General features: G+C 66.7%; 57 protein-coding genes (1 of these 57 only partly in view). 24 read left to right on the top strand and 33 right to left on the bottom strand.

Annotation, left to right across the window (positions count from 1 at the left end):
- Positions 1 to 83: 83 nt before the first annotated feature.
- From G4223_RS19500 to irrA, 7 genes are all read left to right on the top strand, one after another.
- Positions 84 to 248 carry a hypothetical protein gene (locus G4223_RS19500; RefSeq protein WP_163683177.1) on the top strand — a complete coding sequence of 55 codons (165 nt, stop codon included), beginning with the start codon at positions 84 to 86 and terminating at the stop codon, positions 246 to 248.
- Positions 249 to 338: 90 nt separating this feature from the next.
- Entirely contained in the window at positions 339 to 932 is a 594-nt protein-coding gene (locus G4223_RS19495) for a hypothetical protein (RefSeq protein WP_163683175.1), read from the top strand.
- A 187-nt stretch (positions 933 to 1119) separates the two neighbouring features.
- Positions 1120 to 3471 (top strand): Orn/Lys/Arg family decarboxylase, encoded by a 2352-nt coding sequence (locus G4223_RS19490; protein WP_163683174.1) that lies wholly within the window; start codon positions 1120 to 1122, stop codon positions 3469 to 3471.
- Positions 3472 to 3477: 6 nt separating this feature from the next.
- The gene (locus G4223_RS19485; RefSeq protein ID WP_205762587.1) at positions 3478 to 3771 is read left to right on the top strand and encodes an RNA-binding S4 domain-containing protein; all 294 of its coding nucleotides are present in this window, start codon (positions 3478 to 3480) and stop codon (positions 3769 to 3771) included.
- Complete coding sequence (locus G4223_RS19480; RefSeq protein ID WP_163683172.1) at positions 3765 to 4445, top strand: glycerophosphodiester phosphodiesterase family protein; 681 nt, start codon at positions 3765 to 3767, stop codon at positions 4443 to 4445. Before G4223_RS19485 ends, G4223_RS19480 begins: the two co-directional genes overlap by 7 nt.
- Positions 4446 to 4561: 116 nt before the next feature.
- A complete protein-coding gene (locus G4223_RS19475; RefSeq protein WP_163683171.1) occupies positions 4562 to 5959 on the top strand; it encodes an NAD(P)H-dependent flavin oxidoreductase in 1398 nt (465 codons plus the stop codon).
- A gap of 170 nt (positions 5960 to 6129) precedes the next feature.
- A complete protein-coding gene (gene irrA, locus G4223_RS19470) occupies positions 6130 to 6549 on the top strand; it encodes an iron response transcriptional regulator IrrA (protein WP_163683169.1) in 420 nt (139 codons plus the stop codon).
- Positions 6550 to 6597: 48 nt separating this feature from the next.
- Here irrA and G4223_RS19465 read toward each other — a convergent pair whose 3' ends face one another.
- Positions 6598 to 7179, bottom strand: coding sequence for a TlpA family protein disulfide reductase (locus G4223_RS19465; RefSeq protein ID WP_241004236.1), 582 nt, complete (start codon positions 7177 to 7179; stop codon positions 6598 to 6600).
- Positions 7180 to 7212: 33 nt separating this feature from the next.
- On the opposite strand from G4223_RS19465, the gene argH reads away from it, so the two are divergent.
- Genes argH through G4223_RS19445 form a run of 4 tightly spaced genes read left to right on the top strand, consistent with a single transcriptional unit; the run spans position 7213 to position 12464 of the window.
- Positions 7213 to 8646 (top strand): argininosuccinate lyase, encoded by a 1434-nt coding sequence (gene argH / locus G4223_RS19460; protein ID WP_163683165.1) that lies wholly within the window; start codon positions 7213 to 7215, stop codon positions 8644 to 8646.
- 17 nt (positions 8647 to 8663) lie between these two features.
- Complete coding sequence (lptM, locus tag G4223_RS19455) at positions 8664 to 8843, top strand: LPS translocon maturation chaperone LptM (RefSeq protein ID WP_163683001.1); 180 nt, start codon at positions 8664 to 8666, stop codon at positions 8841 to 8843.
- Positions 8840 to 10108, top strand: coding sequence for a diaminopimelate decarboxylase (gene lysA, locus G4223_RS19450; RefSeq protein WP_163683163.1), 1269 nt, complete (start codon positions 8840 to 8842; stop codon positions 10106 to 10108). Before lptM ends, lysA begins: the two co-directional genes overlap by 4 nt.
- Positions 10109 to 10115: 7 nt before the next feature.
- Positions 10116 to 12464 (top strand): DUF4175 domain-containing protein, encoded by a 2349-nt coding sequence (locus G4223_RS19445; protein ID WP_163683162.1) that lies wholly within the window; start codon positions 10116 to 10118, stop codon positions 12462 to 12464.
- Between the two features lie 3 nt (positions 12465 to 12467).
- Here the strand turns inward: G4223_RS19445 and G4223_RS19440 are convergent, their stop codons facing one another.
- From G4223_RS19440 to G4223_RS19415, 6 genes are all read right to left on the bottom strand, one after another.
- On the bottom strand, positions 12468 to 12941 hold the full coding sequence (locus G4223_RS19440) for a diheme cytochrome c (protein ID WP_163683160.1): 474 nt from the start codon (positions 12939 to 12941) through the stop codon (positions 12468 to 12470).
- A 2-nt stretch (positions 12942 to 12943) separates the two neighbouring features.
- On the bottom strand, positions 12944 to 13357 hold the full coding sequence (locus tag G4223_RS19435) for a DUF1924 domain-containing protein (RefSeq protein ID WP_163683157.1): 414 nt from the start codon (positions 13355 to 13357) through the stop codon (positions 12944 to 12946).
- The gene (locus G4223_RS19430; RefSeq protein WP_163683155.1) at positions 13354 to 13857 is read right to left on the bottom strand and encodes a cytochrome b/b6 domain-containing protein; all 504 of its coding nucleotides are present in this window, start codon (positions 13855 to 13857) and stop codon (positions 13354 to 13356) included. Before G4223_RS19430 ends, G4223_RS19435 begins: the two co-directional genes overlap by 4 nt.
- A 12-nt stretch (positions 13858 to 13869) precedes the next feature.
- Positions 13870 to 14154, bottom strand: a complete 285-nt coding sequence (locus tag G4223_RS19425; protein ID WP_163683154.1) for a hypothetical protein — start codon at positions 14152 to 14154, stop codon at positions 13870 to 13872.
- A gap of 128 nt (positions 14155 to 14282) precedes the next feature.
- The gene (locus tag G4223_RS19420) at positions 14283 to 14903 is read right to left on the bottom strand and encodes an SIS domain-containing protein (RefSeq protein WP_163683152.1); all 621 of its coding nucleotides are present in this window, start codon (positions 14901 to 14903) and stop codon (positions 14283 to 14285) included.
- 79 nt (positions 14904 to 14982) lie between these two features.
- Complete coding sequence (locus G4223_RS19415) at positions 14983 to 16614, bottom strand: SpoIIE family protein phosphatase (protein ID WP_241004232.1); 1632 nt, start codon at positions 16612 to 16614, stop codon at positions 14983 to 14985.
- Positions 16615 to 16887: 273 nt separating this feature from the next.
- On the opposite strand from G4223_RS19415, the gene G4223_RS19410 reads away from it, so the two are divergent.
- The 4 genes from G4223_RS19410 (at position 16888) to G4223_RS19395 (ending at position 23920) form a co-directional block, all read left to right on the top strand.
- Positions 16888 to 18327 (top strand): diguanylate cyclase, encoded by a 1440-nt coding sequence (locus G4223_RS19410; RefSeq protein ID WP_163683149.1) that lies wholly within the window; start codon positions 16888 to 16890, stop codon positions 18325 to 18327.
- 71 nt (positions 18328 to 18398) lie between these two features.
- Positions 18399 to 19163 (top strand): PAS domain-containing protein, encoded by a 765-nt coding sequence (locus tag G4223_RS19405; RefSeq protein ID WP_163683147.1) that lies wholly within the window; start codon positions 18399 to 18401, stop codon positions 19161 to 19163.
- A gap of 19 nt (positions 19164 to 19182) precedes the next feature.
- Positions 19183 to 21888 (top strand): DUF748 domain-containing protein, encoded by a 2706-nt coding sequence (locus G4223_RS19400; protein ID WP_163683146.1) that lies wholly within the window; start codon positions 19183 to 19185, stop codon positions 21886 to 21888.
- Between the two features lie 118 nt (positions 21889 to 22006).
- Complete coding sequence (locus G4223_RS19395; RefSeq protein WP_163683144.1) at positions 22007 to 23920, top strand: TonB-dependent receptor domain-containing protein; 1914 nt, start codon at positions 22007 to 22009, stop codon at positions 23918 to 23920.
- Here the strand turns inward: G4223_RS19395 and G4223_RS19390 are convergent.
- The 10 genes from G4223_RS19390 to G4223_RS19345 form a co-directional block, all read right to left on the bottom strand.
- A complete protein-coding gene (locus tag G4223_RS19390) occupies positions 23910 to 24182 on the bottom strand; it encodes a (2Fe-2S) ferredoxin domain-containing protein (protein WP_163683142.1) in 273 nt (90 codons plus the stop codon). The two genes, G4223_RS19395 and G4223_RS19390, sit on opposite strands and share 11 nt — an antisense overlap.
- A 39-nt stretch (positions 24183 to 24221) precedes the next feature.
- Positions 24222 to 24365, bottom strand: a complete 144-nt coding sequence (locus G4223_RS19385) for a hypothetical protein (protein ID WP_163683140.1) — start codon at positions 24363 to 24365, stop codon at positions 24222 to 24224.
- 90 nt (positions 24366 to 24455) lie between these two features.
- A complete protein-coding gene (locus tag G4223_RS19380) occupies positions 24456 to 24719 on the bottom strand; it encodes an FmdB family zinc ribbon protein (RefSeq protein WP_338086941.1) in 264 nt (87 codons plus the stop codon).
- Positions 24720 to 24804: 85 nt separating this feature from the next.
- A complete protein-coding gene (locus G4223_RS19375; RefSeq protein ID WP_163683138.1) occupies positions 24805 to 25056 on the bottom strand; it encodes an acyl carrier protein in 252 nt (83 codons plus the stop codon).
- Between the two features lie 17 nt (positions 25057 to 25073).
- Entirely contained in the window at positions 25074 to 26645 is a 1572-nt protein-coding gene (locus G4223_RS19370; RefSeq protein WP_163683135.1) for an AMP-binding protein, read from the bottom strand.
- A gap of 24 nt (positions 26646 to 26669) precedes the next feature.
- Positions 26670 to 27839 carry an MBOAT family protein gene (locus tag G4223_RS19365; RefSeq protein ID WP_163683133.1) on the bottom strand — a complete coding sequence of 390 codons (1170 nt, stop codon included), beginning with the start codon at positions 27837 to 27839 and terminating at the stop codon, positions 26670 to 26672.
- Positions 27840 to 27962: 123 nt separating this feature from the next.
- Entirely contained in the window at positions 27963 to 29054 is a 1092-nt protein-coding gene (locus G4223_RS19360) for a hypothetical protein (RefSeq protein WP_163683131.1), read from the bottom strand.
- 334 nt (positions 29055 to 29388) lie between these two features.
- Positions 29389 to 29952: a 16S rRNA (guanine(966)-N(2))-methyltransferase RsmD gene (gene rsmD, locus G4223_RS19355; RefSeq protein ID WP_163683130.1), complete on the bottom strand. Its 564-nt coding sequence runs from the start codon at positions 29950 to 29952 to the stop codon at positions 29389 to 29391.
- Complete coding sequence (locus tag G4223_RS19350) at positions 29927 to 30835, bottom strand: pseudouridine synthase (RefSeq protein WP_163683128.1); 909 nt, start codon at positions 30833 to 30835, stop codon at positions 29927 to 29929. The genes rsmD and G4223_RS19350 overlap by 26 nt, the downstream gene beginning before the upstream one ends.
- Entirely contained in the window at positions 30828 to 31547 is a 720-nt protein-coding gene (locus tag G4223_RS19345) for a gamma-glutamyl-gamma-aminobutyrate hydrolase family protein (protein ID WP_163683126.1), read from the bottom strand. The genes G4223_RS19350 and G4223_RS19345 overlap by 8 nt, the downstream gene beginning before the upstream one ends.
- A 75-nt stretch (positions 31548 to 31622) precedes the next feature.
- Between G4223_RS19345 and G4223_RS19340 the strand changes: the two genes are divergently transcribed.
- Positions 31623 to 32063, top strand: coding sequence for a nucleoside deaminase (locus G4223_RS19340; protein ID WP_163683124.1), 441 nt, complete (start codon positions 31623 to 31625; stop codon positions 32061 to 32063).
- 61 nt (positions 32064 to 32124) lie between these two features.
- The gene (locus G4223_RS19335) at positions 32125 to 32478 is read left to right on the top strand and encodes a carboxymuconolactone decarboxylase family protein (RefSeq protein ID WP_163683122.1); all 354 of its coding nucleotides are present in this window, start codon (positions 32125 to 32127) and stop codon (positions 32476 to 32478) included.
- A 143-nt stretch (positions 32479 to 32621) separates the two neighbouring features.
- Here G4223_RS19335 and cysK read toward each other — a convergent pair whose 3' ends face one another.
- From cysK to G4223_RS19310, 5 genes are all read right to left on the bottom strand, one after another.
- Entirely contained in the window at positions 32622 to 33569 is a 948-nt protein-coding gene (gene cysK / locus G4223_RS19330; RefSeq protein ID WP_205762586.1) for a cysteine synthase A, read from the bottom strand.
- Between the two features lie 73 nt (positions 33570 to 33642).
- Positions 33643 to 34098, bottom strand: coding sequence for an RrF2 family transcriptional regulator (locus tag G4223_RS19325; protein WP_163683222.1), 456 nt, complete (start codon positions 34096 to 34098; stop codon positions 33643 to 33645).
- Between the two features lie 18 nt (positions 34099 to 34116).
- Positions 34117 to 34572, bottom strand: coding sequence for a dUTP diphosphatase (dut, locus tag G4223_RS19320; RefSeq protein ID WP_163683120.1), 456 nt, complete (start codon positions 34570 to 34572; stop codon positions 34117 to 34119).
- Entirely contained in the window at positions 34569 to 35786 is a 1218-nt protein-coding gene (coaBC, locus tag G4223_RS19315; RefSeq protein ID WP_163683118.1) for a bifunctional phosphopantothenoylcysteine decarboxylase/phosphopantothenate--cysteine ligase CoaBC, read from the bottom strand. Before coaBC ends, dut begins: the two co-directional genes overlap by 4 nt.
- Before the next feature lie 135 nt (positions 35787 to 35921).
- Entirely contained in the window at positions 35922 to 37133 is a 1212-nt protein-coding gene (locus G4223_RS19310; protein ID WP_163683116.1) for an MFS transporter, read from the bottom strand.
- Between the two features lie 164 nt (positions 37134 to 37297).
- On the opposite strand from G4223_RS19310, the gene G4223_RS19305 reads away from it, so the two are divergent.
- Positions 37298 to 37651 (top strand): hypothetical protein, encoded by a 354-nt coding sequence (locus tag G4223_RS19305; RefSeq protein WP_163683114.1) that lies wholly within the window; start codon positions 37298 to 37300, stop codon positions 37649 to 37651.
- Between the two features lie 27 nt (positions 37652 to 37678).
- Here G4223_RS19305 and G4223_RS19300 read toward each other — a convergent pair whose 3' ends face one another.
- The 8 genes from G4223_RS19300 to G4223_RS19265 all read right to left on the bottom strand — a co-directional run bounded on the left by G4223_RS19300 (position 37679) and on the right by G4223_RS19265 (position 46926).
- Positions 37679 to 38212 carry an NADH-quinone oxidoreductase subunit B family protein gene (locus G4223_RS19300; protein WP_163683112.1) on the bottom strand — a complete coding sequence of 178 codons (534 nt, stop codon included), beginning with the start codon at positions 38210 to 38212 and terminating at the stop codon, positions 37679 to 37681.
- 36 nt (positions 38213 to 38248) lie between these two features.
- Positions 38249 to 39766, bottom strand: a complete 1518-nt coding sequence (locus G4223_RS19295) for a hydrogenase large subunit (protein ID WP_163683110.1) — start codon at positions 39764 to 39766, stop codon at positions 38249 to 38251.
- Positions 39767 to 39769: 3 nt separating this feature from the next.
- Positions 39770 to 41248, bottom strand: coding sequence for a hydrogenase 4 subunit F (locus G4223_RS19290; protein ID WP_163683107.1), 1479 nt, complete (start codon positions 41246 to 41248; stop codon positions 39770 to 39772).
- The gene (locus G4223_RS19285; protein WP_163683106.1) at positions 41248 to 41910 is read right to left on the bottom strand and encodes a hydrogenase-4 component E; all 663 of its coding nucleotides are present in this window, start codon (positions 41908 to 41910) and stop codon (positions 41248 to 41250) included. Before G4223_RS19285 ends, G4223_RS19290 begins: the two co-directional genes overlap by 1 nt.
- A gap of 25 nt (positions 41911 to 41935) precedes the next feature.
- Positions 41936 to 42901, bottom strand: coding sequence for a respiratory chain complex I subunit 1 family protein (locus G4223_RS19280; RefSeq protein WP_163683104.1), 966 nt, complete (start codon positions 42899 to 42901; stop codon positions 41936 to 41938).
- Positions 42898 to 44907 (bottom strand): hydrogenase 4 subunit B, encoded by a 2010-nt coding sequence (hyfB, locus tag G4223_RS19275; RefSeq protein ID WP_163683103.1) that lies wholly within the window; start codon positions 44905 to 44907, stop codon positions 42898 to 42900. The genes G4223_RS19280 and hyfB overlap by 4 nt, the downstream gene beginning before the upstream one ends.
- A gap of 209 nt (positions 44908 to 45116) precedes the next feature.
- Positions 45117 to 45752 carry an outer membrane protein gene (locus G4223_RS19270; RefSeq protein ID WP_163683101.1) on the bottom strand — a complete coding sequence of 212 codons (636 nt, stop codon included), beginning with the start codon at positions 45750 to 45752 and terminating at the stop codon, positions 45117 to 45119.
- 151 nt (positions 45753 to 45903) lie between these two features.
- On the bottom strand, positions 45904 to 46926 hold the full coding sequence (locus G4223_RS19265; RefSeq protein ID WP_163683099.1) for a hypothetical protein: 1023 nt from the start codon (positions 46924 to 46926) through the stop codon (positions 45904 to 45906).
- Between the two features lie 138 nt (positions 46927 to 47064).
- On the opposite strand from G4223_RS19265, the gene G4223_RS19260 reads away from it, so the two are divergent.
- Positions 47065 to 48069: a TAXI family TRAP transporter solute-binding subunit gene (locus G4223_RS19260; RefSeq protein ID WP_338086940.1), complete on the top strand. Its 1005-nt coding sequence runs from the start codon at positions 47065 to 47067 to the stop codon at positions 48067 to 48069.
- Positions 48070 to 48091: 22 nt separating this feature from the next.
- Here the strand turns inward: G4223_RS19260 and G4223_RS19255 are convergent, their stop codons facing one another.
- Positions 48092 to 48718, bottom strand: a complete 627-nt coding sequence (locus G4223_RS19255; RefSeq protein ID WP_163683096.1) for a glutathione S-transferase family protein — start codon at positions 48716 to 48718, stop codon at positions 48092 to 48094.
- A gap of 132 nt (positions 48719 to 48850) precedes the next feature.
- Between G4223_RS19255 and G4223_RS19250 the strand changes: the two genes are divergently transcribed.
- From G4223_RS19250 to G4223_RS19230, 5 genes are all read left to right on the top strand, one after another.
- On the top strand, positions 48851 to 50236 hold the full coding sequence (locus G4223_RS19250) for a leucyl aminopeptidase family protein (RefSeq protein ID WP_163683094.1): 1386 nt from the start codon (positions 48851 to 48853) through the stop codon (positions 50234 to 50236).
- 122 nt (positions 50237 to 50358) lie between these two features.
- Complete coding sequence (locus G4223_RS19245) at positions 50359 to 50721, top strand: MarR family transcriptional regulator (protein WP_163683092.1); 363 nt, start codon at positions 50359 to 50361, stop codon at positions 50719 to 50721.
- Between the two features lie 127 nt (positions 50722 to 50848).
- Positions 50849 to 51928 (top strand): adenylate/guanylate cyclase domain-containing protein, encoded by a 1080-nt coding sequence (locus G4223_RS19240; RefSeq protein ID WP_163683090.1) that lies wholly within the window; start codon positions 50849 to 50851, stop codon positions 51926 to 51928.
- Positions 51929 to 52008: 80 nt separating this feature from the next.
- Positions 52009 to 53049 (top strand): YeiH family protein, encoded by a 1041-nt coding sequence (locus G4223_RS19235; RefSeq protein WP_163683088.1) that lies wholly within the window; start codon positions 52009 to 52011, stop codon positions 53047 to 53049.
- A 25-nt stretch (positions 53050 to 53074) separates the two neighbouring features.
- Positions 53075 to 53956 (top strand): LysR substrate-binding domain-containing protein, encoded by an 882-nt coding sequence (locus tag G4223_RS19230; RefSeq protein WP_163683086.1) that lies wholly within the window; start codon positions 53075 to 53077, stop codon positions 53954 to 53956.
- Between the two features lie 161 nt (positions 53957 to 54117).
- Here the strand turns inward: G4223_RS19230 and G4223_RS19225 are convergent, their stop codons facing one another.
- Positions 54118 to 54978: a LysR family transcriptional regulator gene (locus tag G4223_RS19225; protein ID WP_163683083.1), complete on the bottom strand. Its 861-nt coding sequence runs from the start codon at positions 54976 to 54978 to the stop codon at positions 54118 to 54120.
- 122 nt (positions 54979 to 55100) lie between these two features.
- Positions 55101 to 55523, bottom strand: partial view of a methyl-accepting chemotaxis protein gene (locus tag G4223_RS19220; RefSeq protein WP_163683081.1) — the 3' end only. It continues 1263 nt past the right edge of the window; only the last 423 of its 1686 coding nucleotides appear in the window; its start codon lies off the right edge, out of view — the gene reads right to left on this strand; the stop codon is at positions 55101 to 55103.

Raw genomic sequence — 55523 nt, 5'->3', positions numbered from 1 at the left:
AGCGTGGGCCGCTTGGGCGTGGCGTCCAGATTATGCCTATAGTATGGTTTCGCATCGCCTGACCGTGACCAGACGGAGGGGTCATGTCGCCGACCGACACTTGGGCCGCAGAGAACGAGCGGATGCTTTCCCAGGCACGGGAAATCCTCGACAATACCCACGCCCATCCCGAAGACCGCCGCGCCGCCAGCCACCTGATGGAAATCCTGTCGCGGGAACGGCGGCGGGAAGGCGACAGCCGGGGCTGAGAGACGGCCGACACCGGTTGTCGGGCATCAACGGTTGTGAGATCGTCCCCCCTGGGTATCCTTCGATGCCCGTTATCAAGGGGGTATGGGATGACAGACATTCGCAAGGTGTTCGCCATGGCGGCCGTCGCCATGGCGTTGTCCGCGCCGACCTGGGCCGACGGGGTCGAGGCCCCGGCGGTGGGGACGAGCTGGGGAACCAAGTGCACCGGTAACAACGCCGCCGAGCGGACGTGGAAGGTGGTTCGCAACGACGGCGAGGCCGTGCGGATCGAGGCCGAGGACGGCAGCTTCGCCGAAGCGCCGATCTGGGGTTGGGCCATGGGCTTCAACACCAGCAACGATTTCGGGTCCGGCAAGTTCCTGAACGAACCCGAAGACGACGACCTGAAAAAGGTCGCCACCCTGGAAGTGGGCAAGTCCTTTGCCGGTTATGTCCGCCAAACCGGACCGGCCGGCACCAACCAGCATCGCTATGACGTGTCGATCAAGGAACGCGGCCAGCGCGAAACGCCGTTCGGCCCGGTCGAGGCGGTGAAGGTGGTGACCACGTACGGCAACAACTTCTGGAACGCCACCCGCACGGTGTGGTACGCGCCCGAACTCAAGCTGGCGATCAGCAACGATTTCGAAAGCAATCGCGGCCAGAAGAGCAATTGCCAGGTGACGACCAGGCCGCAATAAGGCGTGGGGGCGCGGCGGCGCAAGCCGTCGCCGCCCGTTTCGGGAAAGCCGCTTCGGTTACGGCGCGCGGTTCCCGCGTGAACTTTTCGCGTCAGTGCATTAGAACCCGTGGAGCCCGCCCCCGACCCTGATTACTGTGCGGGCGGATCTGCGTCCACCCAGCCGGTGATTGGAGAGGGTTTGCCCCATGGAGTTCTTTCGGCGTCTGACCTTTCTGGTGTGCACCCCCGCCTTCGATCCCGACGATCTTGAAGGCCACCGGGTCGAACAGATCATTTCCGAGGTCGAGCGGCTGGGCTTCGAGGTGGTGCGGGCGCGCCGCATCGCCGACGCCGAGATCGCGGTCCAGACCGACGCCGCCATCGGCTGCGTGCTGGTGGACTGGGGCAAGCGCGGCCAGGGCGGCGAAGCCCCCGAACTGATCGACCTGATGCGCCGGCGCGGCCTGGAAATGCCCATCGTGCTGCTGATGCGCGGCGAACGGTTCGAGGATATCCCGGTCGACGTGCTCGACTACATCGACGGTTACGTCTTCCCGGCCGAGGAAACGCCCACCTTCATCGCCCGCAATCTGGTCAGCCGGCTCAAGCAATTCGCCGACACCCTGAAGACGCCGTTCTTCGGCGCCCTGGTGGATTATCAGGAAGAGGGCAACCAGTTGTGGACCTGTCCCGGCCATAACGGCGGCATCTTCTACAATCGCAGTCCCATCGGCCGTATCTTCGTCGAACATCTGGGCGAGGCGGTGTTCCGCGACGACCTGGACAATTCCGTCCTCGAACTGGGCGACCTGCTGATCCACGAAGGTCCGGCCCTTCAGGCACAGAAGCAGGCGGCGGAAATCTTCGGCGCGGAAAAGACCTATTTCGTGCTCAACGGCACCTCGGCCTCCAACAAGATCGTGCTGTCGGCGCTGGTGGCCGAGGACGATCTGGTGCTGTTCGACCGCAACAACCACAAGGCCGCCCACCATGGCGCCCTGTTGCTGGGCGGCGGCGTGCCGATCTTCCTGGAAACCGACCGCAATGCCCAGGGGCTGATCGGTCCCATCTACACCGACGCCTTCGACGAGACGGCGATCCGCGAGAAGATCCGCACCAACCCGCTGGTCAAGGACCCCGAGGCGTGGCAGAAGCCGCGCCCGTTCCGGGTCGCGGTGGTCGAACAATGTACCTATGACGGCACCATCTACAGCGCCGAGACCATCCTCTCGCGCATCGGACACCTGTGCGACTACATCCTGTTCGACGAGGCGTGGGCCGGCTTCCTCAAGTTCCATCCGCTGTTCAAGGGCTGCTACGGCATGGGGCTTCAGGGCCTGGGCGAGGATTCGCCCGGCATCATCTCGACGCAGAGCACCCACAAACAGATGGCCGGTTTTTCCCAGGCGTCGCAAATCCATGTGCGTGACCGCCACATCAAGGGCCAGGGCCGCCGCATCGAGCATCGCCGCTTCAACGAGACGTTCATGCTGCACGCCTCGACCTCGCCGTTCTATCCGCTGTTCGCCTCGCTCGACGTTGGCGCCCAGATGATGCGCGGCCGGTCCGGCGAGGTGCTGTGGGACGACACCGTCCGATTGGGCATCGAGCTGCGCAAGAAGATCCGCGCCACCGCGCGCGAGTTCCGCGAGCGGGAAAAGGATGCGGCGCGGCAATGGTTCTTCGACCCGTTCGTGCCCGACCGGGTGCCGTCGCCCTATGGCGCCGACGAGACCGTGGCATGGGAGGACGTGCCCTCGGACCTGCTGGCCGCCGACGCGCGCTATTGGGAATTCGCGCCGGGCGCACGCTGGCATGGTTTCGGGCATGTGACCGAATCCGGTTACGCCATGACCGACCCCAACAAGCTGACGCTGATCACGCCGGGTTTCGACCCCGAGACCGGCTCTTACGCCGATTACGGCATTCCGGCGCCGGTGGTGGCGCAATTCCTGCGCGAGAACCGGGTGGTGCCGGAAAAGAACGACCTCAATTCCTTGCTGTTCCTGCTGACCCCCGGCGTCGAATCGTCCAAGGCCGGCACGCTGCTCAGTACCTTGGTGGCGTTCAAGCGGTTCCATGACGAGAACGCCCGCCTGGAAGAGGTCATCCCGGAATTCGTCGCCCGCCGGCCGCAGCGTTATCGCGGCCTGCGCATCCAGGGCCTGTGCGGCCAGATGCATTCCTTCTTCCGTTCGGCCAATGTCAGCGCCCTGCAACGCGCCCAGTTCGCCCCCGAACACCGTCCCGACATGGTGCTCCGGCCCAACGAGGCGGTGCGCATGCTGACTCGCAACCAGGTGGATTACGTGCCGCTGGACGAGGTGTTCGGCCGCATCGCCACCACGCTGTGGGTGGTCTATCCGCCGGGCATCGCCACCATCGTTCCCGGCGAACGCATCAACGAGCGGTCGAAGCCCATGCTCGACTATCTCAAGATGTTCGAGCAAAGCTCGAACCTGTTCCCCGGCTTCGAGGCGGAAATCCAGGGCCTTTACCGCGAGGTCGATGAAGATACCGGCCGCGTGCGGTTCTATACTTACGTCGCCAAGGAATAGGCGTCCTTGGCCGAGGGCTTGCGCATCGACAAGTGGCTGTGGTTCGCCCGCTTCTTCAAGACGCGCAGTCTGGCCGCCGCCCAGGTGGCGGCGGGCGAGGTGACGGTGAACGAAGCGGTGGCGGCGCGAACCTCGTTTCTGGTGCGGCCGGGCGACGTGGTGGTGTTTCCCGCCGGCAAGCGCCGCCGCCGCGTCACCGTTCTCGCCCTGGGGGAGCGGCGCGGCCCGGCGCCCGAGGCCCAGGCGCTTTACCGCGAGGAAGAGCCGCCGCCGCCCGAGGACCCGTTCGCCCCATGCTGATCCTGCCCCGCGTCATCGGCCATCGCGGCGCCGCCGCCCATGCGCCCGAGAACACCCTGGCATCGTTCGCCAAGGCGGCCGACCTTGGCTGTGCCATGGTGGAATTCGACGTCCGCCTGACGGCCGATGGTGTGCCGGTGGTCTTTCATGACGACACGCTGGACCGTTGCGTCGGTGTGCACGGGGCGGTGGGGTGTCTGTCCCTGTCCCGTTTACGGACAGTGGCGCCCCAGGTTCCGACCTTGGCCGAGGTGCTGGAATTGTGCGCTGTGCGCGGGCTGGCGGTGGACATGGAAATCAAGCCCGACCGGGGCATGGGCGCCGCGACCGCCGCCGCCGCCATCCGGGTGGCGCGGGACTGTGGGCAGGCGGCGCCGTTGCTGTCCAGTTTCGACGCGGATGCCCTGGCCGTTTCCCGCGCGTTGGCGCCCGACTGGCCGCGCGCCTTGCTGGTGGAGCGGGTGCCCGCCGATTGGGCGCGCCGGGTGGCCGCTCTGGGATGCTGTGCGCTGGGCGCCCATCACCGGGCGTTGCCCACCCCTTTGGTCGGGCAGCTTAGGGCCGCCGGATTGGCGGTGCTGGCCTTCACCGTCAACCGGCCGGGGCGGGCGCGGCGGCTGTGGACGCGCGGCGTGGACGCGGTTTTTTGCGACGCACCCGACCGGCTATTGTGAAATGTCATGATTTTTTCACCGCGGGTGTGGTCAACCGTGGCCGGGCTCTATATATGTGCCCACTGTTGGCAAGTCTCGGTGCCGTGGCGTTTCATTTCGGAGTGATTGGTACTTTCATGAAGCTCGACCCCATCGTCATTTCCGGTCGCGAAGTCCTGCCCGTCGTCGAGGGTGGCAAGGGCATCAACGTCTCCAACGGCGAAAGCTCGGGTGCTTGGGCCGCTGCTGGCGGTGTCGCCACCTTCTCGGGGGTGAACGCCGACACCTATGACGAAAACGGCAAGCTGATTCCCATGGTCTACCATGGCAAGACCCGCACCGAACGCCACCACGAACTGATCGCCTTCGGCATCAAGGGCGCCATCGCCCAGGCCCGCATCGCCCATGACCTGTCCGGCGGCCAGGGCCGCATGCACATGAACGTGCTGTGGGAAATGGGCGGGGCCGAGGAAATCCTGGAAGGTGCGCTGATCGGCGCCAAGGGGCTGATCCACGGCGTCACCTGTGGTGCCGGCATGCCCTACAAGGTGGCCGAGATCGCCGCCCGTCACAGCGTCTATTACTATCCCATCGTGTCGTCGGCCCGCGCCTTTCGCGCGTTGTGGAAGCGTTCGTTCCACAAGCACGGCGAGTTCTTGGGCGGCGTGGTCTACGAGGACCCGTGGCTGGCCGGCGGCCATAACGGCCTGTCCAATTCCGAGGACCCGCAAAAGCCCGAGGCGCCCTATGCCCGCGTCGTCGAACTGCGCAAGACCATGCGCGATTGCGGCGTCGCCGATGCCGTTCCGGTGTTCATGGCCGGCGGCGTGTGGGCGCTGAATGAATGGGCCGATTGGATCGGCAATCCCGAACTGGGCGCCATCGCCTTCCAGTTCGGCACCCGTCCGTTGCTGACCCAGGAAAGCCCCATCTCGGATGCCTGGAAGAAGCGGCTGCTGACGCTCAAGCCGGGCGACGTGCTGTTGCACCGCTTCAGTCCTACCGGCTTCTATTCCTCGGCGGTGAAGAACGACTTCATCAACGAGCTGGTCGAGCGGTCGCACCGTCAGATCGCCTATTCCGGCGAGAATGTCGGCGACCATGTGGCCGAGCTGCCGATCGGCGCACGCAAGCGTATCGTCTGGGTCACGCCCCATGATCGCGAGATGGCCTTGGGTTGGATCGCCCAGGGTTTCACCGAGGCGTTGCGCAGCCCCGACAACACCCTGGTCTTCGTCACCCCGGACAAGGCCGAGGAAATCCGTCAGGCTCAGGTGGATTGCATGGGCTGCCTGTCGCAGTGCATGTTCTCGAACTGGGCGCAGAACGATGCCGGCACCACCGGCAAGAAGGCCGATCCGCGCAGCTTCTGCATCCAGAAGACCCTTCAGAACATCGGCCATGGCGGCGACGTGGAAAACGAACTGATGTTCGCCGGCCACAACGCCTTCCGCTTCGGCTCCGATCCGTTCTACGCCAACGGCTTCATTCCCACGGTGAAGCAACTGGTTGAGCGTATCGCCAGCGGCGAATAACAATATCCAGGGGGCGCCGGCTGACGGCGCCCCTTTTCCGTTTCGCACGCCCCCTTTCGCCGGCTTGATCCAGGTCACGGCACGGCGCAAAAAATGTGATAGATTTCAAGAGCCTCTATGATAGGTTCAAGAGATTACGTTTTGTAAACCGGATGGGGTCCGCCCACATCATGCCCATGGTCACCGTGCGTCCCTATAGCCAAGCCCTCGACCGCCTGCGCGCCGCCGGGCTGCGTCCCACCCGTCAGCGTCTGGCCTTGGCGCGCCTGCTGTTCGACGGCTGCGACCGCCATATCTCGGCCGAGCAACTGCATTCCGAGGCGCTGGGCAACAACATCCGGGTGTCGCTGGCGACCGTCTACAACACGCTGCACCAGTTCACCGACGCCGGCCTGTTGCGGGAAATCGTGGTCGATGCCGGCCGTTCCTATTTCGACACCAACACCTCGGACCACCACCATTTCTTCTTCGAGAAGAGTGGCAAGCTGTGCGACATCCCGGCCGAGATGGTGGGTCTGACCAAGATTCCCGCCGCCCCCGACGGCTTCAACATCAGCCGGGTCGAGGTGATCGTTCGCGTCGACGGCTGAGCCCGTCCGCGTCACCGACAGGGGCCGCCTCTTTGGGGCGGCCCTTTTTCATTCCGCCAGCAACGCCTTGACTGCCGCCTCGGCTTCGGCGCCGGCCCAGTCGCGCAGCCCCGACCCGTGCCAGGCGACGCGGCCTTGGGAATCCACCAGCAACGAGGTGGGCAACACCGCGTTGCCGAACTGGGCCGGATCGGCGGCGTAAGGAGTCAGTGCCCGGATGTCGTTGCGCGAGAACCATGCCAGCACGCGCTCCATGCCGCCGCGGTCCAGCGACACCGTCACCACCTGGAACCGGTCGCCGCCCAGGCGCCGTTCAAGGGTGTCGAGGGCCGGCATCTCGGCGATGCAGGGCGGGCACCAGGTGGCCCACAGATTGACCAGCATCACCTTGCCGGCAAGGTCGGCCAATCGCATGGAACGGCCATCGGCGTCGGCGAAGGTGAAGCCGGGCAGGGGGCGGCGTTCCGCCACCGGCGCCAAGGGGAAAAGGCCGTCGGTTTCCGCTGTTGGGTTGCCGCGCGGTTCGGTGTAGCCTAGGCGCCCGTCGGAGCCCAGCCAGGCCACCAGCGCCCCGCCACCGGCGGCGAGCGCCACGGTGGCGCCGACCAGGGCGAAGCGAACCAGTTTCATCGACACGGCCATTCCTTTCTGTTCACGGGTATCATGAGCGACAATCAGACGTCCGCCTCCGGCGCCTCGACCAACCAGGGCACCGCCCCGGCTTCTTCCATGTGGGGCGGCCGCTTCGCCGGCGGGCCCGCCGCCATCATGCAGCGGATCAACGCCTCCATCGACTTCGACCAGCGCCTTTACGCCCAGGATATCCGCGGCAGCAAAGCCCACTGCACGATGCTGGTCAAGCAAGGGATCATCACCGCCGCCGACGGCGACGCCATTCTGGCCGGCCTGGAGCAGGTGCTGCAAGAGATCGAGGGCGGAAACTTCCCCTTCCGCACCGAGCTTGAAGACATCCACATGAACGTCGAGGCCCGTCTGGCCGAGATCATCGGCGAGGCGGCCGGACGCCTGCACACCGCGCGCTCGCGCAACGATCAGGTGGCGACCGATTTCCGTCTGTGGGTGCGCGATGCCCTTGACGGCATGGAAGCGGCGTTGAAGGGTCTGCAACAGGCATTGCTGGACCGTGCTTTCGAGCATGCCGGCACCGTCATGCCCGGCTTCACCCATCTTCAGGCGGCGCAGCCGGTGACCATGGGGCATCATCTCATGGCCTATGTGGAAATGATCGGCCGCGACCGTGGCCGTCTGGCTGACGCCCGCGTCCGTCTGAATGAAAGTCCGCTGGGTTCGGCCGCCCTGGCCGGCACCTCGTTCCCCATCGACCGCCATTTCACCGCCCGGCAACTGGGCTTTGACCGGCCGATGAACAACTCGCTCGACGGCGTGTCCGACCGCGACTTCGCGCTGGAATTCATGAGTGCCTCGGCCATCTGCGCCGTGCACCTGTCGCGTCTGGCGGAAGAACTGGTGATCTGGACCTCGGCCCAGTTCCGTTTCGTCAAATTGTCCGACGCCTTCACCACCGGCTCGTCGATCATGCCGCAAAAGCGCAATCCCGACGCCGCCGAACTGATCCGGGCCAAGACCGGCCGGGTCATCGGCGACCTGAACGCGCTGTTGATCGTCATGAAGGGCCTGCCCCTGGCCTATTCCAAGGACATGCAGGACGACAAGGAGCCGGTGTTCGAATGCGCCGACACCATGGAACTGGCCATTGCCGCCATGACCGGCATGATCAAGGACATGGTGGTCAACACCGACGTCCTGGCCGCCGCCGCCGGGGCCGGGTTCACCACCGCCACCGACATCGCCGACTGGTGCGTGCGCGAGCTCAAGATGCCGTTCCGCCGCGCCCACCATGTCGCCGGCTCGTTGGTCAAATTGGCCGAGGACAAGGGCTGCGACCTGCCCGACCTCAGCCTGGACGAGATGCGGACCGTCGAGCCCGGCATCACCGAGGCGGCGCGGGCCGTGCTTTCGGTGGAAAGTTCGGTGGCCAGCCGGATCAGCCATGGCGGCACCGCGCCCGACAACGTGCGTGCGGCGGTGGCCGCCGCCCGCGCCAAGTGGCTGTGAACAGGAAAGGGATGGGCATGCGCCGTCTGACGACCTTGGCCGTGATCGCCGCGCTGGCGCTAAGCCTGTCGGCCTGTGGCCGCAAGGGCAAGCTGATCCCGCCCGAGGGCAGCACCTATCCCCGTTCTTATCCCGACGTCAGTTTCCCGCCCAATCCCGACGACCGGGCCGGCGGGACGGAGAACCAGGTCAGATGAACCATTTCGACTACGTGAACGGTACCTTGCACGCCGAGGGCGTGCCGGTGACCGACATCGCCGCCCGTGTCGGCACGCCGTTCTATTGCTATTCCACCGCCACCCTGGTCCGCCATTACACGGTGTTCGCCGAGGCGCTGGCCAAGGCCGGCCTCGACGCCACCGTGTGCTTCGCGCTCAAGGCCAATTCCAATGTGGCCGTGGTGCGCACCCTGGCCGATCTGGGGGCCGGCGCCGACGTGGTCAGCGAGGGCGAATTGCGCCAGGCGCTGAAGGCGGGGGTGCCCGCCGACCGCATCGTGTTCTCCGGCGTCGGCAAGACCCGGCGCGAACTGGAATTCGCGGTGGCCAAGGGCATCATGCAGATCAACGTGGAATCCGAGCCGGAATTGGAACTCCTGTCCCAGGTGGCGGCGGAACGCGGGGTCAAGATGCCGATCGCGCTGCGGGTCAACCCGGACGTGGATGCCGGCACCCATGCCAAGATCACCACCGGCAAGAAGGAAAACAAGTTCGGCATCGAATGGACCCGCGCGCACGAGGTCTATCGCAAGGCCCGCGCCCTTCCCGGTGTCGAACCGGTGGCCATCGCCTGCCACATCGGCTCGCAATTGACCGAGATCGAGCCTTTTTCCGCTGCTTTCCGTCGGGTGCGCGATCTGGTGGCCATGCTGCGCGCCGACGGCTTCGACATCCGGCACCTGGATCTGGGCGGCGGCTTGGGCGTGCCCTATGACGGCGAGACCCCGCCCTCGCCCGACGTCTATGCCCAGGCCATCAAGGCCGAACTGGGCGATCTGGGTTGCCGCGTGGTGCTGGAGCCCGGCCGCGTGCTGGTGGGCAATGCCGGCATCCTGGTCAGCCGCGTGGTCTATATGAAGGAAGGGTCGACCCGCACCTTCGCCATCGTCGATGCCGCCATGAACGATCTGGTGCGCCCGGCCATGTACGAGGCGTTCCACGGCATCGATCCGGTGACCCAGCCGGCGGCCGGCGCGCCGCGTCAGCCGGTGGACGTGGTCGGTCCGGTGTGCGAGACCGGCGACACCTTCGCCAAGCAGTGTCCGTTGCCGCCGCTGGCGGCGGGCGATCTGGTGGTGTTCCGCACCGCCGGCGCCTATGGCGCGGCCATGTCGTCCACCTACAATTCCCGCCCGCTGGTGCCCGAGGTGCTGGTGGACGGCGACCGCTTCGCCGTGGTGCGGGCGCGCCCCAGCTTCGAGGAGATGGCGGCGCTGGAAAGCCTGCCCGACTGGCTGGAATAAGGCCGCGATGACGCCGTTGCCGCCCGCCCCGCCCCAGGTCGATCCCGCCCGGTGGGCGCGGCTGGGGCGTTGGCTGCGGCTGGCTCGGATGGTGCTGTTGTGGGAACGGCTGTGGCCGTTGCTGTTGCCGGTGCTGTGCGTGCTGGGCCTGTTCGTCGCCTTCGCGCTGTTCGATCTGGCGCCGCGTCTGTCCGCCTGGGGGCACGGGGCGGTTCTGGCCGTCAGCGTCGTGGCCGTCGTGGCGTTGCTGGTTCGGATGGCGATGCGGCTGCGGTTGCCCGATTGGGCGGCGGCGGCGCGGCGGCTGGAACGCGATTCCGGTCTGAAGCATCGCCCCCTGGCGGTGCTGGGCGACCGGCCGGCCGGTTCCGCCGATCCGTTGGCGGCGGCGTTGTGGCACAGCCATGTTGACCGCGCGCTGGTGGCGCTGGACCGTCTGCGTCTGTCCTGGCCTTGTTCCGACATGGCGGCCCGCGACCCCTATGGCCTGCGGGCCGGGGTGTTGTTGATCCTGGTGATCGCGGCGTCCGGGGGCGGGGATGACGCCCCGCGCCGGCTGGCCCGTGCGCTGGACGTCGGGTCCTTGGGGCTGGCGCCCGATCTGGTCGAGGTGTGGCTGACGCCGCCGCCCCACACCGGCCGTCCGCCGGTGACCTTGCGCCGCGACGGCGCCGGAAACGAGCCGGTGGCGGTGCCGGCGGGCACGGCGATCCTGGCCATGGTCGGCGGCGGCTGGGGCGACGCCCGGCTGATCCAGGGGGGACGGACACAGTCGTTTCAGCGTCAACCGGACGGCAGCCAGAAGATTGAAACGCGCCTGGACCGGGGCGGCGAGCTGGTGATTCGGCAATCCCTGTTCACGGTGGCGCGCTGGCCGGTCACCGTCACCGCCGACGCGGTACCGTCCGCCGCGTTCTCCGCGCCATCGGAAGGCGACCGGCGGGGGCGGCTGCATCTGGCGGTGTCGGCGTCCGACGATTACGGCCTCGAACGGGTGTGGGTGGCTATCCGGCGCCTGGGCGCGCTTGACCATGACCCGGTGCTGGAGGTGGCGCTGCCCTTGGCCGGCACCACCCCGCGCGAGGCGGAACTGAGCGGCTGGTTCGACCTGGGCGCTCATCCGTGGGCGGGCATGCCGGTCACCCTGACCCCCATGGTCAAGGATGGCGCCGGTCAGGTCAGCGCCGGTGCGGCCGAGGTGGTGACGCTTCCTGAACGCCAATTCGTCAATCCGGTGGCGGCGGCGGTGATCGACGCGCGCCGGGCCCTGGCCGAGGACGCGGATTCCTTGCCCGAAGTCGCGGATTTCCTGGATCGCTTGCTGGACGAGCCGCAGGCGGTGGGCGGCGACCTCAAGACCGTGCTGATGCTGGCCTTGTCCAATCGGATTTTGCTGTCGGAAAACGGCTTCGACCTGGACGAAGTGCGCGAGCTGTTGTGGCAAGCGGCGTTGCGCATCGAGGACGGCGACCTTTCCAGCGCGGAACGCGCACTCGATGCCGCCCGCAAGGCGCTGGAGGATGCACTGGACCGGGGCGCCGATTCCCAGGAAATCCAGGCATTGCTCGACGCTTTCCAACAGGCGTTGGAGCGGACCTTGGCGGCGATGACGGCAAAACAGGGAACGCCGTCGCAATCCGCCGCCGGTGGCGGCACGGTGGGCGCCGACGAATTGCACGACATGGTGGACCGGCTGCGCGATCTGGCCTCGGCCGGGGCGCGCGATGCGTTGCGCCGCGAACTGGCGCAACTGAACCGTATCCTTCAGGGATTGCAGCCGGGTGACGGCATGGGTGGCAATCCCGCGCAACAGGGACTGGACGCCTTGCGCGACCTGGCCCGGCGGCAGCAACGGTTGCTGGACGACAGCCATGCCCAGGCGCGGGCCGCGCTTCCCGCCGAGGGCGAACAGGCGGCCGAGGCGCAACGCGAGTTGCGCCGGGGTCTGGCCGAGGTGCGGCGCCAACTGGCCAAGGACCTGGGCGAGGCGCCGAACGTCCTGGACGAGGCGGAGCGCGCCATGGACGGTGCCGCCGGCCTGTTGGAACAGGAGGAATGGGACGCGGCGGCCGAGGCCCAGGCCCAGGCCATGGCCAGTCTCAACCGCGCCGCGCGCGAGGTGCTGGAACAGGTCGGCGGCAGCGGCCAGGATGCCTGGGGCATGGTGCCGCGCGATCCCCTGGGGCGGCCGCAACGCGGCCCCGGCGACGGCGACGACGGCACCACCCACGTCCCGGAACGGGGCGATATCCAACGTTCGCGCCAATTGCTGGACGAAATCCGCCGCCGGGCCGGCGACGGCCAGCGGCCCGAACCGGAACGCGACTACCTGCGGCGGTTGCTGCGGCAGTTTTAATCCTCAGTCATCCTCGTAATAGCCCTGGTCGGCACCACGATGGCAGGCCGGGCAGTTTGATCTGGTCACCACCTTGGGGTCCTTCCAGGTCCGGTCGGAAATCTTGCGGTGCTTGCGCTCGAAATCGGGGTTCTCGGTGATGCGTTGCGGCGTGCCGTTGGGGGCGACCCATTGCATGTACTTGCGGGCCCGGCCCTGGCCGACCACGTCGCCGGCATTGGCGGTCAAGGTGGCACGGATGGCCTGGACCTTGTCGGCGGGCAAGCTGGCGTCCTCGCCGAAATGGTCGGCCAGTTCGTCCATCATGCGGTTCCACGACCGCGCGGGCAGGAAGGCCGGCTGGAACGCCATGTGGCAGGCGCCGCATTCCTTGAGCACCAGCGGGTCCTTGACCGGCGGTACCCAATCGTCGCCGGCCAGGGCCGGAGCCGGCACCAGGGCGGCAAACAGACACAGTCGCAAAAGGTTGGTTCGCATGGTCATTGCCCCGTCATGAAGGTGACGTAGTCGCCCTTTTCCTGGGGCGTGCACTCGCGGCCCAGCACGCTTTTGCAATCGCGGCCGAACTGCTTTTCCACCTGATCCAGGTCGGTGAAGCGTTTGGGATTGGCCGACACCGCCACCGGGTCGATGGGCCGTCCGGTCTTGGCGTTGCGGCCGGGATCGCGGGGATTGTCGGTGTGGCAGGACGTGCAAGACGGCGTGCGTGCGTCGCCCTTGGCCCATTGGGTGCGGAACAGGGTTTCGCCGCGCTGGGCGGAAAAGCCGGCGAAGGCGGAATCCGCCTGTTTCGCCTGGACGGCATAGTGGGAAAGCACCAGATCGTGGGCGGAACCGGCGGCCATGGCGGCCACCGGCGCCAGCACCAGGGCGGCGGCGAGGATACGTTTCATCGGATCGGTTCCTTGACTTGCGAGGCGGCACGCGGACCATTCAGGGCGTCGGTCAGGCGGGCCCACAGGCGTTTGCCGCCATAGACGTAAACGACGAAGGCGATGTGGGCGAAGATCAGCCACAGCGAGGCTTCGGCCACCGCTTCGTGCGGATGCTCCAGCCAAGTGACGAAGTCCGCGCCGGCCCCCGACAGGGCAACCATGCCGACCACCGCCAGCAACGTCACCGCGAACCATGCGAACAGCGGATGGCGGCCCCGGCGTTGGGTCAGCCAGCCGGCCAGCGCGCCCAGACTGGGGCGCGGCAGGCGCAGCGGCCCCGCCGATGGTGCCGCCATGGCCGCCAGCAAGCGTGCGACGATCGCGGCCAGGACCGCGTAGCCGGCGAACTGGTGCATGGCGTAGGTGTCTTCGTCCGCCGTCACATAGGCGACCAGGAAACCGCCGCCGACCCAGGCGTGCCACAGTTTGAGCAACAGATGCTGCATGCGCGGGGACATGGTTTCCTCCGCTCAGTCGTCGTCGCCGTCGTCGTCGTCACGATGGCGTTTGTCGTGGCGCTTTTCGTGCTTCTTTGCCCGCTCCAGTTCCTTGCGGTCCTGGCGGGGGGCGGTCAGGTAGCCGTTGTCACGGGCCTGAGTGGCGACGGCGTCGCCCGTCTGGCCCGGCGTGACCTGCTGTTGCTGTGCGGCCTGTGCGGGAAACGGCGCGTTGTTCCGGGTTTCGGCGTAGGCATAGGCGGCCGAGCCGATCAACGCGGCGGCGGCCAGACCGTGAATAAGCATTTTTCCAAGCATCGTCGTGCTCCTTGGCTGTCGTTGGACAAACCCTAGCAAGGGTTGCCTGAACGCAGCCTGAGGGAGCCGTTCATCCGCCGTTCAGGTTGGCGAATGCGGTCGAGATGGGGAAAACTCTGAAACGAGGGTCAGAACTTGCGCGAGGCCACCAGTTGGGCCGGCATGTGGCGCAGGCGGACGAACTGCGCCAGGACATGCATGATCGACTGGTGCACGTCCTCGATCACACCGTAATTGTCGGCGGTCACGTGGATGCTGACGTCGGCCAGGGTGGCGCTTCGCCCCCCGGCGAAACCGGTCAGGGCGATGGTCTTCATGCCGATGTCGCGGGCCGTTTGGACCGCGCGCACCACGTTCTCGGAATCGCCCGAGGAACTGATGGAGATCAGCACGTCACCGGCGCGGGCGAACTGTCCCACCTGCCACGAGAACACGTCGGCATAGGAAATGTCGTTGGCCACCGCGGTCATCACCTCGACGTTGCACGACAGGCTTTGCACGCGCGGCCGCAAGCCGGTATCCGAGCCGATACCCTTGGCGTGGTCGCACACCAGATGGTTGGCGATGGCCGCCGAACCGCCGTTGCCGCAAGAGAATATCTGGGCGTCGCGGCCGACCGCTTCGGCCAGGATCGCCTGGGCGGCATCGAGAGAGGCGCGCGACACCGACGCCAAAGCCTGACGCATCTGCTCGGCATAGGCGTCGAAGAAGCTGGCGATGCTGTCGAAGGGCTGGTCGGGAAAGGTCATTGGCGGTACGGCCCGGAAAACAACGAAGCTGTCGTTGTTAGCAGATTGCCCCCGCGTTCCCAAGTGGAAAGCGGCCTTTTCAGACCTGCGGGCGAAAGGCCAGGAACGTCATGTCGTCGCGGCGGCGTTCGTCGCCGCGCCATTGCGCCAGCCGTTGGAACAGGACGTCCATCTGTTCGTTGAGCGGCCGGTCGGCCACTTCGGTCAACACCTGTTGCAGCCGCTTGCGGCCGAACAATTGCCGCACCTCGCTGCCCACCTGATCGGTGACGCCGTCGGTGAACAGGTAGAAGGCGTTGCCCTTGCGGAACGGCATCTCGCGGGCGGTGAAGCGGTAATCCTCGGGGCTGTCGAGGTAACCCAGGCTCATGCGGTCGCCGCGCAACAGGTGGAAGGCGCCGTCCTCGGCCACCAGCAGCGGCAGGTTGGCGCCGGCGAAGGTGATGGTGCCGCGGTCGCGGTCGAGCACGCAGATACCGGCGTCCAGACCGTCGTTGCTGACCGCGCTGTCGCGGTCCTGACGAAGCGCCGTCTTCACCAGCCGGTTCAACTGGGTCAGCATCTCGGCCGGGTCGTCGTGGCCGTGGTGATGCAGGATGCGGCTGAAGCTCGACGCCACCACCGCAGTCATGAAGGCGCCGGGCACGCCGTGGCCGGTACAGTCCATCACCGCGATGACGCCCTTGTTGCCGAAGGCGCCGGCCCAGTAATAGTCGCCGCCGACGATGTCCAGGGGTTGCCAGCCCACCGCCAGTTCGTCCACCAATCCGACCAGCGCGCCCTGGTCGGGCAACAGCGCGGTCTGGATGCGGCTGGCGTAACGGATGCCGTCGTTGATGAAGCGGTTGGCCTTTTCCAGTTCGGCGTTGGCGACGTTGAGCTGGGCCAGGGCGCGCTCCACGCCCTCTTTCTCGCGGGCCAGTTCGTGGGTACGTTCCTCGACCCGGCGTTCCAGGTCGCGGGCCAGCGCGGCCAGTTCGGCTTCGGCCTTGTCGCGGCCGTCCAGCCCGTCCTGGCTTTCCACCAGCATGGAATTCATGGTGCCGACCAGGACGCCCAATTCGTCGCGGTCGTGCTTGGGCGGCAGCTCGATCAGGAAGGCGCCGGGGCGGGCCGGATCGACCTTGGCGATGGCGGCGGTGATCTTGAGCAACGGCTTGGTGATCATGGCGTAGAACACCGCGACCACGAACACGCACAACAAGATGGCCCGCGCCGCGCCCGACCACATGGTCTGCAACACCCGGTCCAGCCAGGTGTTGAGCAGGCGGCCGGTGTCGAGCTTGAGGTCCAGCCGGCCGACGACCGACATCGATCCATCGGGGGCGCGGGTTTCCAGAGTCAGGGAATAATCGGCGATGTCGCCGAACAGGTCGCGGGCCAGGCTGGGCAGCGGTGTGGCGACCAGCGGCCGGTCGGCCCCGCCCAGCCGTCCGCCGTAATTGTCGGTCAGCGTCACCTCGATGACCGCCGGGTCCTCGTGCAGGCCGCGCGCCACCTCGCCGGCCAGTTCCGCCGATAACTGATAGGCGGCCTCGACCGCCAGGCCGCGCACCAGTTGCAGGTTGGCGGCATAGGCGCGCCGTACCTGATCGTGCATGGCGCGGTAATCGGACAAAAGCTCATAGGCGGACGACAGCAAGCCCAGCACCAGCGCGATGGCCAGCGTGGCGAAAGCCTGTTTGAAGGAAAGGCCGTCCAGCATACGCATTTTCGCGTTTCCGCTCATGCGCTGGGGGGCAACCGGGGGCCTGGCTTGGTGCACGTCGGGTGGCGTCCCTCGAAATGGTGTCCGTCAAAGACCTGATCATTTTGGGGAATTCCCGCGGAATCGTCCAGAGCCCACATGCTGCGACGCCATATTTTGTCACAGGAAGGGGGAACAAGCCGGTGGCGGGAGCTGGGCTTGTGTTTCACAATAATCTGGTAGAACTGTCAGGATGTCGTCTCGACGGCAAAGACAAGGACAGGGCCAGAGGAAAGAATGGATGAATCGTCCGTGCCGAAACAACGACTGAGTCTGCGCGGCGCCCGCACCGAGAAGGCGGAATCCGCCGAGGTGCCATGGCCGGTGCTGGTGGTGGACGACGACCCCCAGGTTCACACCATGACCCGCGTGCTGCTGCGCGATTTCGACTTCCAGGGCCGCAGTTTCGAGGTGTTGAGCGCCTATTCCGCCGCCGACGCGCGCGAATTGCTGGCCACCCATCCCGACGTGCCGATCATGCTGCTCGACGTGGTGATGGAAACCGACATCGCCGGGCTGGAACTCGCCCGTTACATCCGCGAGACCCTGGGCAACCTGTCCTTGCGCATCATCCTGCGCACCGGCCAGCCGGGCGAGGCGCCGGAACGCCGGGTCATGTTGGATTACGACATCAACGATTACCGCTCGAAGACCGAATTGACGGCGCAGAAGATGTTTACCGCCGTGGTCTCCGCGCTGCGGTCGTGGCAACACATCACCACCATCGAACGTCTGAACACCACGCTGGAGACGCGGGTCGCCGAACGCACCGCCGAGTTCGAAGAGGCGCGGGCCTTCGCCGAAAGTCTGGTGGAATTGTTGCCCAGCCCGGTCTGGTACAAGGACGAGCACGGCCGTTATCGCCTTTACAACCGTGCCTTCCGCGAGTTCTTCGACATCGGTCCCACCTGTTGGCACGGTTGCACCGGCACCGAGGTGCTGGGCGAACGATTGCCGGCCGAGGAGAACGACACCGACGACATGTTGTTGTCCGGCCGCGCCGAACGCATGTCCTATGAGATGGCGCTGCCCGACATCACCGGCATGGCCCGTTCGCTGATGGTGTCGAAATCGCTGGTACGGCGCGGTGACGGTGGCGGCGGCGTTCGCGGCGTGGTGGCGGTGGCCACCGACATCACCGAACGCAAGGGGCTGGAGCGGGAATTGCGGCGGTTGGCCACCGTCGATCCGTTGACCGGGGCCTTCAACCGCCGTTATTTCCTGTCGGCGGCCTCCCAGGAAATGGAACGTGCCGTGCGCTACGGCGGCTCCCTGTCATTGCTGATGATCGACATCGACCATTTCAAGCGGGTCAACGACCGTTTCGGCCACGCGCTGGGCGACGAGGTGTTGCGCAAGACGGTTGAGGTGTGCCGCGCCAACCTGCGCGAGGTGGACATCTTCGCCCGCCTGGGCGGCGAGGAATTCGCCGCCCTGTTGCCGCAGACCGCCAGCGCCGGGGCGCTGGGGCTGGCGGAGCGCCTGCGGCGGGCGGTGGCCGAGATGGTGGTGCCGTTGGCCGGCGGCGACCTGCGGGTCACGGTCAGCGTCGGCGTCGCCGAACGCTCGGTCGAGACGACCTTCGAGCATTTGATGAGCCGGGCCGACCAAGCCCTTTACGCGGCCAAGGAAACGGGACGCAACCGCGTCGAAATGGCCCCCGTGCCCGCTGCCTGATGTCGCCGGGGTTGATGCCTGTGACGGAAAGGTTTACCTCCCTAAGACAGGACGGAGGAAAGGGACAGAATTTGGAGCCGGGCGACAACGTCATCGACCTCGCCAGGGAGCGCCGCCGTCGCGGTCCGCGCTTCGACGGCGGGCTCATGGACATCCTGGAGGTCAGCCGCGATCTGGTCTGTCTGTGCCGGGCCGGGGCGATCACCGCCATCAACGGTGCCGGTGCCCGCATGCTGGGCGCCGATACCACCGAGGAACTGGTGGGCCGGCGCATGGACGAGTTCCTGGTTCCCGAATACGGCAGCATGCTGAAACTGTTCCTGTCGGGCATGGCCAGCGAGGACAAGGCCGTGCCGACCCGCATCCAGGCGCTCGACAAGACGGCCAAGGCGGTCGAGATGCAGGTGTTCCGCGCCCGCGAGATCGCGCCCGACGCCACCGTTGTGGTGTGCCGCGAGTTGGCTGTCGAGGTGGCGGCGGCCGAACGTCTGCACGAAACCGACCTGTGTTTCCGTCTTTTGGTCGACAACGGCATGAACCTGGCCTGCCAGATTCATGACGGCGTGGTCCGCTATGTCAACCGCGCCGGTGTGGCCCTGTGGCGAGCCTCGGGCCCCGATCAGGTGGTGGGCCGTCCTTTCGCCGAGCTGGTGCAACTGCCCGACGGCCTGTCGCTGGATGCCGACACCCTGCGCGCCCTGGCCGAGGATGGGCGTCCGGTGCCGTTCATGCTGTTGGGGGTGGACAAGGTGCCGATCCGGGTCCAGGCCCGCTTTACCCTGGTGCCGTTGTCCCAGGGCCTGGAGGTGATGGTCGAGGCGGTGGCCGTTTCCTGAGGCAAAGAAAGGTGAAGGCGTGACGCAATTCGGTGGTCGTTCGGTTTTCTGGACCCGTCGTCGCACGATATGGGCGGCGGTGGTGCTGGTGGCGACGGCGCTGATGACGGCGGGTGGCATGTGGCTGCCCGGCTGGGGATTGCGGTACGGGCTGGTGCGGGCGCTGCACGAGGTGGGCTGGCCGCGGGTCACCGTGTTCTCGGCCGATTTGTCGCTGTTCAAGGGCGCGGTGGTGGTGCGCGAGCTTCAAGCCGGCGACGATTTGGGCAGCATGCTGGGCATTGGCGGCCTTGACCTGCGGTTCCGCTGGAAACCGCTGTTTTCCCGCCGGGTGTCGGTGGAACGGCTGAACCTGTCGGGGGTGGACGTTGACGTCGTCCGCCAGGGCGAGACCGTGGTGGTCAATGGCCTGCCGCTGACGGTAAGCGGCGGCGAGTCCACGGGGCCGCTGTGGAGCTATGACGTCACCGCCCTGTCGCTGGCCGACAGCCGCATTCACGTGGCCGACGGGCCGTTGCAGGCGGTGGTCGAGGTCGACCGGCTGGACATCCAGGATTTGCGCAGTTGGGAACCCGACACGCCGGTCCGCTATGCCCTGACCGGCCGGATCAACGGCGCGACGGTGGCGATCCAGGGGACGGCGACGCCGTTCGCCACCGAGCCGGCCTTCGCCGCCCAGGTCCGGGTTGACGGCTTCGTCTTGGCGGCGGTGGCCGACGTGGTGCGTCAAGCCGGTGGCGGCGCGCTTTCCGGCCGGCTGGATGTTGACGCCAAGCTGTCCGGTGGCATGGCGGCGCCGCTCGGCGCGTCGGGGACCGCCACCTGGCATGATGGCGGCTGGACGGACGGCACCGTCCGTTTCGCGGCGAAGCAGGTGTCGCTGGCCCTCGATTCGCTGCGTTGGGACGGGGACAAGGTGGCGTTGGCCGGGACGCTGGGCGGTCAAAGCATCGAACTGGAAGACGGCGGTGTCACTACCTTCGCCGCCGATTCCGCCAAGCTGGCGGCGGCCGAGGCCGGTTGGGACGGCAAGGGGCGCAAGCTGTCGTGGCGTGGCGGCCTGCATGCCGACCGTCACCGGGTGGCGGCGCCCGGCATCCGCATCGAACATGCTTCGCTGGATTGGACCGGCAGCACCCGCTTCGATTTCGCCGCCCAGGCGACCTCCTTCGTCCATGCCGAAGGCCGGGCCGAGGTGACCGGCGCCGCCCTGACCATGGGGGATGTTTCCCTGAACGCCGAGCGGGTGGCCACCGAAGGGATGTTCGAACACGCCCGGCCGACCGGCATGTTGCCCCCCCTGGCCGGCGCCATGACAGCCGAGGCCGAACAATTGGCCTTGCGGTCGCCGGGGCGGGAATGGCTGACCGCCAGGAAGCTGGACCTGCGCGACATCAAGTTGGCGCCGGGTGCCGGCGCCAGCCTGGGACGGCTGGAGGCGCAGGAGCTGACCGCGTTGGCTCAGACCGGCAAGGACCCGTTCCGTCCCCGGCTGGAAGCCCGGCGGGTGGTCCTGGAACGGGCCAGCCTTGCCGCTGACGGCGCCATGGCCGCTTCGGCCCTGACATTGGACGGGGCGCGGGCCCGCGTCACCCGCACCGCCGACGGCATCCTTGGTCTGTCGGCGGCGGGGGACGGGGGCGGCGGCGCCGCGTCCTTGCCCAAGCTGGCGCTGGGCCGGTTCAGGATCGGCGACGGCCGGGTCGATTTCCGCGACCGTTCGTTGGCCGAACCGGTCAGCTTGCGGTTCGACGACGTGGACGTCACCGCCGACGCTCTCGACACCGCCCGGCCCGACCGCCAGTCGCCGTTCACCGCCAAGGCGCGGCTGGGGGTGGCCCAGATCGCCGCCGAGGGTCGGGTGCGGCCGTTCGCCGCCGTTCCCGACGGCACGCTCAAGGCCAATCTGAAGGCATTGGAACTGACGCAGTTGTCGGCCTATGTGGCCGACGCCCTGGGCGTCCACGTCCAGACCGGACAATTGGACGCCGACATCGCCATGACCGCCGACCAAGGCAAGCTGGCCGGCAACCTGAACCTGTTGTTGTCGCAGTTCTTCATCGCCCAGCCCGATCCCGACACGCCCCTGGCCAAAAGCGCCGACATGCCGGTCGAGACGGTGCTGGACCTGTTGCGCGATGGGCAGGACCGCATCCGCCTGTCCATCCCGGTGGGCGGCGACCTTTCCAACCCCAATTTCGACATCAGCGACGCGGTCGGCCAAGCGGTGGGCGGCGCCTTGCAGACGGCGGTGTTCACCACGCTCAAGGTGGCGTTTCCGCTGGCCGGGCTGATCAGTCTGGTGATCGACGATGCGGAAAGCCGCCGGCTTGCCCTGGAACCGCTGGGCTTCGCGCCGGGACTGGCCACCTTGGACGAGACCGGCCATGAACGTCTCGCGGCGGTGGCCGGGTTGATGAAGGACCATGACGGCGTCACCCTGACGCTGTGCGGCGTCGCCACCCAGGCGGCCGATGCTCCCGCGTTGGCCGAACGGCAGCAAGGTCTGGTCGCCCGGCTGCGGCAGTTGGTGGGCAAGGACCCGGGGGCGCAAGCCCAGATGTCCGAGCGCGACCGGCTGTTGCGGCTGGCCGATTCCCGCGCCCAGGCGGCCAAGGCGTTCCTGGCGGAACAGGGCGGCATCGATCCCGGCCGGCTGTTCGTTTGCCGGTCGCGGGTCGAGACTGAGGAAACGGCGGTTCCGCGCGTGGACATGGTGCTTTAGACGCGGATAACCGCTTGATGAGACGCTGATCAACAGAAGCGGAATGCGGAATGAATGGAATTCCGCAAAAGTCTGCTTGTGTCTTGCGGCGCACTTCCGTCATTTGGCACCTGAGGTGATGATCTGGATCAAGGGCGGGCAAGGGATGCGGGGTCGCGGGGTACGGGTGTCCTTGTTGCTGGCGGTTGCCGGCTTGGGTGGGGTGGACATGGCCGCGGCGGCCGATCCCTTCGTCGATACCCGTGTCTTGCCCCGCCACGCCGGCCGAACTCCCCCGGACCTTATCGCCTATGAGGACGCGCTGGGGGGACAGACCACCTTTCTTTATCGTGACCAGCGGCTTTCCCCCTATCAGCCGGCGTTCGACCATCTTGCCGCCGCTCCCCAGCCGGTGCACGCCATGGCCGGATTGTCCGAAGGTTCGACGGCGGTTCAGGCCCTGCGGCTGCGGGCGGCCGGCGACGGTTGGGTCGCGGCTGCGGCGGCGCGTGGCGAAAGCGGGCACGCCTATCGCGACGGTGCCGGAACCAAGCTGAATTTCGGCTATGAGCGCGAAAGCGAATGGCTGGGCGGGCGTTTCGGCCGGCAAGAGGACACCCAGGTCACCATCGGTTTCGCCCGCGACGTGCTGGAAGACGCCAAACTGCTGAATTACGGTCTCGACCTGCGCTATCTGGATCAGGGCGGCGGCCGCGCCACCGTCGAGACCCGCTCGTTGCCGGGATGGTTCAACCATGCGGGCGCCCAGGCGGCAGTGTTCTATCTGCACCTCGACGCCGACAACTACAATCTGCGGGCCGCGCCGTCGGTCCGCCTTTACGCCGACGGATTGCACCGGGGGATGCGGGCCAACGGCTGGGCGGCCCATGACGAAGCGGCCAGCCGCACCTTGTTCGGGGGCGAGATATCGCATCAGACCCACGCCGCCACCCGTTATGGGCGCGATTACGGGCCGGCGGTCATTACCGGCTATTGGGTGCCGGGGGTGGAACTCGACCGCGCCAGCCTGTGGGCCGAACATACCCGCCGTTTCGAAAAGGGCGAGATCCAGGCCGGCCTGCGCTATGACTTGGTGTCCATGAGCGCGGCCGACGCCCACACCGTGCCCAACGCCCCGGTGGCGGTGTTCGCCCAGTCGGCGCAACAGCTTTACGAAGCAACCTACGGCCCCGGCATCGACAACGATTCCCTGGATCACAATATCAGCGGCCGGTTGCGGGGCGAGCGGCGGCTGGCAGAGGGAAGCCTGGGGTTCCTCGACCTGTCGCGCATGGTCCGCAGCCCCGACCACGCCGAACGCTACAGCGGCAACGGCGGTCCCGCCGCCCTGGTCGAGGTGGGCAACCCCACCTTGCGGCCGGAACGGCATTACAAGGCCGAGACCGGCGCCAGTGTCGAAGGGAACGGCCATCGCGGCTATGGCCGCGCCTCGCCGGCCGGCGCCTGGAAGGTCTCCGGCAGCGTCTGGCACGACCGGATCGAGGATTTCGTCAGCATCGATTGGGCACGCGGCCAGACGGGGGTGGTCTCGACCAGCGGCGGCCAGGTCTATCGCAACGTCGATGCCGCCGTCAGCGGCGTTTCGGCCGACATCCAGGTCAACCCGGCCGAACATCTGGCGGTGCGGCTGAACCTGACAGGCCAGCGCGGGCGCAACCTGAGCGACGGCCGGCCGCTTTACCAAATGCCGCCGTTCGAGGCCAATCTGTTCCTCGACACCTTCGGCGGCGACGACGACCTGGGGTGGAACGTAGGGGGACGTCTGCGGATGGTCGCCGCCAAGCGGGCGGTGGATTCCGACCTGGGCGACGGTTCGGGGCTGGACACCGCCGGGCCGGCCGGCGGCTTCGCCACCGTGGACCTTTATGCCGGGCTCAACATCGGAACCAACGCGGCGGTGGGGATTGGCATCGACAACCTGTTCGACAAGCTTTACCGCGAACACATCAAGGCGGTGCCCAACACCTCGCTGGGCGTGATGCCCAACGCGCCGGGGCGCACGCTGACGCTGCGGGCGATGGTCAGCTTTTAACCGGCCATTCGGCCAGCAATCGTTCCACCACCGCGTGCGCGGCCTCGGGCCGGCAACCCTTCATGAAGGGACCGGCCGGCGCCGCGCGCATGTTGGGGCCTTCGCTGCATCGTCCCAGGCAGGCGACGGTTTGTACCCGCCAGTCAAGACCCCGCGCCGCGACTTCGGCCGCCAGCGAATCGCACAATTCCTCACCGCCGTTGCTGCCGCACGAGGCCGCGCCCAGGCGGCGGTGGGTACAGACGAAAAGGGTGGGCGGCATGGGCACGGCCGAACCGGTTCCGGGAAGCCGGAACCGCCCCTAGTCCAGGTTGATCGAGGCGGCGTAGACCAGCACCGCCAAACACATGGCGGCCATCGCCACCATGGCGATCCACGACAGGTTGTGGTTGGCCTGGGGGGCCATGCGGGGCGGGGTGGAGGCGGAATCGTTCTTGACGCTCATCGGGGTACCTTTGGGGCGCGCACAAAGGGGCATCCTAGCGTAAACGCTGTCGCTGAATCTTCTTACAAGTTGGTCAGGCTTGCGCCGCGCTCACAATTTTCCGCGCAGTTCCGACTTGCTGTAGTTGCTGAAGTGGCCTTCGCGTGCCGCCTGTGAGCGGGCGGCGCCGATCGCCGCCTTGGTCTTGCCGTGGACGGTGGCGGCCGACATCTGGCGTTCCATCGCGCTGCTGCCGCAAGACGGGCAGACGGGGGTTTCGTCGCCGCGCACCAGCGTCTCGAACACGCTGTCGCAGCCTGAGCAATGGTAGGTGAAGAACGGCATGGGGGCCTCGCGGTCAAAACGTCTGCCCACATTGGTATCATTTTTATGAAGTGATGAAAATATGGGCGGCGGGCATGCCGCCGCCCCGGAAACGTCATGGCCGGAACGCCATGTATTAGGCCGCCAGCTTGGCCTGAAGCGCCTCGATGGCGGTCAGCGAGTTGAAGTTGTCGATGGAGATGGCGCCGGGCGGCACCGACTTGCCCAGGGCGCGCTCGATGGCCTCGATGATCTGCATCAGGCCCAGGCTGTCGATCATGCCGCCGGTCAGCAATTCCTCGCTGGCGGCGATGGTGTCGGAGTCGAGGCCGGGAACCGGAGTCAGCTCCTGGATCAGGGCGATCAGGGAATCACGGGAAAGGCTCATGGTCTGGGTCTCCTTGTTCAGGCGGATTGTTTCAAGGGATGGTCGAGGTTCAGCAGGCGCTGGATGGTGCCGTAATCGGTCTTGCCGTTGGCGGTGCGGGGGAACGCATCGGGCCAGTAATGCACCTTGGCCGGCACCATGTAGTTGGCGACGCGCGAGCGCAGGAAACGGGTGACCTCGTCCTCGCTCAGGCTTTGCGCGTCGTCGCGCAGAGCCACCGCCAGATGGATGGCCTCGGGCTTGTCGTCGGACTTGACGCACACCGCCACCGCATCGTCGACGAATGGCAATTGCTTGGTGACGTCCTCGATCTCGGTCGGGCTGATGCGGAAGCCGTTGATCTTGAGCTGGCGGTCGCGGCGGCTTTCGAACCACAAGATGCCGTCGTTGTCCTGGCGGGCCAGATCGCCGGTGAAGCACACCTTTTCGCCGGCCTGCACGTCGGGCAGCCATTCGGGCGCCGGGCGGAAACGGTCGCACGGCGTCTCGGGCGGCGCGCCGAAATATCCCTGGGCGACGGTGGGGCCGCGATGGACGATCTCGCCCACCTCGCCCGGCCGGCACGGCAAGCCGTCGGCGCCGACCAACAGCACCTGGGCTCCCGGCACGGCGACGCCGATGGCGCCCATCTTGGACTCGAACAGATGCGGCGGCAGATAGGCCGAGCGCAAGGTCTCGGTGGTGCCGTACATCAGGTAGACGTCGGTCTGTTCGATCTGGGCGCGAACCTCGGCCAGCACGCTGGAGGGGCAATGGCCGCCGGCGTTGGTGACGTAGCGCAGGCTGAATTCGCTGGACGCGATGCCCACGCCCGGCAGGGCACGGGTGAAATCGCGCCAGAAATTGGGAATACCGGCCAGTCCGGTGACGGAATGCTGGGCCAGTTCACGGATGACGTCGCCCATCAGCACCGATTGCGAGATGCGGTAGCAGCCGCCGCAATGGACCATGGACAAAAGCTGGTTGAGACCATAGCCGAAGGCCAGGGGCAGGATCGCCAGCACCCGGTCGCCGGGACGGTTGCCGAGATAGCGCACGGTGCTTTCGGTCCAGCGCAGCAGGCTGGCGTTGGAATGCATCACGCCCTTGGGCTGGCCCGACGATCCCGAGGTGAAGATGATGGCGCCCAGGTCCAGTACCGACGGTGTCGGCGGCGTCACCCGGATCGACGGCGGGGCGATCTGCAACAGGTCTTCCATGACCACGACGCCGCCGGGCGGGGCGACATAGTCGCCGCACGCGGTCATCTGTGCCGCCATGGTCTTGCCGGTGACGAAGAACGCGGGACGCAGATAACGCAGGGCATAGGCCACCTGGGCCGGCTTCCACAATCGGTTGAGCGAGGCGAACACCGCGCGGCAGGCCGACAGCGCGAACAACAGCGCCGGTTCGTGGACGTCGCGGCCGACCATCACCGCCACCCGGTCGCCGGGCTGGACGCCGCGGGCCAGCAGTTTGTCGCGCAGGTCGTTCACCTGGGACAGCATCTGGGCGTAGGTGACGACGGTCTGGCCGTGCTCGACGGCCGGGGCGTGGGGATGCAGCGAGGCCGTCTCGGCCAGCACTTCATAGAGATTACGCGAAGACATGGGGGGAATTCTCCGTCGTAGGGCTTAGAGGCCGATGGCCTTGCCGAGAAGGGCGAAAGAGGTGGAGATGGGGGCCAGTCCGTGCAGGCTGGTGAAGGCGCCGGTGCACAGCACCCAGGCCAGGGTCAGGGCGTTGGCCGCCAGCACGTAACCCCGGTGGGTGGTGTCGACGAACTTCAACTGCTGGCGCCGGAAGCGGTCCCAATAGCGGTAGATCGTGACGCCGAGCGCGTGCCACATGCCCCACAGGATCCAGTGCGGGCTGGCGGCGTGCCACACGCCCATCACGAAGAAGGACGAGAACAGCGCCACGTTGGGCCGCCGGGTGCGGGCCAGCACCGGCATGTAGACGTAGGATTGGCACCATTGGGCCAGGCTGATGTGCCAGCGCCGCCAGTAATCGGACATGTTGGTGGCCAGGAACGGGAAGGCGAAGTTCTCGACGATCTTGAACCCGAACAGCCGCGACAGGCCGATGGCCAGGTCGGAATAGCCCGAGAAGTCGCAATAAAGGATCAGATAGGTGACCAGCAGATAGCGCCAGGTGTCGATCACGCCCAGGCTGTCGACGCCGACCGCCACCGCGTCCGGGGTCTGGCCCAGGCCGTAAAGGGTCGGCAACAGGGTCTTGGAGATGAAGAACACCTTGACCAATCCCCACAGCACCCGGTTGGCGCCCATGGTCAGGTCGTCGGCGCCGACATGTTCGGCCCGGCCCTTCAGGAAGTGATCGACGCGCTCGATGGGGCCGGCGATCCAGATGGGGAAGAAAAAGGCGTACAGGAAGTATTCCGCGGCGGTCATCTTCGGCAGCATGCCGCGGTCGAATTCCACCAGGACGTGGATCAGCCGGAACGACAGGAAGCTGATGCCCAGGGGGAAACCGATGGTGGCCACCCAGCCGTCGCCGCCGGTCGGCAGATACTTGAACAGCGCCAGGTTGACGACGATCGCCGCCACCGCGGCCCAGATCAGCGTCTTGCGGGCCCGGCCGTCAAGGCGTTCGGCCCCCTGGAGCACCAGATGGACGGCGACCACCAGGGCGGCCAGCCAGGTGCCGCCCAGCGGGTTGAGATAAAGGATCAGCGCCAGCGACAGCGCGGCCAGGACCAGGGCGCGGACTTGCGAGCCCAGGCGCAGGTTGGCGCCGGCGAACAGGGGCACCAGCCCCCAGAAGGTGAGAGAGGCGAACATGGGTCTAGAACCCCTGATACTTGAAGATGGCGGCGCCCGAGCTCAGCGTCAGCATGGCGGCGGCGGAGAGGAACACGGCCCCACCCAGGGCAAGACCGGTCAGGAAGTGCTTGAAGGTGGTCATCACAATGTCTCCGCGATGTCGTCCAGGAAGGCGTCGGTGAAGATCTCCTTGCCGCGCTGCGACGACAGATGCGACCAGTCGAAGAAATGTTCCTCGGCCAACAGCTTGCGGGGGTTGCTGTTGACGTAGGTGCAGCCTTCCTCGGCGCAGAACTTGCGCATGTTGGCGATGTGGGCGGGATAGAAGTCCGGGCCGGTGGCCTCGGCCAGGGCGCGCGGGTTCAGCGGGATTTCCAGCAACACCACGTTCCACGGCAGGTGGTTGTCCTTGATCCAGCGCACGATGCGGCGGTAAGGCGCGATGTTGGCCGTGAAGTTGCGGTCGTAGCCGGACAGGCGCTGGGCCAGGATGCGGGTGTCCTTGTCCCATTCCTCGGCGTCCTGGTGGCCGCGTCCGAGATAGGTCTGCTCGTCGTTGACCGGTTTGGTGCCGGTCAGCAGATTGGCGACGAAGCTGGGGGCGCGCACCACATAGAATTGCAGGTTGTCCAGCAGGTAGACGCCGCGCTGTGCCGGCACCTTGAGGCCCAGGGCCTCGGCCTCGCGGCGGATGCCGTCGTTCATGAAGGCCAGGCGGGGGTGGTCGAGCAGTTTCTGCAACTCGCCGCCCGAGGCGGACATGCGCGACGGGCTGACCGCCAGGACCAAGGTGCCCTTGGCCTGGGGCGCCGCCTCGAAAATCAGGCCGGCGGCTTCCAGCGGCGATTGGCCGCCGGTGGACAGGTTGACCACCGGCATCTCGCGGCCCAGCCGCTGACGAAGGCGGTGTTCGATGTCGCCGGCCGGAAGCAGTCCCTCGCGCATGGCGGCGGTGCCAACCAGCACCATGGTCGGGCGACCCTGGGCGATGGCGCCGACGCGCTGGGCGGCGGTCGAGGCGAAAGCGTAGTCGTCGATGGCGTTGCGCGGCCAAAAGGCCGTGCCGGCGCCTTGAGCGAGGTAGCGGGAATCGATGGTTATCGCGGCGGCGGCGGTCAGCGCCGCCACGGTGGCGATTGCGGTCGCCACCACCACGCGCGACCGCAGCGCGGTCGCGAAGAAGCCGGTCAGTGCCTTGCCGGCGGGATGAGTACCAAAATAGGGGGCGTTCATTGCGCACTCCTGTGCGTAACGTTGGATGCAAAAGCACTGGCCCGAGCAGACTTTCCCTGCCGGTGCACACTCTTCAAATCGTTGTTGGTTCAGCCCGATAGCCCGATTCTTCGGGGATCGTCGGTGGCTGGGCGAATATGTATAGGGTGTTTAACCGATAGTCAAATACAATTTTAGCGAATATCGACAAAAGTATATTCGATCTTATGAATGCATAATTCTGTATACAATTCCCCTTTTACGGGATGCCATGGGCATGGCGAGCCGCAGGCGTCAAAAGAGCCTGGAATCCGGCGTTTCATGCCAACAATGAACGGCGTGTCGTGTTTTCGCCTCAGGCGGCGGTCTTGGGCTGGTACACCATGAACGCCACCCTGGCCGCGCCATAGGTGCGTTCATCCTCGAGGGCGAAACCCTCGGGCAGCGACAGGCTCTCCCGTGCCGCCACCTCGACCACCGCCAGCGCCGCGGGCGCCAGCCAGCCCTTGGCCGCCAGGGCGGCAAGACAGGGGGTGGACAGGTTCTTGTCGTAAGGCGCGTCCAACAGCACCAGATTGCAGGGGTGGATCGCCGGCGGCGGCTTGGTGGCGTCGGCGCGGAGGATGGTGGCGCGCGCCTCCTCACGCAATTCGGCGACATTGGCCTTGATGGCCGCCAGGGCGGATGGGTGCTTTTCCAGGAACCAGACATGGCCGGCGCCGCGCGACAACGCCTCGAGCCCCAGCGCCCCGGACCCGGCGAAAGCGTCCAGGACGCAGGCGCCCTCCAACTCCACCAGGGCGGAATGGGCCAGGATGTTGAACAGCGATTCGCGGGCGCGGTCCGAGGTCGGCCGGGTCACCCGGCCGTCGGGTGCGGTCAGCCGCCGGCCCTTATGGCTTCCGCCGACGATCCGCACGGGGCCCCCTCTTCTCTTCGGCGAAGGGGCGGTCCTTGCCGCCTTCGGTGCGGGTGCGGCCGCCCTTGCGGGCACCGGGGGCGTGGGGCAGTTCGGGATGCTCGTCGGCCTGGACCTTGGCCCATTTGCCCTGTTCCAGGCCCAATTGCTCCTTGAACACCTTGGCCGGCACTTCCTCGGCCGCGCCTTCCTCAAGGCTGCCCAACTGGAATGGGCCATAGGCGACACGGATCAGTCGCAGCACCGGCCAGCCCAGGTGTTCGAACACCCGGCGGACCTCGCGGTTCTTGCCTTCGCGGATCGAGACGGTGACCCAGGCGTTGGCGCCTTTCTGGCGATCCAGAAGGGCCTTGATCGAACCATAGCGCACGCCGTCGATGGTGATGCCCTTTTCCAGTTCCAGCAGACGTTCGGGATCGACCTCGCCATGCACGCGCACGCGATACCGGCGGATCCACGAATTGCTGGGCAGTTCCAACTTGCGCGCCAGTTCGCCATCGTTGGTGAGCAACAGCAACCCCTCGGACGCATAATCCAGCCGTCCCACCGAGATGACGCGCGGCATGCCCTCGGGCAGGCGTTCGAACACGGTGGGGCGCCCTTCCGGGTCCTTGTGGGTGGTCATCAGCCCGGCGGGCTTGTGATAGCGCCAGACGCGGGTGCGTTCCGGTTCGGCGATGGGTTTGCCGTCCACCACGATCAGGTCGTTGGCCTGGACCACGCAGGCCGGGGTGTCGAGCGTGCGGCCGTTGACCTTGACCCGGCCCTCGGCGATCCAGCGCTCGGCGTCGCGGCGCGAACACAATCCGGCACGGGCCAGACGCTTGGCGATGCGTTCACCTTTTTCGGGGGCACCTTTTTCGGCGGTTTTTTCTTCAGTCATGGCGGCAGGCCTCGATGAAAGCGGTGAACAGCGCGGCATCCGCCGTACTGACGTGGAATTCCGGGTGCCATTGCACGCCGATACAGAACGTTCTGGCCGGGACCTCGATGCCTTCGACCACGCCGTCGGGGGCGTGGGCGTTGGCCACGCAGCCGTCGCCCAATTGCGCGATCGCCTGATGATGGCTGCTGTTGACCTTCAGGCGCAAGCACCCAGCCAGCCGCGACAGGTGGGTTCCGGGAACCAGCGCCACGTCGTGGCCGGGGCGGTCGCGCGGGGTGGGCTGTTCGTGGGCAAGCGCGTCTGGGACCGCGTCGGGGATGTGCTGGATCAGGGTTCCGCCCAAGACGACGTTCAGCAATTGCATGCCGCCGCAAATGCCCAGGACCGGCAGGTCGCGCTGCAACGCGCCCCTCAGGACCGCCAGTTCGAATTGGGTGCGGCGTCTTTTCACCGTCACCGACGGATGGCGGGCGTCCGCGCCGAACAGGGCGGGATCGACGTCGAAGGCGCCGCCGGTCAGCACCAGGCCGTCGATCCGCTCAAGATAGGCTTCGGCCAGATCGGGTTCGTGCGGCAGGGCCAGCGGCAATCCGCCGGCCGCCGTCACCGCGTCGGCGTAGTTGCGTCTGAGCGCATACCAGGGAAAGGCGGAATATCCGCCGGCGTCCTCGCAATCGAGGGTGACGCCGATGGCGGGGCGGGATGTCATGCGGGAGTCCTCTCGGGTGCCGGCGCTTTCCTATAGAGCCCTGTCACCGCGTCCGCAATGTGTTAGATCAGAACCATGAGCGATTTCATGGAACACGCCCTGGAGCAAGCCCGTGCCGCCGCCCGTCGCGGCGAGGTGCCGGTGGGGGCCGTCCTGGTGCGCGACGGCCGGGTGGTCGCCGCCGCCGGCAATCGGGTCGAGGAACTGGCCGACCCCACCGCGCACGCCGAAATCCTGGTTCTGCGGGCCGCCGCCGCCCAGGCCGGCTCGCCGCGTCTGGGCGATTGCGATCTTTACGTCACCTTGGAGCCGTGCCCCATGTGCGCGGCGGCGATCTCGTTCGCCCGCCTGAAACGGGTGTATTTCGGGGCCTACGACCCCAAGGGCGGCGGTGTCGAGCACGGTCCCCGGATTTTCGACCACGCCACCTGCCACCATCGTCCCGAAGTGGTGGGGGGAATCAGGGAAAGCGAATGCGCAACCCTGCTGCGCGCGTTCTTTCAGGAACGGCGCTAGACATCGAATTAGAAAAATCTTATGGAATGGCCAACCTGTTTGCAGAATGGAGCATCTTCCCATGTCTCATGATTGGCCGGCTCTGGCAAAGGAGCTGTCGGGTGTTCTTGGTCAGCTGCGCGGCGGTATCCCCGACGTGATGAAGGGCTTTTCCGCCATGGCCAAGGCCGCCGGCACCGACGGCGCGCTGGATGCCAAGACCAAGGAACTGGTGGCCATGGGCATCGCCATCGCCTGTCGCTGCGACGGCTGCATCGCCTTTCACAGCAAGACCGCCATCGACCTGGGCACCACCCGCGAGGAACTGATGGAAGTGGCCGGCATGGCCGTGTACATGGGCGGCGGTCCGTCGCTGATGTACGCCGCCCTGGCGCTCCAGGCCTATGACCAGCACATGGCGGCCAAGAACGCCTGAGCCTTTATGACCGACACGGATGGACACGGATAAACACGGATCGTTCCTGTCCGTGTGCGCCGCAGGCGCCCGTGTCCATCCGTGTCAAAAACAAAACACCCCTGGCCGCATCCGCAGCCGGGGGTGTTTGTTTAAAACCGTCCTTACGCCTGGTCGAACAGGGCGGTGGACAGGTAGCGTTCGGCGAAGCTGGGGATGATGGCGACGATCAGCTTGCCGGCGTTCTCGGGGCGCGAGCCCAGTTCGATGGCGGCGGCCAGGGCGGCGCCCGACGAAATGCCGACCGGAATGCCCTCCAGCTTGGCGGCCTTGCGCGCGGTGGCGAAGGCGGTTTCGTTGCCGATCTGAAGAATCTCGTCAACCACGCCCTTGTCCAGGATGTCGGGGACGAAGCCGGCACCGATGCCCTGAATCTTGTGCGGGCCAGGGGCGCCGCCCGACAATACCGGGCTGTCCTCGGGCTCGACCGCCACCACCTTGAGGCCGGGCTTCTTGGCCTTCAGCGCCCGGCCGATGCCGGTGATGGTGCCGCCGGTGCCGACGCCCGACACCAGGATGTCGATCTTGCCGTCGGTGTCGTTCCAGATTTCCTGGGCGGTGGTGCGTTCGTGGATGGCCGGGTTGGCGGGATTCTTGAACTGCTGAAGGATCACCGCGCCGGGGATTTCGCCCTGAAGACGCTCGGCCTCCTTGACCGCGCCGGTCATGCCCTTGGATGCCGGGGTCAGCACGATCTCGGCGCCCAGATGGGTCAGCATCTTGCGCCGCTCCAGCGACATGCTTTCCGGCATGGTCAGGATCAGGCGATAGCCCTTGGCGGCGGCGACGAAGGCCAGCGCGATGCCGGTATTGCCCGAGGTCGGCTCGACGATGGTGGCGCCGGGAGTCAGCGCGCCGGCCTGTTCCGCCGCTTCGACCATGGCGAAGCCGATGCGGTCCTTGACCGAGGCCAGCGGGTTGAAGAACTCAAGCTTGCCGACGATGTCGGCCTGGGAACCGGCTTCGGCGCCCAGCTTCTTGAAGCGCACCAGCGGCGTGGCGCCGATGGTGTCGATGATGGAGTCGTAGATGCGACCGCGAAACTCGCTCATGTCAATTCCCCGCGTTTGAGGTGTAATTCACACATTAAATACAGTTTACACCATCAAAACGCGGGAGCAAGACTCAGATGATGAAATCCAACTTGGCATGGGCTTCCGATGGGATGCCCGACTTGTAGGAGCGCATGCACAGATCGTCGATGGTGATGGCATCCAGCCGGGTCATGATTTCCTCGGCCAAATCGGCCCACATGGGGCGGATGACGTTCTTGCCCAATTCCGACGCGGGCATGTCCTCGTACGGGTCCTCGGGGGTTTCCATGGCGCGGACCACCCGCACGATCTCGCCCACCGAGATACGGCGGCGTTCCCGCGCCAGCCGATAGCCGCCGCGCGGGCCGCGCACGCCGACCAACAGGCCCGACCGCACCAATTGTTGCAAGGTCTGTTCGAGATAGCGGCGCGGGATGCCCTGACGCCGGGTGATCTCGCGGCTCTGCACCGGTTCGCCGCCGGCGTGGTAGGCGATGTCCAGCACCGCCTCGATGGCGAACAGCATCTTTTTCGACGGACGCAGCATGGACATGGCGGTTCTCCCTTACGCCTTGCCGGTGCCGGTGGAGCCGAAGCCGCCGGCGCCGCGTTCGCTGGCCGGCAGTTCCTCGACCTCGGCCAGCGCCGCCTGGACCACCGGGGCCACCACCATCTGGGCGATGCGCATGCCGCGGCTGATGGTGAAGGCGGCGTCGCCGTGGTTGATCAGAATGACGCCGATCTCGCCGCGATAATCGGCGTCGATGGTGCCGGGCGCGTTGAGTACGGTGATGCCGTGCTTGGCCGCCAGACCGGAACGCGGCCGCACCTGGGCCTCGGTGCCGGGCGGCAAGGCGATGGCGAAACCGGTGGGGATCAGCGCCCGCTTGCCCGGTGCCAGGGTGATGTCGGCCGGAATGCAGGCCGACAGGTCCATGCCGGCGGCGTGCTCGGTCTCGTAACGGGGCAGCGCCAGGTCGGCGGCGTGGGGCAACCGCTGGATGGCGACGGTCACGGTCATTCTTGTTCTCCTTTGTGGCCCCCAAGGGCGTCGACGATGCGCCAGGCCAGCCGTTCCGCCACGTCCGCCTTGGAGGCGCGCGGCCACGGTTCGGTCCCGGCACGGGTGATCAGGTGCACGGTGTTGAAGTCGCCGCCGAAGGTGCCGGTGGCCGGCGAGACGTCGTTGGCGACGATCCAGTCGCAGCCCTTGCGCTCCAGCTTGGCGCCGGCATGCTCCAGGACCCTTTCGGTTTCGGCGGCGAAGCCCACCACCAGATGCGGTCTGGCGCCGCCGCTTTCGGACAATGTCGCCAGGATGTCGGGATTGGGCGCCAGTTCGATGGCGGGGGGCGGTGCCCCGGCCTCCTTCTTGCGCTTTTCCTTGGAGGCGTTGGACACCGTCCAGTCGGCGACGGCCGCGGCGCACACCGCCACGTCCACCGGCAGCCGGCCCAGGCAGGCCCCCAGCATCTCGCGCGCGGTCTCCACGTGGACGGTGGTTACCCCGGCCGGGTCGGTCAGCCTGACCGGGCCGGTGACCAAGGTGACCTCGGCCCCCAGCCGAGCCAGGGCGCTGGCGATGGCGTGGCCTTGCTTGCCCGAGGAACGGTTGCCGATGAACCGCACCGGGTCGATGGGCTCGAAGGTCGGGCCGCTGGTGACCAGCGCCTTGACCCCCCTCAGCGGTCCGGCGGCCAGCAGGCCTTCGACCAGGGCCAGGATCTCGCTCGGTTCGGCCATGCGGCCCATGCCCGCCTCGCCCTCGGCCAGCATGCCGGAATTGGGGCCGACCGTGCGCACGCCGCGGGCCTTCAGCGCCGCCAGATTGGCCTGGGTCGCCGGGTTCTCCCACATGCGGAAATTCATGGCCGGCGCCAGCACGACCGGCTGGTCGGTGACCAAAAGCGCGGTCGAGGCCAGATCGTCGGCCAGTCCGGTCGTCATCTTGGCGATCAAATTGGCGGTGGCCGGGGCCACCACCACCATGTCGCAATCGCGTGCCAGGGTGATGTGGCCGATCTCGTGCTCGTCGGTCAGGGAAAAGGTGTCGGAAAACACCTTCTCGCCCGACAGGGTCTGCACCGAGAGTGGTGTCACGAAGTTCTGGGCGTTCTTGGTCAGGACGCAGCGCACGGCGGCGCCGCGTTCACGCAGGCGGCGGATCAGGTCCAGCGTCTTGTACGCGGCGATGCCGCCCGAGATGACCAAAAGGATGCGCTTGCCGTCGAGCACTGGAAATACCCCGGAAATTACGGGCCGTGAGGTGTGGTTAACCTAAAGCCCGTCCGGGGATATGGCAAGTGCTCGGTGTCATTCACCTTCTGCGTGGGCACCTTCCGCGTGGGCACCTTCCGCGTGAGCCGCCGCTCAGGCGGCGGCCCGGACGCTTTCCTCGCGGATCGGCAGGTGAACCAGGGTGGCGAAGACGCCGGCGGCCACGGTCGCCATCCACATCACGTCATAGGACAAGGTGGCGTCATAGACGATGCCGCCCAGCCAGGCCCCCAGGAAACTGCCGATCTGATGGGAAAAGAACACCACGCCGAACAGCATGCCGATATAGCGCGGCCCGAACAGCCCGGCGATCAGGCCGGTGGTCGGCGGCACCGTGGACAGCCACAGCAGCCCCATGACGGCGGCATAGGTCAAAAGGGCGATTTCCGTCTTGGGTCCCATGACGAAGGCGAAGGTGGCGACGGCGCGGGCCAGGTAGATGCCCGACAACAGGTATTTCGGGCGTACCCGCAATCGTCCCGCCATATAGGTGCCAAGAACGTTGAAGCCGCCGATGACCAGCAACGCGGTGGCGCCGGCCCCCTTGGTCATGCCGCACAGCGCCAGATACCCCGGCAGATGCACGCCGATGAACGCCAGTTGGAAACCACAGACGAAGAAACCGGCGGTCAACAGACGATAGCCGTTGTGGTTCAGCGCCTCGCGCAACGCCTCGCCGATGCTTTGCGGGTGGTGGACGATGGCCGCCGCCGCGGCCCGCGCCGCCGTTTCCCCCTTGTGCAGCATCAGCGCCAGCGGAATGGTCGCCAGCGAGAAACAGGCCAGCACCCATACCGCCGTGGTGGCGCCCAAATTGGCGATCATGCCCTGGGACACCGGGATCAGGGCCATCATGCCCAGCGATCCCAGCGCCGAGCCGGTACCCATGGCGGTGGTGCGGTATTGCGGCGCCACCGCGCGGCCGACCGGCCCCAGCACCACCGAGTAAGAGGTCGCCGACAGCCCGAACCCGGCCACCAGCCCCAGGCCGACCACACTGGCCCATTCGCTTCCGGTGGCCACCAGCATCATGCCCAGGCCGAAGGCCAAGGCGCCCATGGCGGCGACGCGGGCGGCGCCCCAACGGTCGGCGGCGGCGCCGGTGAACGGCTGGAACGCCCCCCAGAACAAATTATGCAGCGCCACCGCGAACGAGAACGTCGCCAGCGGCCAGCCGCGATCCGCCGACAACGGCCCGATCAGCAACCCTTGGGCCTGACGCGAGCCCATGGAGACGCTCATCATCACGCAACCGGCGACGAAGATGGTAAGGATCGAGGGCGTGAGCCAGGGGGGGCGACGCATGGGATGGGTCCGTTGCAAAAGATGGAAGCTTTAGCCTAAGTGGGCGGCGACCGGCGGCGCAAACCAGTTCTGGTGGCCTGTTTCCTTAGAATTTCTAACCGCTGACAGCGGCGCAGTCTCGGGTTATTCTAAATTTTGGTAGCCCCCAGCCGAAGGTCGCGCCCATGGCTTCCACCGTTCGTCTGATGCCTTGTCATGATCCCCACTGGCGCGAGAAGCTGGAGCGGCTGCAACGCCGCCATACCGAGCTTTTGGCCCGTGACGGTCTGTTGACCATCGACGAGCAGCGCGAGGTGATGGGCTTGCGCGCCGCCATGGATCAGGCGCTCAATTCGCGGTTCCGCACCACCGTCGAATATCGTGACTTTTATTTCGACCGGGCACGCCAGCTTCTCGACGACGAAGGCATCGACATGGACTTGCCCGAGGTGGCGCCCGACGCCACCGTCGAGGAAATCGACCGTGTGCTGGGGTTGGTGTGGGCGGCGGTGGAAGTGACCAATTCCGAGACGTTCTGACCGGATCGACCCGTTGGCCGGAGGGAACTATTTCCCCTCGACGTGCCGCAGCAGCGCCAGCAATCCGGCAAGGATGTCCTGCGGCGCGGGCGGGCAGCCGGGAATGTGCAGATCCACCGGCAGCACCGCCGACACGCCGCCGGCCACCGCGTAGGAACCGGCGAAGCAGCCGCCGTCGCGGCCGCAATCGCCCAACGCCACCACCCATTTCGGGGCCGGCGTGGCCTCCCAGGTGCGGCGCAAGGCCTCGACCATGTTGTGGGTGACCGGGCCGGTGACCAGCAGCACGTCGGCATGGCGCGGGCTGGCCACGAACTTGATGCCGAAGCGTTCCAGGTCGTAGACCGGGTTGTTGACGGCGTGCAGTTCCAACTCGCAACCATTGCAACTGCCGGCGTCCACTTCGCGGATGGCCAGGCTGCGGCCCAGCCGGCCGCGCGCCTGGGCCGCGAACTCGTCGGCCAGTTCGGCCAGACCGTCGGGCGACGGCTCGGGGGCCTTGACGGTGTGCGGTCCCTTCAGCAGGTGGCGGGCGAACAGGTGCGAGATGGGGGGGATCATGTCGGCGAACCCTTTCGTGCCCCAGCGAAGGCGAGTCTAGAGATCATGGCCGGAATAGGAGCAATTGAAGGATTTGTTGATGATCGGGAAGTCGGCGACGATGTTGCCCTCGATCGCCGCCTCCAACAGCGGCCATTGGAACCAGCTGGGGTCGTGCGGGTGCAGCCGCACCACCTTGCCGGCCTCGGACAGCTTGAGCGACACCACGATCTCGCCGCGGAAGCCCTCGACGATGCCGATCCCTTCGCCGGCGCCGACGGGAACCTCGACGGCGATGGCACCGGTCGGCATGTGGGTCAGGATCTGTTCGATCAGCCGCAGGCTCTCGCGCACTTCCTCGGCACGGATCAACACGCGGGAATGGACGTCGCCTTCGGCTCGCACCGGGATGGTGAAGTCCAGGTCGTCATAGGGCGGATAGCCCGGCGTCTTGCGGGCGTCGTGTCCGCGTGAACTGGCGCGGCCGACGAAGCCGCCGGCGCCGAAGCGGTGCACCAGCGCGCCGGTGACGATGCCGGTGCCGGTGGTGCGGTCCAGAAGCGATGGGGTTTCCTCGTAAAGCGCCATGGCGCGGCGGAAGTCCTTGCCCACCTCGTGCAGCATCTTGCCCAAGGCGGCCCGGCATGGCGGTTCCAGGTCGGCGGCGACGCCGCCGGGAACGATCCGGTCCATCAGCAGGCGATGACCGAAGCAGGTGGCGTTGGCCCGCAGCACCTTCTCGCGCAACACCGACAGGTGGCTGAGCATGATGACGAAGGCGGCGTCGTTGCAGATGGCGCCGATGTCGCCCAGATGGTTGGCGATGCGCTCCAACTCGGCCATCAACGCCCGCAGGTAGCGGGCGCGCGGCGGCACCTCGACGGCCAGCGCCGCCTCGGCGGCATGCGCGGTGGCCAAGGCGTAGGCCACGGTGGAATCGCCCGACACCCGGCCGACCACACGCATGGCCTCGGCCAATGATTTGCCCTGGACCACGCCCTCGACGCCCTTGTGGACATAGCCCAGCCGTTCTTCGAGTCGCACCACCGTTTCGCCCTGGGCGTGAAAGCGGAAATGTCCCGGCTCGATGATGCCGGCATGCACCGGGCCTACCGGAATCTGGTGCAACCCGTCGCCCAGCGCCTCGCGGAAGCGATAGCGGTGCGGGCCGTCCTCGTAGGTCCGCGGGCTGCCCAAGGGGTGCTTGACCTGCCAGCGTCCGTGGTCCAGCCAAGCCCGCTGGTCGGCCAATCCCTGGGGGGCGAGGCCGTAAAGGTCGTGGATGGCGCGTTCCATGCGGATGGCGCCGGGCCGCCGCTTGCCCAGCCCGACGAAGCGCTGGTTGACGCAAGGATGCGACACCACGGCGATGTCGCCGTTTTCGTCGTCGCGGAACAGGGCGTGGACTTCGCCCGGTTCGGCCCATTCCGCCATCAGCACCCAATCAGCGGCGGACAGCCGGTCCTCGAAGGCGCGCCAGCCCGGCAGGTCGAGCTGGAAACGCGGCCATGGCTTGTGTCCGGCCACTTGGCGGCCGACGGACAGGAAATCGAGCAGGCTGACATGGCCGAGCATGGTCTACCCCAACAATCCGGCGACGTTCTGGAACCATTGCGCCAACAAGGGCGGAAGATACAGGCCGGCCACCAGCACCAGAACCAGATGTGCCCACATGGGGGCGTAGGCCATGGCCCCCCACCAGCCGCCCGGCCGCCCGTGGGCGGGATGCGGGTGGGCCGGCGGCGGTCCGAAGGCCATGCCCTGAAGGCGCCACAGCAGCGCCGCGAACGACAACAGCAACCCCACGATCAGCGGCAGCGCCAGCAACGGCTGGCGGGCGAAAGTGGAGCTGACCACCAGGAACTCGCTCATGAACACGCCCATGGGCGGCATGCCGGCGATGGCCAGCACCGCGACGACGAAGGCCCAGCCCAGCGCCGGGGTGGTTTCGGTCAGGCCGGAAATCTCGTTGATGCGTTTGGTGCCGGCGTTCTGGGTGATGATGCCGACGGCGAAGAACACCGCCGACTTGGTCAGCGAATGCATGGTCATGTGCATCAGTCCGGCGAAGTTGGCGACCGCGCCGCCCATGCCGAAGGCGAAGGTGATGACCCCCATGTGCTCGATCGAGGAATAGGCGAACAGCCGCTTGATGTCGCCGCGCCGGAACAGCATGAAGGCGGCGACGAACAGCGACGTCAGTCCCATCATGATCATCAGCGGCCCCGGCGCCAGGGTGTCGGGGTTGGAGGCGATGATCATCTTGAAGCGCAGCAGCGCATAAAGCGCCACGTTGAGCAGCAGGCCCGACAGCACCGCCGAGATCGGCGTCGGGCCTTCGGCATGGGCGTCGGGCAGCCAGGCGTGCAGCGGCGCCAGACCGACCTTGGTGCCGTATCCCACCAGGACGAAGACGAATCCCAGGTTCAGAAGGTCGGGCTGGAATCCGGCGGCTTTTTGCACCAAAAGCGTCCAGGCCATGGCGTCGGCTCCTTCGCCCATCACCGGCTGGGCCGCGAGATAGACCAAGGTGGTGCCGAACAGCGCCAGACCGATGCCCACCGAACACAGGATGAAATACTTCCACGCCGCCTCGATCGCCTCGCGCGAGCGGTACAGGCTGACCATCAACACGGTGGTCAGGGTCGCCGCCTCGACCGCCACCCACATGACACCGGTGTTGTTGGCGGTCAGCGCCAGCAACATGGTGAACAGGAAGGCCTGGTACATGGAGTGGTAGAAACGCAGGTGAACCGAGCTCAGCCGTTCGGCCTCGGTCTCGCGGGCGATGTAGGCGGCCGAGAACACCGAGGTGGTCATGCCGACAAAAGCGGTCAACGCCACCAGATAGACGTTGAAATCGTCGATGAACAACAGCCGCGTCGGCTCGGGCCGGTAGTGGAACAGCGACACCGAGGCGGCGAAGGTGACCACCGAAACGGCGACGTTGACCCACGACGCCAGCCGCCAGTTGGGCAGGACCGCCAGCAATCCCGCCGAGGCCAGCGGGATGGCCAGGATCCAGGTCAACGGATTGTCGAAGCCGGGCACGGTCATCAGCGGTCGCCCCGGAAGGTTTCGATGTAGTTGAGGTCCAGCGAGTCGAAGCGCTCGCGGATGCGGAAGAAGAAGATGCCGAACAGCGTCATCGCCACCAGCACCGAGAACGCCACCGAGATTTCCACCACCAGCGGCATGCCCTTGGCCGACACCGCCGCCAGGATCAAGCCGTTCTCCAGCGCCATGAAGCCGACCACCTGGGTCACCGCGTTGCGCCTTGTGATCATCATCAGCATGCCCAACAGCACGACGCTCATGGCCAGCGCCAGGCTTTCGCGGGTCAGCGCGGCGGAATGGGCGGTCACCGGCAGTACCAGAAGGATGCTGAGCGCCACCAGCGCCACGCCGATGATCATGGTCCAGCCGATGGACAGCGCGGTTTCCACCGTGCGGTGGATGCCAAGGCGTTCCACCAGCCAATGCAGGGCGAAAGGCACGATCATCGCCTTGAACACCAAGGCGATGGCGGCGGTGAAATAAAGGTGCGGGGCGTGCTGGATGTGGGCCTGCCACGCCGCCGCCGCCGCCAGGGCCAGCGCCTGGAACGAGAAGGTGTTGAGCACAGCGAACAGCCGGCGCTGGTACAGCAGGGCGAAGCCGGCCATCAGCACCGTGGCGCCGATCAGGTGGGCAAGGTCGTAGGAAAGCGCGGTCAACATGGCGGAACCGCCTTCGGCTGAGACATCACACCGCCTCCGACACGTACAGGAAGATGGTGGCGAGCAATCCCAGCAACAGCGCGCCGCCCAGGAAGTCGGCATAGCGGAACACCCGCATCTTGGCGATGGCGGTCTCGAACAGCGCCAGCGCGGTGGCCAACATCCAAAGCTTGCCCAGGAAACTGCCCATGCCCACCAGCACGCCTTCGGGTCCGGCCCCCGGCTGGGCCATGCCCCAGGGCGCGAACAGACAGGCGATCAAGGCCATGTAGAGCGTCAGCTTGACCATGGCCGCGGCCTCGATCATCGCCAGATGGCGGCCGGAATATTCCAGCACCATGGCTTCGTGCACCATGGTCAGTTCCAGGTGGGTCGCGGGATTGTCGATGGGAACGCGGCCGTTCTCGGCGATGGCGACCATGATCATGGCGGCCAGGGCCAGGCCGATGGACACCTCGACCCCGACGTTGCCGCCCAGCACGAAGGCGACGATCTGCGCCGGCTGGGTGGTGCCCGACACCAGGGACAGCGAAAAGGTGATCATCAGCATGGCCGGTTCCGCCAATGACGCGATCAGCATCTCGCGGCTGGCGCCGATGCCGCCGAAGGCGGTGCCGACATCCATGCCGGCCAGGGCCAGCCAGAACCGCCCCACCGCCAGCAACGCCACCAGCGCGATCATGTCGGCGGCGGGGGCCAGGAAGATGTTGGTGGTGAAGGTGGGAATCAGGCACGCCGCCAGCCAGGCCGAGGCGAACACCACATAAGGCGCCGCGCGGAAAATCCACGACGCCGAATGGGCGATCACCGCTTCCTTCTGGGTCAGGCGGTAAAGGTCGCGATAGGGCTGGAACGGCGACGGCCCGCGGCGTCCGTTCAGCCGCGCCTTGAACCACCGCACGTAGCCGGTGACCAGGGGCGCGGTGGCCAGTGCCAGGACGATCTGAAGCACTTGCCACAAGATGGGGGCGAACAGGGGATGGTGGTTCATTGCTGTTGCCTCACCGCCACCACCAGCAACAGGAACACCAAGGTACAGAACATCATCAGCAGATAGCGGCGCACGGTCAGGAACTGCAAGCGGTTGACCTGATCCGCGATCAGATTGATCAGCCACGCCAGCCGCAGATAAAGGCCGTTCCAGATGGGGTCGGTCATGGCCAGCGAATGGCGGGCCGGGGAATCGTCGCCGGGTTGCGGCATGACCACCGTCTCGCGGGCCTGGAACACCGTGGCGGCGATGGAGCGGCGCAGCGGTTGGGCGAAGGACTGGCCGGTGTACTGGGTGGCGGGGTTGTCTTCGGGGGTGCCGCAATCCCAGGCGTCGGCGGCGCGCATGCGGTTGTTGCCCATGCGGTGGACCAAGGCGATGGCGATGCCGAACAGGGCCAGCCCGACCATCACCAGCACGGTGCCGGAATAGGACCCCCGCGTGTTGGACACCGGCGACAGGAACGGCCAGCCCAGATCCGACGACACGGCGAAGCTGGTGCCCAGCAACGGCTGCACCACCACCGACAAGGCGTCGGTGACGGTGACCGGAATGGCGCCAAGACCCACGCACAATGCCGCCAGCGCCACCAGCGTCCAGCGCATGCCGGCGCTGACGTCGCCGGCCTCGGCGGCGGCGGCCGAGCGCGGCCGGCCCAGGAAGGCGATGCCATAGGCACGCACGAAACAGGTGGCGGCCAAGGCGGCGGCCAGGGCCAGAAACGCTCCGACCACGGGCACGCCGAACTTCATGGCCCAATGGGGCACCACCGGCCCCTTGAACAGGGATTGCAGCACCAGCCATTCGGACACGAAGCCGTTGAGCGGCGGCAGCGCCGAAATGGCCGCCGCGCCCACCAGGAAGGCGGCGCCGGTCCACGGCATGCGCTTGAGCAATCCGCCCAGCGCGCCCAAGGAGCGTTCGCCGGTGGCGGTGATGACGGCGCCGGCGCCCAGGAACAACAGGCTTTTGATCACCGCGTGGTTGAGCGCGTGGTACAGGCCGGCCACCAGCGCCAGCGCCGCCAGGCTTTTCTCGCCGTCGTCCTTGAAGGCGATGGCCAGGCCAAGGCCGATGACCACGATGCCGACGTTTTCCACGGTGGAATAGGCCAGCAGGGTCTTGAGGTCGTCCTGCATCACCGCGTAAAGCACGCCCATCACCGCCGAGACGCCGCCGACCACCATCATGGCGGCGCCCCATTGCCAGCCCACATGGCCGTGCAGGTCGAACAGGACACGGATCAGGCCGTAAAGGGCGACCTTGGTCATCACCCCGCTCATCAGCGCCGAGACGTGGCTGGGCGCGGCGGGGTGAGCCAGCGGCAGCCAGGCGTGCAGCGGCACCAATCCGGCCTTGCTGCCGGCCCCCATCAGCACCAGCAGCACCACCAGCGGTCCGGCCACCGGCCCCAGCGAATGCAGGCGCATGGAAGCGAAGGTGTAGTCGCCGCCCCCGCCCGCCAACAGGCCGAAGGCCGGCAACAGGCAGAAGGTGCCGAACACCGCCATGCTGAGATAGACCATGGCCGCCTTGCGGTTCTCGTCGCGGCGGTGGTCGGCCAGCACCATCAGCCACGAGGTCAGCGACATGAATTCCCACGCCACCAGGAAGACGAAGGCGTCGTCGCCCACCAGGACGGCGTTCATGGCGAACAGGAACAGCGGATAGAACGGCGTCACCCGCCGACGTTCGGCAAGATGGGCCGAATAGCCCACCGCGAAGGCCGAGGCGGCGGCGGCCGGCACGTTGACGATCAGCAGGAACAGGGCGGACAGGTTGTCGACGCGGAAATGGGCGTGCAGCCAGGGCAGGCCGAACGGCAACACCAGGGTCGGCGCGCCCCCGGTCTGGGTGCCGAGATGGTCGAGGCCGGCGGCCACCAGGGCCACCGAGGACAGGAAGCACCCGGCGTAGACCAGTCCGTGCACGGCGCCGCCACGTCCCCAGACGATGGTCAGCAACGACAGCAGCGGCAGCGCCGAAAGCGCGGCAACGATCAGCATGGGCGCCCTTTCTTCCGGCGCCGGCTGGAATGCTCAGTCCGCAAAGACCCCTCCGCCCCCACGTCCGCAGGGAATGTGCCGACCCCCTTTGCGGCGCGGTTGTTCAACCGGGGGCGACGGATTGTAACACGCGGCCCCCGATCGGCAACAATCCCCCGACAGGATGGGTATAGGGCGAAAGGATGGGGCGGCGGTGCCGCCCCGAACGCTTACTTGCGGAACTTGTAGGTGAAGCCGGCCAGGATGGCGTGGCTGGAATATTCACCCTTGACCTTGTCGCTGTCGGTGTCCTTGAACTCGGGGTCCTGGGTGCCGAAATAGCGGTATTGCGCGCTCAGCTCCCAGTTCTTGGCAATGTCGTAGGACACGCCGGCGAAGCCTTGGTAGGCGAACACGATATCGGTGTCGTCCACCAATTTGCCGTTGGGGGACTTCCAATCGACGCCGATGCGGCTCATGCCGATGCCGACGCCGACGAAGGGGTGCCACTTGGATTTGGGCAGGAACTGGTAGACGCCGTTGGCCATCAGCGACAGCGACGAAGTATGGCCCGACAGCTTGCCGTCGATGTCGGTCAAGGATTTGAGGCCGCTGCTGCGGTAGGCGAGTTCACCTTCCAGCCGGGGGGTGCCGAAGCTGGACGCCTTGAATCCGTACCCACCATGCATTTGAACCGCGTAGCCGGTATCGTTGCCGACCTTCATGTCGTTGTTGAACGCGTCGCTTTTCAGGTCGCTGTCCTGAAGGAAGTTCACGCCGGCGTCGGCACCCATGTACCACTGGGCCTGGGCGACGCCCGGCAGGGCGGTCAGCGCGGCCACGGCAAGAAATTTGATGAATTTCATTTTTATCTTCCCGAACCAAAAGAAAAGCGCGCCGACCGATGTCGGGCGCGCGTGAGCAAGCGATAATTGCCATGGTTCGAGAAAGGCGTCACGACTGAAAATTGCGAAACCGCGTCAATATGACCTTACGGCATATGGGGTGATGCCGAGACTAAACCGCGTATTGTTTTTCCGTGTTTCGAATCAACTCGATGCCCTGGATCATCTCGGACGCCATGAAGTCGGCACGCTTGACCGGGCCGCCCGAGATCGGACGCGGGAAGTTGCGGGCGAACGAGTTCATCTTCACCGTCAACCCGCACAACGCGGCGCCGATGGTGACGTGGTAGCGCTCGATCAGCGTCTTGACCTGGCGGAACTCTTCTTGGTTGAGGTTGTTCCACATCTCGCGGGTCCGTTTCTCGAACTGTTCGAGGCGCCCGGTGATGGAGGCCGAGATGTTGTTGATGGTGTCCTCGATGATGTCGCAGGTCTTCATCAGCCCGGCATCCTGCCGGAGCTGGAAGTGCGAGCGGATCGGCTTGAGACTGTCGACGCACGAGGTGAAATAGGGTTCCAGGCGGTCCAGGCAGTGCCGGAAATAACTGAGCGACAGGAAGGTGTCGCCGTAATCCTCGAGGAAACGGGGCACGTCCCAGATTTCGACGTTCAGGCTTTGCGCCATCTGTTCCAGCCGTTGGCGGGCCTTCTTGACGTCGGGGTCGCGGAACAGCTTCAACAGGTCGTCATAGGTCTGGATGTTCACCGATTCGTCGGCATAGATCATCTTCATCAGCGGCCGGGTGAACATGATCATGTATTTGGTCAACTCGGCCGCCTTGTCGGGGCTGAGCTTGAGCGCCGAGTAGTCGTTGACCGGAATGCCGTGCTCGCGCAGGGAAATGCGCAGGGAATAGACGTCGTAGCTGGGCAGCAGCGCCAGCCGGCGCAAGATGCCGTGGTCGGGGTGCAACTGGTTGTCCGGCCACTCGAACATGCGCGGCAGGCTTTCGATGTCCACCTGACCCGAACCGGTCTGGACGTCCTGGAAGATCTCGACGACACTTTTCAGTCTGACGTTCTTGATCAGCTTGGCGCTTTGCAGCGCCGGCGTTTCCAAGGGGATGATCGAAAGCGGCAGCACGAACATGGAATCCATGTCGCTGTCGGCAATCGCTTTAAGCTCGTCGTCCATTGAACCCCAGCCAGACGGTTAGCCGCGCCATATTGCCCCGTTTCCCAGCGCCGCGAAACCGAGAATATGCCATGTTTCCTGACCGGATGGTGTAAAGTCTTGGGCAATACTTGCGACCGGACGTAAAAGGAGGTGCGCGTGTCGAGGGGTGGCCTGAGGAGCGTGCTGGCGGCCGGCCTGATGCTGGCGGCGGCGGTTGCCGGGGCGCAGGAACTGCGCTTTTTCCAACTGGGAACCGGCCCCACCGGCGAGACCCGTTTCCCCATCGGCGGCCTGATCGCCAACGCGCTGTCCAATCCCCCCGGTTCGCGTGAATGCGAGCGTGGCGGCAGTTGCGGCGTGCCAGGGCTGGTGGCGGTGGGCAAGTCCACCAACGGTTCCGATGCCAACGTCGAGGCGTTGCGTGGCCGCAAGCTGGATGCCGCGCTGGTCCATGCCGACATCGCCTTTTGGGCCTATCACGGCATCGGCCCGTACAAGGGCAAGGCGGTTCCCAACCTGCGGGGCGTCGCCATGGTCTATCCCGAGACCCTGCATCTGGTGGCGCGGGCCGATGCCGGTATCCGTTCGGTATCCGACCTCAGGGGCAAGCGGCTGTCCTTGGGCGAACGCGACAGCGCGTTGTACCACCACGGGAAATTGATTCTTGGCGCCTGGGGGGTGCCGGAAAAGCGGGTCAAGCTGTCGGCCCTGAAACCGGTCGCCGCCGCCCAGGCCCTGGCCGAGGACAAGCTGGACGCCTTTTTGGTGCTGGACGGGGCGCCATTGACGCTGGTTGCCGACCTGGCGCGCACCGTTCCCGTGGTGCTGGTGCCGTTGGATGGCGCGGCCGCCGAACGGATCCGGGCGCAAAATCCCTTCCTGATCGAGGCCGAGATCGCCGCCGGTCTTTACGCCGGCCAGATTGCGGCGGTGCCGACCCTGGCGGTGGGGGTGGCGCTTTTGGCGCCGGCCGAGGAAGACAAGGACCTGATGTTCGGGGTCACCCGCGCGTTGTGGCATCCCTCGACCCAGAAATTGCTGGCCCAGGGCAATCCGCGCGGGCGGCTGGTCCGGCTTGACGCCCAGGTGCTGACCCGCATGGGCATCCCGTTGCATCCCGGCGCCGTCGCCTTCTACGAAGAGGCCGGGATCGCCCATTGAGGCCGAAAATTGACCGGAAGGTTCAGTCCTCGGCCGCCTGTTTCCAATCCTGCATGGGCGCCAACGACCAGATGGCCTCGCAATAGGCCCGCGACACCGGGTCCATCGCGATGGCGAAGGTGGTGAAGCGGCTGACCACCGGGGCGTACATGGCGTCGGCCACCGAAAACCGCCCGAACAGGAACGGTCCGCCGGCCTTGGCGCCGAAGCGGGCGCGGCAATCGTTCCACAGCGCCTGGATGCGGTCGATCTCGGTCTGGACCTCGGGGGGAACCTCGGCCAGCGGGGTCAGCGCACATATGTCCATGGAACAGGTGTTGCGCAGGTTGGGAAAGCCGGAATGCATCTCGGCCGACACGGCACGGGCCACGGCGCGGGCCTCGCGTCCCTCGGGCCACAAGGTCGGATGCAGTTCCGCGAGGTATTCGCAAATGGCCAGCGAATCCCAGACCGTCACCTCGCCGTGGATCAGGCACGGCACCTTGCCCGACGGCGAATGCCTGAGGATTTCCGCCTTGGTTTCCGGCTGGCGCAGGGCAATCAGGATCTCGTCGAAATCGACGTTGGCCATCCTGGCCGCCAGCCACGGACGCAGGGACCATGACGAATAACGCTTGGTGCCGATGACCAGGGTCATGGATGCGGACATGGGGAACCTCTGCCGTTTGGGGACCGGCGGGCATGATCGCCCTGACCGCGGCGGGCGGCAAGGTGGTCTTTTCATCGACGCCGCTCTGGGTCATTGTGGCGCCCTCTGGATCGCAGCAAAGGAAAGCGCGCGGTGTTGCAGCATGTGGTGGACGCGACGGCGGCGGCGGTCGATCTGATCGCCGTCGGAAAATCGGAATTCGACGCCTGGGCGGCGGTCCAGCCGGCTCATGTGCGGGTGTGGGCCCAGGCCAACGGCTTTACCGGCGAGGGCGGACAGGTTTGTCCGGTGCCGAACGTCGACGGCTCGCTGTCGCTGGTGCTGGTGGGGGCGCCCGATGCCGACGATCCCTGGGGCTGGGCGGCGTTGCCGGCCAAGTTGCCGGCCGGCGTGTTCCGCATCGCCCAACCGATGACCGCGCGTGCCGCCAGTTGGGCGGTCGCCGGCTGGGCGCTCGCCACCTACAGCTTCGGCCGCTACAAAAGCCGGCCGGGCAAGACCTGGCCCAGGCTGGTGTGGCCCGAGGCCGCGGATCGCGGCTGGGTGGAACGGGTGGTCGAAGCAACCGCCCTGGTGCGGGACCTGATCAACACCCCAGCCGCCGACATGGGCCCGGCCGAGCTGGCCGCCGCCGCCGAGGCCCTGGCGGCGCGCCATGGCGCCACCGTGCGGGTGGTGGTGGGCGACGGCCTGCTGGCGGAAAACTATCCGGCCATCCACGCCGTCGGCCGTGCCGCCGCCGTCCATCGCCAGCCGCGGTTGGTCGATCTTGTCTGGGGTGACGAGAACGCGCCGCGCGTCACCTTGGTCGGCAAGGGGGTGTGCTTCGATTCCGGCGGTCTCGACCTCAAGCCGTCGGGGGCCATGAAATTGATGAAGAAGGACATGGGCGGTGCCGCCCATGTGCTGGGTCTGGCCTCGATGGTGATGGCGGCCGGGTTGCCGGTGCGGCTGCGGGTGCTGGTGGCGGCGGTGGAGAACGCCGTCTCGGGCGACGCCATGCGCCCCCTGGACGTGCTGTCCACTCGCAAGGGGCTGACGGTCGAGGTCGGCAACACCGACGCCGAGGGCCGGCTGGTGCTGGCCGACGCGCTGTGCGAGGCGTCGGCCGAGAATCCGGCCCTGCTGATCGACATGGCGACCCTGACCGGGGCGGCGCGCACGGCGCTTGGGACCGAGGTGCCGGCCTTGTTCACCAATGACGACGATCTGGCCGCCGACCTGGCCGCCGCTTCCGAGGTGCAGGCCGATCCCTTGTGGCGTCTGCCGCTCTATCGGCCCTATCGCCGCATGCTCGACAGCAAGGTGGCCGACCTCAACAACGTTTCCGATGGGCCCTATGCGGGGGCCATCACCGCCGCCTTGTTCCTTCAGGAATTCGTCGGCCCCGGCATTCCATGGGCGCATTTCGACGTGATGGCGTGGAACACCGCGTCGCGGCCGGGTCGTCCCGACGGTGGCGAGGCCATGGCCCTGCGGGCGCTTTATGCGGTGATCGCGAAACGATTCGGCGGTTAATCAAATTTTCAGCTCTGTGCGTTGTTTTTCAGGAAAGTTCCGGCAAGGACCGCAAGTGTTGTTGCCGGAACGTCTGGGACAGGCTAAAAGATTTCGTCCACGGAATGACTGGGCCGGGGGAAATGGGTTTTCAGCTCAAGGCAGTGCAGGCGCTTGACCTGTGGCGCGGCGCCATCGTGGAAAGCGTGCGTCGTGACGGCCCCGACCTGTCGGCGCGCCAGATGGCGTTGCTGTTGACCGTCTATCTGACCCCGCCGCCGCACACCGTGCGCGGTCTGGCTCAGACCATGAACGTGTCCAAGCCGGCCATTACCCGCGCGCTCGACCGTCTGTCGGAACTGGGCTTGATCAAGCGCAAGACCGACGAAACCGATCGCCGTTCGGTTCTGGTTCAGCGCACGGTCAAGGGGTCGGTCTACCTGCGCGAGTTCGGCGACCTGATCGTCGCCGCAGCGGCCACCGCCGGCGACGACGCGGCACAATAAGAATTTCCGGCGACGACGCGGCACAGTCAATCTTCTCCGGCAAAGACCTGATTATACCTGAGGACATCTGCCCGCCCGTTGCGGAATAGCCTATGCTGACCCGACCAACCAGGGGTGGGTGGGTAAAATGGGCAAGAGCGGGTCGCGGGTCGCCGGTGATGACGGGGCGGTGTTGATCGTCGACGACAGCGCCACCGCGCGGGCGTTGATCGAGCGGGCGCTCAGGGTGTTCATGGACGTCGAGGTGGTGAAGGTGGCCGAGGCCGAGGCCGGCCTGGAGATGCTGCGGCGTCGCGACGACATCCATCTGGTGATGCTGGACCATCAGCTGGACACCATGACCGGGTTGGATTTCCTGGCCCACATGGCGGAAATTCCCCGCTGCGGCGACATTCCGGTGCTGGTGGTCACCGCGCTTGAGCACGACGACGACCTGATCAGTGCCTATCTTGACGCCGGTGCCGCCGAATTCATGCCGAAACGCTATCGGCCGCCGCTGTTCCGGGCGCGTGTCACCTCGCTGTTGCGTCAGCATGCCGATCTGCGCCGTCGTCGCGTCGCCGAATCGAAACTGGCGCGGGAGCATGAGCGGCAACAGCAATTGCTGTGCAACACCCTGCCGCCCAGGGTGGCGCGCGAGGTGCTGGAGACCGGAACGTTCCGCCCTTCGGTGATCGAGCATGCCGGCATCTTGTTCGCCGACGTCTGCGGCTTTACCCGTTACACCCGCGAGAACAGCCCGGCCAAGGTGGTGGTCGGCCTGAACCGTCTGGTTCGCCGTTTCGAGAGCATTTCGGAAAGCATGGGGCTGGAGAAGATCAAGACCATCGGCGACGCCTACATGGCGGCCATCGGCGTGCTGGAACCGGCTGATCGGATCGAGCAACGGATGGTCGCGGCGGCGCAAGAGATGATCCGTCAGGCCCGCGATCTGGGAATCGGCTGGGAAGTCCGGGTTGGCCTCGCCTTCGGTCCGGCGGTGGGGGGCATTATCGGTGGTCGCCGCATGCAGTTCGACGTGTGGGGTGAAACCGTCAACCTGGCGGCCCGGCTGTGCGCCAGTGCCGAACCGTCACAAATTTGCCTGACCGGCGCCTGTTGCTGCGCCTTGGGGGGCGATTACGCCCGTGTCCCGATGCGCAAGGTGGTGCTCAAGGGGGTGGGCGAATGCGAGGTGGCGTTCATGGACGGCTTGGTGGCGGCTTGAAAAATCATAAATGAAATCGAACGAAACAAGGAAATCGTTCGATTGGACTTGTATTGTCCGGCCATGCTCTGTTGTCGGCCATGACGACTTCCTCTCGCATCCTCGTGCTCAACCGTCCGCCGCTGGCGGGCTTTGTCCTTGTCGCGCTGTTCGCCGCCACCGCCCAGGTGGTGGCGGCGTGGGGGCCGCTGGCGGTTCTTGGCATCAGTCCGCTGATCGTCGGCATCGTGCTGGGCGCGCTGTTCGCCAACGGTCTGGGCCAGCCGGTGCCGGAAAGCTGGCGCCCCGGCGTGGTGTTTTCCGCCAAGACCTTGCTTCGGGTGGCGGTGGCGTTCTACGGCTTCCGCATCACCTTGTCCGATCTGGCGGCGGTGGGGGTCGAAGGAATCTCGGTCGCGGTGGTCATGCTGGCCTCGACCTTCGCCCTGGGGGCGGCCTTGGGCATCAGGGTGTTCCGGCTGGCGCCGCCCCTGGCGCTGATGATCGCCGCCGGCAGCGCGGTGTGCGGCGCGGCGGCGGTGCTGGCGACCGAGCCGGTGGTGCGCGGCAAGCCGCATGAAGGCGGCATCGCCGTCGGAACGGTGGTGATCTTCGGCACGCTTGCCATGCTGCTTTATCCGGTGGCCTTCGCCTCGGGGCTGTTGGGTTTCGACCAGGCGAGCTATGGGCTCTATGCCGGGGCCAGCCTGCACGAGGTGGCGCATGTGGTCGCCGCCGGCCGCGCCGTCGGCGCCGAGGCGGCGGCCAACGCGGTCATCGTCAAGATGGTGCGGGTGATGTTGCTGGCTCCCCTGTTGGCCGGTCTGGGGCTGGTTCTCGCCCGGCGCGGTGGCGCCGGCCACGGCCGCGCCCCGTTTCCGTGGTTCGCGGTCGGCTTCCTGGCGTGCGTCGCCGTCAACTCCACCGGCATGGTCCCGGCCGATCTGGTGACGGCGCTCAACCAGTTCGACCTGTTTGCGCTGACCATGGCCATGTGCGCGCTTGGCCTGGAAACCAGCTTCGCCAAGGTGCGGGCGGTGGGGCCCCGGCCGTTTTTCCTGGCCAGTTGTCTTGCCGTGTGGCTGGCGGTGGGGGGATATTGGGTGACCGTGCTGGTGCATCGGATGCTTGGCGCGGGGTGAACCTGATCATGGAAAAGGGCCGCCGGTGACTCTCGACCAGTTGCGTATCTTCGTCACCGCCGCGCGGCTGGGGCATGTCACCCGCGCCGGGGCGGCGCTCAACCTGACCCAGTCGGCGGTCAGCGCCGCCATCGCCGCCCTGGAGAACCGCCATGGAACGCGCCTGTTCCAGCGGGTCGGGCGCGGCATCCAACTGACCGCCGAGGGCGAATTGTTCCTGTCCGAGGCCGAGGCGGTGCTGGAACGGGCCGAGGCGGCCGAGCGCGCCCTGACCGAACTGTCCGGGCTCAAGCGCGGCGCCCTCAGACTCTATGCCAGCCAGACCATCGCCGCCCACTGGCTGCCGCCGATCCTGCATCGCTTTCATTTGCGCCATCCCGGCATCGCCTTGGACGTGCACCAGGGCAACACCGCCGAGGTGGCGGCGGCGGTGGCGGCCTGTCGCGCCGACATGGGCTTCGTCGAAGGAACGGTGGACAACCCGGCCCTGGTGGCCGAACCGGTGGCCACCGACGAAATGGTGCTGGTGGTCGGCGCCCACCATCCATGGGCGGGATCGGGCCGCCCCGATCCCACGCTCCTGGCCCAATTCGACTGGGTGTTGCGCGAACGGGGGTCGGGGACCCGCCAGGAAATGGAGGCGGCGTTGGCCGGCCTGGGGGTGGGGCGCGAGGCCTTGCGGGTCGCCCTGGAACTGCCCAGCAACGAGGCGGTGTGTTCGGCGGTGGCGGTGGGCGCCGGGGCGACGGTGATTTCACGGCTGGCGGCGGCGCCGCGCGTGGCGCTGGGCGATCTGGCGATCCTGGGGGCGGCCCTGTCCGTCCGCGCCTTTTGCGCGCTGCGCCCCGGCGACCGGCGAAAGGGCCGGGCCGAGGAAGCGTTGCTGGCGCTGATCCGCGAGGGATAAGGAAATAGGGGTCATATCAAGCCGCGATGAGCGCGACTCATCGCGGCTTGGTCGGGCGCAAGGCGCCCGCGCCGCCAATGTGGCGGGAGCCAAGGGTTTTGGAAAAACCCGCCCGGCGCGTGAGGGTGGCGTTGATCGGTCCAGATCAACGCGATTTGGTGTCAGTGCTGGGCCAGGGACAACAGGCTGTCGCCCAAGGAATCGGCCATGCGGTGGATGGCCTGGCTGCCACCGGGCGTCACCAGCATGGCGAGGCCGATGTTGTCCAGGTCCGGCAGGCCGTCGAAGGCGCACAGGGCGTTGTCGTGACGCAGCAACGCCGACGGCAGGGCGGTGACGCCGATGCCGCTGCCGACGGCGCGGCGCAGGGCGTCCATGCTGGGGGTGGTGAACACCGGGTGGTGGGGGATGCCGGCGTTGCGCAGGCTGTTCAGCATGGCGCGGCGGTAGATGCAGCCTTCGGGAAAGCACACCAGCGGCAGGTCGCCGCCGGAATGGGAAAAGTCTGGCGACGCCGCCCAAGCCATGTTGAGGCTCATCAAGGTGTTGCCGATTCCGTCGGGCACGGCCTGTTTGTAGAAGGCAAGATCGAGTTCGCCGGCTTCGCAACGGCTGCGCAGCCGTTCCGAGACGTCGGTCTCGATCTCGACCGTCAGCTCGCCCACCAGCGGCTGAATGCGGGCCAACGCCTCGGTGAAGCCCATGTCGAGGAAATCGGCCGGCAGGCCAAGACGGACACGGGTGCACGGGGCGTGGCTATCCAACTCGCGCAAGGCGGCGTCGTTGAGGCCGATGATCTGGCGGGCATAGCCCAGAAGCTTTTCGCCTTCGGGGGTCAATTCGATGATGCGGCCCTGGCGGCGCACCAGAAGCGATACCCCCAAGGACTGTTCCAACCGGCGCAGACGCAGGGAAATGGCGGATTGCGAACGGCCGATGGTCTCTCCGGCGCGGGAAAAGCTCATACTGTCGACGATGGCCACGAATGCCCGTAGCCCGTCCATGTCCATGCTTTCCATCATTCCTATGCGAATCCCGTGCGAAAGGTCCCGGCGCTATTGATCGCCGGTCAAGGGGGGCAGCGTCAATCGCCTTTTAGGCGAGGGTGGCGGCCCCGAGGCGCAGGGCAGGATTGCAGAAGAACTCAGATATGTCGAAGGTTGACGACGAATTCGTCCACCGTCCGTTGCATGGTGTCCGATTGAACCTTCAGCCGTTCGGCGGCGACCCGGACCATTTCCGCGGCGTTGACGGTGTCCTCGGTGCCGTGGCGCAGCGAGGCCATGTTGGCCGAAACCTCGGAGGTGCCGACGGCGGCGCTTTGGGCGGACCGGGTGATTTCGCTGGTGGCGACCGCCTGTTGCTCGGCGGCGGCGGCGACCGCGGTGGTGATGGAATTGACCTCGACGATGGTCTTGCCGATGCCGCGGATGGCGGTCACCGCCTCGCCGGTGGCGGTCTTGATGCTGGCGATCTGGCTGGTGATGTTCTCGGTCACCTTCGAGGTCTGGTTGGCCAGGGCCTTGACCTCGGCGGCAACCACCGCGAAGCCCTTGCCGGCGTCGCC

The sequence above is a fragment of the Magnetospirillum aberrantis SpK genome, from assembly GCF_011022235.1.
GTDB lineage: Bacteria > Pseudomonadota > Alphaproteobacteria > Rhodospirillales > Magnetospirillaceae > Magnetospirillum > Magnetospirillum aberrantis.
The sequence above is the reverse complement of the archived record's forward strand: the minus strand, read 5'-3'. Positions and strand labels throughout refer to the sequence as shown.

What these genes read in the sequence shown, in the direction of transcription:
- G4223_RS19500 (WP_163683177.1), top strand. Translation starts at nt 84, where the DNA reads ATGTCGCCGACCGACACTTGGGCCGCAGAGAACGAGCGGATGCTTTCC.
- G4223_RS19495 (WP_163683175.1), top strand. Translation starts at nt 339, where the DNA reads ATGACAGACATTCGCAAGGTGTTCGCCATGGCGGCCGTCGCCATGGCG.
- G4223_RS19490 (WP_163683174.1), top strand. Translation starts at nt 1,120, where the DNA reads ATGGAGTTCTTTCGGCGTCTGACCTTTCTGGTGTGCACCCCCGCCTTC.
- G4223_RS19480 (WP_163683172.1), top strand. Translation starts at nt 3,765, where the DNA reads ATGCTGATCCTGCCCCGCGTCATCGGCCATCGCGGCGCCGCCGCCCAT.
- G4223_RS19475 (WP_163683171.1), top strand. Translation starts at nt 4,562, where the DNA reads ATGAAGCTCGACCCCATCGTCATTTCCGGTCGCGAAGTCCTGCCCGTC.
- irrA (WP_163683169.1), top strand. Translation starts at nt 6,130, where the DNA reads ATGCCCATGGTCACCGTGCGTCCCTATAGCCAAGCCCTCGACCGCCTG.
- G4223_RS19465 (WP_241004236.1), bottom strand. Translation starts at nt 7,179, where the DNA reads ATGAAACTGGTTCGCTTCGCCCTGGTCGGCGCCACCGTGGCGCTCGCC.
- argH (WP_163683165.1), top strand. Translation starts at nt 7,213, where the DNA reads ATGAGCGACAATCAGACGTCCGCCTCCGGCGCCTCGACCAACCAGGGC.
- lptM (WP_163683001.1), top strand. Translation starts at nt 8,664, where the DNA reads ATGCGCCGTCTGACGACCTTGGCCGTGATCGCCGCGCTGGCGCTAAGC.
- lysA (WP_163683163.1), top strand. Translation starts at nt 8,840, where the DNA reads ATGAACCATTTCGACTACGTGAACGGTACCTTGCACGCCGAGGGCGTG.
- G4223_RS19445 (WP_163683162.1), top strand. Translation starts at nt 10,116, where the DNA reads ATGACGCCGTTGCCGCCCGCCCCGCCCCAGGTCGATCCCGCCCGGTGG.
- G4223_RS19440 (WP_163683160.1), bottom strand. Translation starts at nt 12,941, where the DNA reads ATGCGAACCAACCTTTTGCGACTGTGTCTGTTTGCCGCCCTGGTGCCG.
- G4223_RS19435 (WP_163683157.1), bottom strand. Translation starts at nt 13,357, where the DNA reads ATGAAACGTATCCTCGCCGCCGCCCTGGTGCTGGCGCCGGTGGCCGCC.
- G4223_RS19430 (WP_163683155.1), bottom strand. Translation starts at nt 13,857, where the DNA reads ATGTCCCCGCGCATGCAGCATCTGTTGCTCAAACTGTGGCACGCCTGG.
- G4223_RS19425 (WP_163683154.1), bottom strand. Translation starts at nt 14,154, where the DNA reads ATGCTTGGAAAAATGCTTATTCACGGTCTGGCCGCCGCCGCGTTGATC.
- G4223_RS19420 (WP_163683152.1), bottom strand. Translation starts at nt 14,903, where the DNA reads ATGACCTTTCCCGACCAGCCCTTCGACAGCATCGCCAGCTTCTTCGAC.
- G4223_RS19415 (WP_241004232.1), bottom strand. Translation starts at nt 16,614, where the DNA reads ATGCGTATGCTGGACGGCCTTTCCTTCAAACAGGCTTTCGCCACGCTG.
- G4223_RS19410 (WP_163683149.1), top strand. Translation starts at nt 16,888, where the DNA reads ATGGATGAATCGTCCGTGCCGAAACAACGACTGAGTCTGCGCGGCGCC.
- G4223_RS19395 (WP_163683144.1), top strand. Translation starts at nt 22,007, where the DNA reads ATGATCTGGATCAAGGGCGGGCAAGGGATGCGGGGTCGCGGGGTACGG.
- G4223_RS19390 (WP_163683142.1), bottom strand. Translation starts at nt 24,182, where the DNA reads ATGCCGCCCACCCTTTTCGTCTGTACCCACCGCCGCCTGGGCGCGGCC.
- G4223_RS19385 (WP_163683140.1), bottom strand. Translation starts at nt 24,365, where the DNA reads ATGAGCGTCAAGAACGATTCCGCCTCCACCCCGCCCCGCATGGCCCCC.
- G4223_RS19375 (WP_163683138.1), bottom strand. Translation starts at nt 25,056, where the DNA reads ATGAGCCTTTCCCGTGATTCCCTGATCGCCCTGATCCAGGAGCTGACT.
- G4223_RS19370 (WP_163683135.1), bottom strand. Translation starts at nt 26,645, where the DNA reads ATGTCTTCGCGTAATCTCTATGAAGTGCTGGCCGAGACGGCCTCGCTG.
- G4223_RS19365 (WP_163683133.1), bottom strand. Translation starts at nt 27,839, where the DNA reads ATGTTCGCCTCTCTCACCTTCTGGGGGCTGGTGCCCCTGTTCGCCGGC.
- G4223_RS19360 (WP_163683131.1), bottom strand. Translation starts at nt 29,054, where the DNA reads ATGAACGCCCCCTATTTTGGTACTCATCCCGCCGGCAAGGCACTGACC.
- G4223_RS19350 (WP_163683128.1), bottom strand. Translation starts at nt 30,835, where the DNA reads ATGACTGAAGAAAAAACCGCCGAAAAAGGTGCCCCCGAAAAAGGTGAA.
- G4223_RS19345 (WP_163683126.1), bottom strand. Translation starts at nt 31,547, where the DNA reads ATGACATCCCGCCCCGCCATCGGCGTCACCCTCGATTGCGAGGACGCC.
- G4223_RS19340 (WP_163683124.1), top strand. Translation starts at nt 31,623, where the DNA reads ATGAGCGATTTCATGGAACACGCCCTGGAGCAAGCCCGTGCCGCCGCC.
- G4223_RS19335 (WP_163683122.1), top strand. Translation starts at nt 32,125, where the DNA reads ATGTCTCATGATTGGCCGGCTCTGGCAAAGGAGCTGTCGGGTGTTCTT.
- cysK (WP_205762586.1), bottom strand. Translation starts at nt 33,569, where the DNA reads ATGAGCGAGTTTCGCGGTCGCATCTACGACTCCATCATCGACACCATC.
- G4223_RS19325 (WP_163683222.1), bottom strand. Translation starts at nt 34,098, where the DNA reads ATGCTGCGTCCGTCGAAAAAGATGCTGTTCGCCATCGAGGCGGTGCTG.
- dut (WP_163683120.1), bottom strand. Translation starts at nt 34,572, where the DNA reads ATGACCGTGACCGTCGCCATCCAGCGGTTGCCCCACGCCGCCGACCTG.
- G4223_RS19310 (WP_163683116.1), bottom strand. Translation starts at nt 37,133, where the DNA reads ATGCGTCGCCCCCCCTGGCTCACGCCCTCGATCCTTACCATCTTCGTC.
- G4223_RS19305 (WP_163683114.1), top strand. Translation starts at nt 37,298, where the DNA reads ATGGCTTCCACCGTTCGTCTGATGCCTTGTCATGATCCCCACTGGCGC.
- G4223_RS19300 (WP_163683112.1), bottom strand. Translation starts at nt 38,212, where the DNA reads ATGATCCCCCCCATCTCGCACCTGTTCGCCCGCCACCTGCTGAAGGGA.
- G4223_RS19295 (WP_163683110.1), bottom strand. Translation starts at nt 39,766, where the DNA reads ATGCTCGGCCATGTCAGCCTGCTCGATTTCCTGTCCGTCGGCCGCCAA.
- G4223_RS19290 (WP_163683107.1), bottom strand. Translation starts at nt 41,248, where the DNA reads ATGACCGTGCCCGGCTTCGACAATCCGTTGACCTGGATCCTGGCCATC.
- G4223_RS19285 (WP_163683106.1), bottom strand. Translation starts at nt 41,910, where the DNA reads ATGTTGACCGCGCTTTCCTACGACCTTGCCCACCTGATCGGCGCCACG.
- G4223_RS19280 (WP_163683104.1), bottom strand. Translation starts at nt 42,901, where the DNA reads ATGAACCACCATCCCCTGTTCGCCCCCATCTTGTGGCAAGTGCTTCAG.
- hyfB (WP_163683103.1), bottom strand. Translation starts at nt 44,907, where the DNA reads ATGCTGATCGTTGCCGCGCTTTCGGCGCTGCCGCTGCTGTCGTTGCTG.
- G4223_RS19270 (WP_163683101.1), bottom strand. Translation starts at nt 45,752, where the DNA reads ATGAAATTCATCAAATTTCTTGCCGTGGCCGCGCTGACCGCCCTGCCG.
- G4223_RS19265 (WP_163683099.1), bottom strand. Translation starts at nt 46,926, where the DNA reads ATGGACGACGAGCTTAAAGCGATTGCCGACAGCGACATGGATTCCATG.
- G4223_RS19255 (WP_163683096.1), bottom strand. Translation starts at nt 48,718, where the DNA reads ATGTCCGCATCCATGACCCTGGTCATCGGCACCAAGCGTTATTCGTCA.
- G4223_RS19245 (WP_163683092.1), top strand. Translation starts at nt 50,359, where the DNA reads ATGGGTTTTCAGCTCAAGGCAGTGCAGGCGCTTGACCTGTGGCGCGGC.
- G4223_RS19240 (WP_163683090.1), top strand. Translation starts at nt 50,849, where the DNA reads ATGGGCAAGAGCGGGTCGCGGGTCGCCGGTGATGACGGGGCGGTGTTG.
- G4223_RS19235 (WP_163683088.1), top strand. Translation starts at nt 52,009, where the DNA reads ATGACGACTTCCTCTCGCATCCTCGTGCTCAACCGTCCGCCGCTGGCG.
- G4223_RS19225 (WP_163683083.1), bottom strand. Translation starts at nt 54,978, where the DNA reads ATGATGGAAAGCATGGACATGGACGGGCTACGGGCATTCGTGGCCATC.